Source organism: Ensifer sp. LC384 (genome assembly GCF_001695865.1).
In the GTDB taxonomy this organism is placed as follows: Bacteria; Pseudomonadota; Alphaproteobacteria; order Rhizobiales; family Rhizobiaceae; genus Ensifer.
Window position 1 is genome coordinate 1 of the sequence record NZ_MBST01000013.1, and the last position, 57,671, is coordinate 57,671.

General features: G+C 63.0%; 45 protein-coding genes, 2 tRNA genes and 1 pseudogene (1 of these 48 running past the window's edge). 21 read left to right on the plus strand and 27 right to left on the minus strand.

The annotated features are described in order from the left end of the window. From BC363_RS11940 to BC363_RS11950, 3 genes are all read left to right on the plus strand, one after another. A partial coding sequence (locus tag BC363_RS11940) for a type I secretion system permease/ATPase (RefSeq protein WP_141690287.1) occupies nt 1-1,764 on the plus strand: 1,764 nt, incomplete at its 5' end. 142 nt (nt 1,765-1,906) lie between these two features. Continuing rightward, complete coding sequence (locus BC363_RS11945; RefSeq protein WP_065786277.1) at nt 1,907-5,014, plus strand: cadherin-like domain-containing protein; 3,108 nt, start codon at nt 1,907-1,909, stop codon at nt 5,012-5,014. Between the two features lie 46 nt (nt 5,015-5,060). Further along, entirely contained in the window at nt 5,061-6,386 is a 1,326-nt protein-coding gene (locus tag BC363_RS11950) for an HlyD family type I secretion periplasmic adaptor subunit (protein ID WP_065793301.1), read from the plus strand. Between the two features lie 142 nt (nt 6,387-6,528). Here the strand turns inward: BC363_RS11950 and BC363_RS33465 are convergent. From BC363_RS33465 to BC363_RS12000, 11 genes and pseudogenes are all read right to left on the minus strand, one after another. Continuing rightward, nucleotides 6,529-6,651 (minus strand): annotated as a pseudogene (locus tag BC363_RS33465) (transposase); the annotation flags it as partial. A gap of 93 nt (nt 6,652-6,744) precedes the next feature. Then, a tRNA-Phe gene (locus tag BC363_RS11955) sits at nt 6,745-6,820 on the minus strand. Between the two features lie 181 nt (nt 6,821-7,001). Then, nucleotides 7,002-7,211, minus strand: a complete 210-nt coding sequence (yacG, locus tag BC363_RS11960) for a DNA gyrase inhibitor YacG (protein WP_065781319.1) — start codon at nt 7,209-7,211, stop codon at nt 7,002-7,004. A gap of 5 nt (nt 7,212-7,216) precedes the next feature. Continuing rightward, nucleotides 7,217-7,837: a Maf-like protein gene (locus BC363_RS11965; RefSeq protein ID WP_065781320.1), complete on the minus strand. Its 621-nt coding sequence runs from the start codon at nt 7,835-7,837 to the stop codon at nt 7,217-7,219. Between the two features lie 49 nt (nt 7,838-7,886). Continuing rightward, nucleotides 7,887-8,105 (minus strand): translation initiation factor IF-1, encoded by a 219-nt coding sequence (gene infA / locus BC363_RS11970; RefSeq protein ID WP_004435948.1) that lies wholly within the window; start codon nt 8,103-8,105, stop codon nt 7,887-7,889. 125 nt (nt 8,106-8,230) lie between these two features. Continuing rightward, nucleotides 8,231-8,698: a low molecular weight phosphatase family protein gene (locus BC363_RS11975; RefSeq protein ID WP_065781321.1), complete on the minus strand. Its 468-nt coding sequence runs from the start codon at nt 8,696-8,698 to the stop codon at nt 8,231-8,233. 14 nt (nt 8,699-8,712) lie between these two features. Continuing rightward, nucleotides 8,713-9,189: a UPF0262 family protein gene (locus tag BC363_RS11980; RefSeq protein WP_025425876.1), complete on the minus strand. Its 477-nt coding sequence runs from the start codon at nt 9,187-9,189 to the stop codon at nt 8,713-8,715. Beyond that, complete coding sequence (hisD, locus tag BC363_RS11985; RefSeq protein ID WP_065781322.1) at nt 9,186-10,490, minus strand: histidinol dehydrogenase; 1,305 nt, start codon at nt 10,488-10,490, stop codon at nt 9,186-9,188. Before hisD ends, BC363_RS11980 begins: the two co-directional genes overlap by 4 nt. 37 nt (nt 10,491-10,527) lie before the next feature. Continuing rightward, nucleotides 10,528-10,968: a DUF2948 family protein gene (locus BC363_RS11990; protein ID WP_065781424.1), complete on the minus strand. Its 441-nt coding sequence runs from the start codon at nt 10,966-10,968 to the stop codon at nt 10,528-10,530. Between the two features lie 106 nt (nt 10,969-11,074). Then, on the minus strand, nt 11,075-12,367 hold the full coding sequence (gene murA / locus BC363_RS11995) for a UDP-N-acetylglucosamine 1-carboxyvinyltransferase (protein ID WP_065781323.1): 1,293 nt from the start codon (nt 12,365-12,367) through the stop codon (nt 11,075-11,077). A gap of 167 nt (nt 12,368-12,534) precedes the next feature. Continuing rightward, on the minus strand, nt 12,535-12,774 hold the full coding sequence (locus BC363_RS12000; protein WP_139109934.1) for a hypothetical protein: 240 nt from the start codon (nt 12,772-12,774) through the stop codon (nt 12,535-12,537). A 157-nt stretch (nt 12,775-12,931) separates the two neighbouring features. On the opposite strand from BC363_RS12000, the gene BC363_RS12005 reads away from it, so the two are divergent. Beyond that, nucleotides 12,932-13,006: transfer RNA gene (locus tag BC363_RS12005), tRNA-Thr, on the plus strand. A 282-nt stretch (nt 13,007-13,288) separates the two neighbouring features. Then, nucleotides 13,289-13,498 (plus strand): cold-shock protein, encoded by a 210-nt coding sequence (locus tag BC363_RS12010; RefSeq protein WP_025425871.1) that lies wholly within the window; start codon nt 13,289-13,291, stop codon nt 13,496-13,498. A gap of 673 nt (nt 13,499-14,171) precedes the next feature. Here the strand turns inward: BC363_RS12010 and pncB are convergent. The 3 genes from pncB to BC363_RS12025 all read right to left on the minus strand — a co-directional run bounded on the left by pncB (nt 14,172) and on the right by BC363_RS12025 (nt 17,477). After that, nucleotides 14,172-15,476 carry a nicotinate phosphoribosyltransferase gene (pncB, locus tag BC363_RS12015; RefSeq protein ID WP_065781324.1) on the minus strand — a complete coding sequence of 435 codons (1,305 nt, stop codon included), beginning with the start codon at nt 15,474-15,476 and terminating at the stop codon, nt 14,172-14,174. A 31-nt stretch (nt 15,477-15,507) separates the two neighbouring features. After that, the gene (gene pncA, locus BC363_RS12020; protein WP_065781325.1) at nt 15,508-16,107 is read right to left on the minus strand and encodes a bifunctional nicotinamidase/pyrazinamidase; all 600 of its coding nucleotides are present in this window, start codon (nt 16,105-16,107) and stop codon (nt 15,508-15,510) included. A 182-nt stretch (nt 16,108-16,289) separates the two neighbouring features. Further along, entirely contained in the window at nt 16,290-17,477 is a 1,188-nt protein-coding gene (locus tag BC363_RS12025) for a polysaccharide biosynthesis/export family protein (protein WP_065781326.1), read from the minus strand. A gap of 405 nt (nt 17,478-17,882) precedes the next feature. On the opposite strand from BC363_RS12025, the gene BC363_RS12030 reads away from it, so the two are divergent. From BC363_RS12030 to BC363_RS12050, 5 genes are read left to right on the plus strand one after another with little or no spacing between them, the layout of a single operon-like run. Beyond that, nucleotides 17,883-25,421 (plus strand): type I polyketide synthase, encoded by a 7,539-nt coding sequence (locus BC363_RS12030; protein WP_065781327.1) that lies wholly within the window; start codon nt 17,883-17,885, stop codon nt 25,419-25,421. Further along, nucleotides 25,418-26,833 carry an aminotransferase class I/II-fold pyridoxal phosphate-dependent enzyme gene (locus BC363_RS12035; protein ID WP_065781328.1) on the plus strand — a complete coding sequence of 472 codons (1,416 nt, stop codon included), beginning with the start codon at nt 25,418-25,420 and terminating at the stop codon, nt 26,831-26,833. The genes BC363_RS12030 and BC363_RS12035 overlap by 4 nt, the downstream gene beginning before the upstream one ends. 51 nt (nt 26,834-26,884) lie before the next feature. After that, nucleotides 26,885-27,703, plus strand: a complete 819-nt coding sequence (locus BC363_RS12040; protein ID WP_065781329.1) for an SDR family oxidoreductase — start codon at nt 26,885-26,887, stop codon at nt 27,701-27,703. A gap of 55 nt (nt 27,704-27,758) precedes the next feature. Further along, nucleotides 27,759-29,393, plus strand: coding sequence for an LTA synthase family protein (locus BC363_RS12045; protein WP_065781330.1), 1,635 nt, complete (start codon nt 27,759-27,761; stop codon nt 29,391-29,393). 13 nt (nt 29,394-29,406) lie between these two features. Next, nucleotides 29,407-30,735 carry a capsule biosynthesis protein gene (locus BC363_RS12050; RefSeq protein ID WP_065781331.1) on the plus strand — a complete coding sequence of 443 codons (1,329 nt, stop codon included), beginning with the start codon at nt 29,407-29,409 and terminating at the stop codon, nt 30,733-30,735. Between the two features lie 33 nt (nt 30,736-30,768). Here the strand turns inward: BC363_RS12050 and BC363_RS12055 are convergent, their stop codons facing one another. The 8 genes from BC363_RS12055 to BC363_RS12090 form a co-directional block, all read right to left on the minus strand. Then, entirely contained in the window at nt 30,769-31,779 is a 1,011-nt protein-coding gene (locus tag BC363_RS12055) for a KpsF/GutQ family sugar-phosphate isomerase (protein WP_065781332.1), read from the minus strand. Nucleotides 31,780-31,924: 145 nt separating this feature from the next. Beyond that, nucleotides 31,925-32,380, minus strand: coding sequence for an Rrf2 family transcriptional regulator (locus BC363_RS12060; RefSeq protein ID WP_053248737.1), 456 nt, complete (start codon nt 32,378-32,380; stop codon nt 31,925-31,927). 171 nt (nt 32,381-32,551) lie between these two features. Beyond that, nucleotides 32,552-32,764, minus strand: coding sequence for a hypothetical protein (locus BC363_RS12065; RefSeq protein WP_065781333.1), 213 nt, complete (start codon nt 32,762-32,764; stop codon nt 32,552-32,554). Between the two features lie 616 nt (nt 32,765-33,380). Continuing rightward, nucleotides 33,381-35,915 (minus strand): protein translocase subunit SecD, encoded by a 2,535-nt coding sequence (gene secD, locus BC363_RS12070; RefSeq protein WP_065781334.1) that lies wholly within the window; start codon nt 35,913-35,915, stop codon nt 33,381-33,383. A 113-nt stretch (nt 35,916-36,028) separates the two neighbouring features. After that, entirely contained in the window at nt 36,029-36,442 is a 414-nt protein-coding gene (locus BC363_RS12075) for a hypothetical protein (protein WP_065781335.1), read from the minus strand. Nucleotides 36,443-36,612: 170 nt separating this feature from the next. Further along, nucleotides 36,613-38,220, minus strand: coding sequence for a 5-guanidino-2-oxopentanoate decarboxylase (locus tag BC363_RS12080; protein WP_065781336.1), 1,608 nt, complete (start codon nt 38,218-38,220; stop codon nt 36,613-36,615). Continuing rightward, nucleotides 38,217-39,407 (minus strand): pyridoxal phosphate-dependent aminotransferase, encoded by a 1,191-nt coding sequence (locus BC363_RS12085; RefSeq protein ID WP_065781426.1) that lies wholly within the window; start codon nt 39,405-39,407, stop codon nt 38,217-38,219. The genes BC363_RS12080 and BC363_RS12085 overlap by 4 nt, the downstream gene beginning before the upstream one ends. A gap of 17 nt (nt 39,408-39,424) precedes the next feature. After that, nucleotides 39,425-40,048 carry a TetR family transcriptional regulator C-terminal domain-containing protein gene (locus BC363_RS12090; RefSeq protein ID WP_053248935.1) on the minus strand — a complete coding sequence of 208 codons (624 nt, stop codon included), beginning with the start codon at nt 40,046-40,048 and terminating at the stop codon, nt 39,425-39,427. Nucleotides 40,049-40,322: 274 nt separating this feature from the next. On the opposite strand from BC363_RS12090, the gene BC363_RS12095 reads away from it, so the two are divergent. The 8 genes from BC363_RS12095 (at nt 40,323) to BC363_RS12130 (ending at nt 48,211) form a co-directional block, all read left to right on the plus strand. Then, nucleotides 40,323-41,096: an ABC transporter ATP-binding protein gene (locus tag BC363_RS12095; RefSeq protein WP_065781427.1), complete on the plus strand. Its 774-nt coding sequence runs from the start codon at nt 40,323-40,325 to the stop codon at nt 41,094-41,096. 37 nt (nt 41,097-41,133) lie between these two features. Then, nucleotides 41,134-41,916, plus strand: coding sequence for a transporter substrate-binding domain-containing protein (locus BC363_RS12100; RefSeq protein WP_065781337.1), 783 nt, complete (start codon nt 41,134-41,136; stop codon nt 41,914-41,916). 59 nt (nt 41,917-41,975) lie between these two features. Then, on the plus strand, nt 41,976-42,701 hold the full coding sequence (locus BC363_RS12105; protein ID WP_065781338.1) for an ABC transporter permease: 726 nt from the start codon (nt 41,976-41,978) through the stop codon (nt 42,699-42,701). Further along, nucleotides 42,698-43,522: an ABC transporter permease gene (locus BC363_RS12110; RefSeq protein ID WP_065781339.1), complete on the plus strand. Its 825-nt coding sequence runs from the start codon at nt 42,698-42,700 to the stop codon at nt 43,520-43,522. The genes BC363_RS12105 and BC363_RS12110 overlap by 4 nt, the downstream gene beginning before the upstream one ends. Nucleotide 43,523: 1 nt before the next feature. Then, a complete protein-coding gene (locus tag BC363_RS12115; RefSeq protein ID WP_065781340.1) occupies nt 43,524-44,693 on the plus strand; it encodes a M20 aminoacylase family protein in 1,170 nt (389 codons plus the stop codon). Between the two features lie 327 nt (nt 44,694-45,020). Continuing rightward, nucleotides 45,021-46,424 carry a cytochrome ubiquinol oxidase subunit I gene (locus BC363_RS12120; RefSeq protein WP_065781341.1) on the plus strand — a complete coding sequence of 468 codons (1,404 nt, stop codon included), beginning with the start codon at nt 45,021-45,023 and terminating at the stop codon, nt 46,422-46,424. Next, nucleotides 46,414-47,418, plus strand: coding sequence for a cytochrome d ubiquinol oxidase subunit II (gene cydB, locus BC363_RS12125; protein ID WP_065781342.1), 1,005 nt, complete (start codon nt 46,414-46,416; stop codon nt 47,416-47,418). The genes BC363_RS12120 and cydB overlap by 11 nt, the downstream gene beginning before the upstream one ends. A 475-nt stretch (nt 47,419-47,893) precedes the next feature. Beyond that, on the plus strand, nt 47,894-48,211 hold the full coding sequence (locus tag BC363_RS12130) for a chorismate mutase family protein (RefSeq protein ID WP_065781343.1): 318 nt from the start codon (nt 47,894-47,896) through the stop codon (nt 48,209-48,211). A gap of 9 nt (nt 48,212-48,220) precedes the next feature. Here BC363_RS12130 and galE read toward each other — a convergent pair whose 3' ends face one another. From galE to mscL, 3 genes are all read right to left on the minus strand, one after another. Further along, nucleotides 48,221-49,243: a UDP-glucose 4-epimerase GalE gene (gene galE, locus BC363_RS12135; protein WP_065781344.1), complete on the minus strand. Its 1,023-nt coding sequence runs from the start codon at nt 49,241-49,243 to the stop codon at nt 48,221-48,223. A 183-nt stretch (nt 49,244-49,426) separates the two neighbouring features. Beyond that, entirely contained in the window at nt 49,427-50,593 is a 1,167-nt protein-coding gene (locus BC363_RS12140; protein ID WP_065781345.1) for a pyridoxal phosphate-dependent aminotransferase, read from the minus strand. Nucleotides 50,594-50,729: 136 nt separating this feature from the next. After that, complete coding sequence (mscL, locus tag BC363_RS12145) at nt 50,730-51,158, minus strand: large conductance mechanosensitive channel protein MscL (RefSeq protein ID WP_065781346.1); 429 nt, start codon at nt 51,156-51,158, stop codon at nt 50,730-50,732. 272 nt (nt 51,159-51,430) lie between these two features. Here mscL and BC363_RS12150 point away from each other — a divergent pair, with 272 nt between their 5' ends. Next, complete coding sequence (locus tag BC363_RS12150) at nt 51,431-54,934, plus strand: PAS domain-containing hybrid sensor histidine kinase/response regulator (protein WP_065781347.1); 3,504 nt, start codon at nt 51,431-51,433, stop codon at nt 54,932-54,934. Between the two features lie 225 nt (nt 54,935-55,159). On the opposite strand, the gene BC363_RS12155 is transcribed toward BC363_RS12150, so the two are convergent. Together BC363_RS12155 and BC363_RS12160 are read right to left on the minus strand one after the other, a co-directional pair. After that, nucleotides 55,160-55,810 carry a response regulator transcription factor gene (locus BC363_RS12155; protein WP_065781348.1) on the minus strand — a complete coding sequence of 217 codons (651 nt, stop codon included), beginning with the start codon at nt 55,808-55,810 and terminating at the stop codon, nt 55,160-55,162. Between the two features lie 77 nt (nt 55,811-55,887). Further along, nucleotides 55,888-56,307: a hypothetical protein gene (locus BC363_RS12160; protein WP_065781349.1), complete on the minus strand. Its 420-nt coding sequence runs from the start codon at nt 56,305-56,307 to the stop codon at nt 55,888-55,890. A gap of 122 nt (nt 56,308-56,429) precedes the next feature. On the opposite strand from BC363_RS12160, the gene BC363_RS12165 reads away from it, so the two are divergent. Together BC363_RS12165 and BC363_RS12170 are read left to right on the plus strand one after the other, a co-directional pair. Then, nucleotides 56,430-56,777: a DUF952 domain-containing protein gene (locus BC363_RS12165; RefSeq protein WP_065781350.1), complete on the plus strand. Its 348-nt coding sequence runs from the start codon at nt 56,430-56,432 to the stop codon at nt 56,775-56,777. Then, nucleotides 56,774-57,671, plus strand: partial view of a quinone-dependent dihydroorotate dehydrogenase gene (locus BC363_RS12170; protein WP_065781351.1) — the 5' portion only. Its footprint extends 191 nt past the window's final position; 898 of the gene's 1,089 nt are visible here — the first part of the coding sequence; the start codon lies at nt 56,774-56,776; its stop codon lies off the right edge, out of view. Before BC363_RS12165 ends, BC363_RS12170 begins: the two co-directional genes overlap by 4 nt.

Consider the following 57,671-nt stretch of genomic DNA (forward strand, 5'->3'; position numbering starts at 1 on the left):
CGCGGTATCCTGATCTATCTCTTCGGCCTTTCCGGCCTGATCAACATCCTGGCGCTGACCGGCGCCTTCTACATGCTGCAGATCTACGACCGGGCGCTGACCAGCGGCAGCATCTCCACTTTGGTGGCGCTGTCGGTGCTGGCGGTCGGGCTCTACCTGTTCCAGGGCCTGTTCGACGTCATCCGCTCGCAGATCCTCGTCCGGCTCGGCGCCCGGCTCGACGCCGAGCTGGCGCCGCTCGCCCACAAGGTGGTGATCGAGATGCCACGCTTCGGCTATTCGACGGCGGAGGCGACCGAACGCGGCCGCGACGTCGACACGCTGCGCGGGTTCCTCGCCAGCCAGGGGCCGGTGGCGCTGTTCGACCTGCCGTGGATCCCGATCTATCTCGTCTTCGTCTGGCTTTTGCATCCGATGCTCGGTTACCTGACGCTCGGCGGCGCCCTGGTGCTGGCGGTGCTGACGGCGATCGCCGAGGTGCTGACCCGGCGCCATTCCAACGCGATGATCAAGGCCTCGGTGGCCCGCAGTTCGGTCGCCGACAGCAATGCCCGCAACAGCGACGTGCTGCATGCCATGGGCATGACCGGCCGCGCCGTCGCGCGCTTCGAGAAGGCCAATCGCCGCCATCTCGACTGTCAGACCAAGACCTCGGATATCGGCGGCACGCTGTCGGGCCTGTCGAAGGTGCTGCGCATGGTCCTGCAGTCGGCGATCCTCGGGCTTGGCGCCTATCTGGCGATCCGCGGACAATTGTCGCCGGGCGCGATCATCGCCTCGTCGATCGTCACCGCCCGGGCGCTGGCGCCGGTCGACATGGCGATCGCGCAATGGAAGGGCGTGGTGGCGGCCCGGCGCAGCCATCACCGCCTGAACGAAACACTCGGCGTGCTCGACGAGCGCTCCGGCAGCCTCGACCTGCCGGCACCGACGACAAGCCTCTGCCTCGACAAGGTGACGACGGTGGCGCCGTCGACCGGGGCGGTGCTGCTCAGCGAAGTGAGCCTGGAACTGAAGGCCGGCCAGGCGCTGGGGCTGATCGGGCCGTCGGGTGGCGGCAAGACGACGCTGGCGCGCGCCATGCTCGGCATCTGGCCGGTGCTGCGCGGGGCGGTGCGCATCGACGGCGCCGATCTCAACCAATGGCCCGAGACGCTGTTCAACCAGCATGTCGGCTATCTGCCGCAGGACGTGGCGCTGATGGACGGCACGGTGTCGGACAACATCTCGCGCTTTGCCGAGACGCCGAATGCGCGCGCCATCATCCGCGCCGCCAAGGCCGCCGGCATCCATGAGATGATCGTGCACCTGCCGAACGGCTACCAGACCGAACTTGGTCCTCATGGAACCGCACTGTCCGCAGGCCAGCGGCAACGCATTGCCCTGGCTCGTGCGCTCTACGGGGATCCTTTTCTTGTGGTGCTCGACGAACCGAACTCCAACCTCGATGCGGAAGGGGAAGAGGCGCTGTGTCAGGCCATCCTCAAGGTGCGCGAGCGCGGCGGCATCGTCGTCATCGTCGCCCACCGCCCCAGCGCGCTGCAGACGGTCGACATGATCGGCCTGGTGCAGGCCGGCCGGCTGGTCGCCTTCGGACCGAAGGAGGAGATCCTGCCGTCGCAGAAGATGCGGCCGCTGGTGGTGGAGAAGAACCGCAGGGCGGATGCCGCCGGCAGGACGGATGCCGGCATGGGACAAGGCATGGGACAAGGCCAGGGAATGGGCCAGGGCATCGGCCAGCCGCAACGGGTGCCGGCGGAGTAGCCGGCACAGTGCCAGTGCCCAGCATAGCGGAGATTGAAGCCGCGCTTTGGCGGCAGAGCTGAACAGACGCGAGCGAGCGACACGAGGCCAGGGCGCAAGATGGGCTCCGCGATCGGAGCCGGCGCCGGCCGAGGAGGATGTCATGGACGAGAAGCTCATCCTGAAGCGACCCGACAGCCAGCAGGCGGTCGCGCCGATGAACCGTTTCGAGATCGCCGACAGACCGGAGCGCAAGCGCGGCCGGCTGCTGCTGTCGGCGCTGTTTCTCGGTGGCCTCGGCTCGGTGTTTGCCAGCCGCGACGAGGCCGACGGCAATGCGCCGGCGCATCGTCCGGGGCTTGGCGATGGTGAGGCGATGGCGCCGGTGGACGAGCCGCAGGCCGGGCCGGATCTCGCCGGCGCGCTCGATATCGTCGAGGATGTGGCCGATTATTTCCGCGAGCTGATGGCCGACTTCGCGCTGACGACCGGCACGGTTGCAACGGTGACCGGCCGGCTGCGCGCCTCGGTGCGGCTGTCCTTCGACGACGGCCGTCCCGATACCGGCCTTGTCGACGACCGGCCGTTCCAGCAGTCCAACCGTTCGGCCAACGACAACGACCTGCCGGGCTTCGATTTTCCCCGGCTGTCGTCCTTCGGCAACCTGCCGTCGACCGGCGGCCGCGACGACGACGATGCCGGTGGCGGTGACGACGATGATGACGGCAATGGCGGCAACAACGGCGGCAACGGCGGCGGCGGCAACAATGGCGGCGACGATGATGATGACGACGACGATGACGATGACGGCGGCACCCGCAGCAACCGGCTGCCGGTGGTCACCGGCCGCAACATTCTTGCCAACGGCTTCATGAACCTGTCGGCGATCATCCTGCTCGATGATCTCCTGGCCAACACGCTCGATCCCGACGGCGACCGGTTGACGATCGCCAATCTGACCGTCTCTTCCGGTTCGGTGCGCGCCTATGCCGACGGCATGTGGCTCTATACGCCGGCGCGCGGCGAGATCGGCGAGGTCAGCTTCAGCTACACCGTCTCCGACGGCAGCGGCAGCGTCGCCAATGGCGCGCTCCTGGCGCTGCTCGACTGGCCGGCCCAGGAGATCGAGGGCACCGAGGGACCGGACGTGCTGATCGGCACGCCGCGTCCCGACATCATCGCCGCCCTTGGCGGCGATGATAGCGTCTATGGCCGCGAGGACGACGACCTGATCCTCGGCGGCAGCGGCAACGACACGCTGCTGGGCGGCGACGGCGACGACACCCTCCATGGCGATGACGGCGATGACCGGCTGTTCGGCGGCAATGGCGACGACATCCTGTTTGGCGGCGCCGGCGACGATCGGCTCCATGGCGAGGCGGGCGACGACATCCTCATCGGCGAGGCCGGCGACGACACAGCTTCGGGCGGCACCGGCGACGACCGGCTGTTCGGCGAGGACGGCAAGGATAGCCTCGAGGGCGATGCCGGCGACGATCTCGTCGATGGCGGCGCCGACGACGATACCCTCACCGGCGGCAGCGGCGGCGACACGGTTGTTGCCAGTGCCGGCAACGACGTCATCGTCACCGCAGCGACCAGCGAGGAGGCCCGTCAGGCACCGGCATCGCCGGCCGCCGCCCCCCATACTGACGACGGCGACGATACCTATTCCGGCGGCACCGGCTTCGACACGCTCGATGCCAGCGCCAGCACCAAGACCATCGTCGTCGACCTCGAACAGGGCACCGCCAGCGGCGAAGAAATCGGCACCGACACGCTCGACAGCATCGAGATGGTGGTCGGCGGCTCCGGTGACGACCAGCTTGCCGGCGATGCCGCCGGCAACACCCTCGCCGGCAATGACGGCAACGATGGCATCGACGGCCGTAGCGGCGGCGACACGCTCTCGGGCGGCCAGGGCGACGACACCGTCTCCGGCGGTAACGGCAACGACACCATGCTCGTCGAAGCACCGGCCTGCGTGCCCGGGGAAACGAGCGACGGCAACGATACCTATTCCGGCGGCGCAGGAAACGACACGCTCGATGCCAGCGCCAGCACCAAGACCATCGTCGTCGACCTCGAACAGGGCACCGCCACCGGCGAAGAGATCGGATCGGACACGCTCGACAGCATCGAGACGGTGATCGGCGGGACCAGTGACGACCGGCTTTTGGGCGATGCCGCCTGCAACACCCTCGTCGGCAATGACGGCAACGATGTTATCGACGGCCGTAGCGGCAACGACACGCTCGCCGGCGGCCAGGGCAACGACATCGTCTCCGGCGGCAACGGCGACGACACGGTTATCGTCGTCGCCATGATCGAGACCGGCAACGGCACCGCGACGAATGATGGCAACGATAGCTGTTCGGGTGGGGATGGTATCGACACACTCGATCTCTCGGCTCTGGTCCAGGAAGTCCTTGCGGACATGGAGACCGGGATTGCCGAGGGCAACGAGATCGGCACGGACCGGATCGATGGCTTCGAAATCATCACCGGTGGCCAGGGGGGCGATCGGCTGTCGGGTGGCGCCGGCAACAACATCCTGTCGGGCGGCGCCGGCAATGACCGGTTGCGCGGCCGCGGCGGCGACGACGTTCTCGTCGGGGGCGCCGGCAACGACGAGCTCGAAGGCAATACCGGCAGCGACACCTTCCTCGTCGTGATCCCACCGGAGGCGAGCGGCAGTGACGGCAACGACCGTATTGACGGCAATGAGGCGGTCGACAGCTACGACGCCTCGGCGGCAACACGGGCGGTGGTGATCGACCTTGACCGCGGCACGGCTGAGGGCGCCGAGATCGGCTCGGACCTGCTGACCGCGATCGAAGGTGCTGTCGGCGGCAAGGGCGACGACGTGCTGGTCGCCGGCAACGCCGTCAACTTTCTCGCCGGCGGTGACGGCGCCGATGTCTTCGTCTTCCGCACGGTGGCATCGCTGGCCAATGACGGCAGCGGCCGCGACGAGATCCGCGACTTCCAGGTCGGCGACCGCATCGACCTGTCGAAGATCGCCGAAGCCATCGGCGGCCTGGTCTTTGCCCCGTTCGCCGCCGACGGCCAGGCGCCGCCGGTGCACCAGATCACCTTCTATCACGAGGCCTTCGGCGACGGCGAGCGCACCGTCGTGCGCGCCGTCATCAACCTCGAACGCGACGAGGATCTCGAATTCCTGATCGCCGGCCGCCACGAGCTCACCGAACAGGACTTTATCCTCGCCGCGCTCGAAGCCCCGGCCGACCCGCCGAGAGACACCGTCTGAACAGCGAAAAAACCTCAATGTCACGCGTTATCGGGAGAAGAAGACCATGAACACCACGGACAACAGCACGGCGGACACCGCAGTCACGAGTTCAACATCTGCAGAGAAGCCGCAGTTCGGCATCACCTCGCGCATCGTCGTCTCGGCCGTCTTTGCCGCCACCCTGGTGTTCGGCGTCGGCGGCTGGGCCGCCCAGGCCAAGCTGTCGGGCGCCGTCATCACCCAGGGCCAGGTCGCCGTCTCCCAGCAGGTCAAGCTGATCCAGCACCGCGACGGCGGCATCGTCGCGGCGATCGCCGTCAAGAACGGCACCCATGTCGAGAAGGGCGACGTGCTCCTGCGGCTCGATGAGACCCAGACCCGGGTCGAGCTGGCGATCGTGCGCGGCCAGCTGCAGCAGTTCTACGCCATGCGCGCCCGGCTGACGGCCGAGCGCGACGGCGATGCCACCGTCTCCTTCGATGGTCTCGACGTGCCGGAGATCCTGAAAGTCAGCGAGCTCAAACTGTTTGAGGCGAACCGCCGGATGATCACCAGCCAGGAAGAGCAGATGCGGCTGCAGATCGGCCAGTTCGAGGAGCAGATCCGCGGGCTCAAAGCCCAGACCGGCTCGAGCGACAAGGAGAAGGAGATCGTCGAGAAGGAACTCAGCAAGCTCGACACCTTGCTGAAGAGCGGCCTGGTGCCGATCTCCGAGCATCGCGACCTGTTGCGCCAGATGGCCCGCATCGACGGCTCCAAGGGCGAACTGCTGGCCCGCATCGCCGAGGCGGTCGGCCAGATCAGCGAGCTGCGCATCAAGCTGCTGTCGATCGACCAGAACAACCGCAAGGAAACGCAGGGCCAGATCGTCGGCCTCGAGGCCAAGATCGCCGAGCTCAGCGAGCGGGCGGTGGCGGCCGAAGACCGGCTGTCGCGCATGGTGGTGCGCGCCCCCGTCGACGGTCTCGTCTACGACCTGCAGCTCCACACCATCGGCGGCATCATCGCCCCCGGCGCCACCGCCATGTCGATCGTGCCCGAGGGCGAGGACCTGACGGTCGAAATCCGCATCCCGCCGGCCGACATCGACCGCATCGCCCCCGGCCAGCCGAGCCGCATGCGCTTTACCGTCTTCAACCAGCGCACCACCCCCGAACTCGACGGCCGCATCGACGTCGTCGCCGCCGCCACCACGCTCGACCGCAACACCGGACAGCCGTTCTATCTCGCCACCGTCGAGATCACCGAGCCGCTCGACAGGCTCGGCGGCCGCAAGCTGATGCCCGGCATGCCCGTCGAGGTCTTCGTCCAGACCGACGAGAGAACCGCAATCTCATACCTGACAAAACCCTTCACCGACCAGATGCTCAGGGCCTTCCGCGAGGAGTGAGGGGGAGACATAATCGGCGGCTACAGCAAATTTGGCATTCGGTAGCGGCGGAAGGTCTGCTTCCGCCACTTGGCGACGGTCTTCTGATTGATCCCGTAGCGCTTCGAAAGCGTCCTCAGGCTCTCTTGACTATGTTGTATTTGGCATAGGCCCAAAGCCAGGCTGTCTTTGTCGATCCTGAACCGGGAGCCAACGTCGGCAAGGTGGTTTCGTCGGCGAAGATCCGCTCCCCTTTCTTGATTTGATCAAAGAGGCAGTCGGCGAGGTGGGAACAAAAATGTCCAGAATTTTGAGGTGGTGTACTTTTCTGGACGTTTGGACAACAAAACGACCTAAAACCAAAGGCTGATTTTAGTGATGGTGCCCGGAGGCGGATTTGAACCACCGACACGCGGATTTTCAATCCGCTGCTCTACCAACTGAGCTATCCGGGCATCCTGCCGTTTCGGGCAGCGGCTCCTCTCGGAGCCCTCGGGGCGTTGTCTGTGCCCCGGAAGCGAGCGGGGTTATAACATCTTGTTCGGCGGTGTCCAGCACCAAATGAAAGTTTTTTGGCAGGAATTTCAAAGATAGTGGAAAAAGCCAAAAAACCGAAGATATTCAGGCAGATCGCGGTCAGCGATCGTCGTCGTCCGCTTTCGTCTCGTCGTCTGCGACAGGAATGGCATAGGAGCCCGAGAGCCAGCGATTGAGGTCGACATTGCGGCAGCGGTCCGAGCAGAAGGGATAGTGCTCGCGGTGCGAGGGACGGCCGCATTCGGGGCACGGACGCGGTGCGCGCAGAGGTGCTACGTTCGAACCGCTCTTCTTGTCTTCACCAGTCACTGCCTTCAGCCTTCCAGCCAACGGTTGTGAACGTCGTAGCCTTCGCCGACCAGCAGGCCGACCGTCTCATAGAGCGGCAGGCCGACGACGTTGCTGTAGGAGCCGACGATTTTGACCACGAAGCTGCCGGCGATGCCCTGGATGCCATAGGCCCCTGCCTTGCCGCGCCATTGGCCGGAGGCAAGATAGCTCTCAATGTCGAAGCCGGAAAGGCGCTTGAAGCGAACCTTGGTGTCGACCACCTTCTGGCGCAGCGTCTTGTCGGGCGTGATCAGGCAGACACCGGTATAGACGCGGTGGCTGCGGCCCGACAGAAGATGCAGGGCGCTCGAGGCTTCGCTGACGAGTTCCGGCTTCGGCAGGATGCGCCGGCCGACACAGACGACCGTGTCGGCTGCCAGGATATAGCTGCCATCCCAACCGGCTTCGCCCTTGATCGCCGCAAGCGCCGCCTTCGCCTTCTCGGCCGAGAGGCGACGCGCCAGCGAACGCGGATGCTCGGAACGCTTTGGCGTCTCGTCGAGATCCATCGGCATCAGGCGCGCAGGCTCGACACCTGCCTGGGCCAAAAGCTCGACGCGACGCGGCGAACCGGACGCCAGTATCAGTTTTTGAGCCGCTGTCATCGGAACGCGCCGTCACCCCAGAGATATGATGAAGCCACCTGTCGGTGGTTTACTTGAAACGATAGGTGATGCGACCCTTGGTCAGGTCATAGGGCGTCATTTCGACGAGCACCTTGTCGCCGGCCAGAACGCGGATACGGTTCTTGCGCATGCGGCCTGCGGTATGGGCAATAATTTCATGTTCATTTTCGAGCTTCACGCGGAAGGTCGCATTGGGAAGCAATTCCGTGACCACGCCCGGGAATTCGAGGACTTCTTCTTTCGCCATGTAGGACTGTTCTTTCTGTGTTTGTTCGGGGATACGACACGCATCCCGAAAAATTCGCCGGAAACTACACAATCGACGAGGATTTGTGAACCGCTTTGCGCCGGCTTTTCCGCTTTTGTACTGCCTTAAGCTTTTTCGCCCGCGGGCGCCACTACCAGACGGCGACTAATCAGAGTGGCAAGGTGATCGCGCACCGCGCGATAGGCGTCGACGATCTGCTCGCGCGTGCCGGTCGCAACCGTCGGGTCTGGCGTCGGCCAATAGACCACGTCGACGGCCATCGAGCGAGTCAAATCCAACGCCAGATGGTGGGCCTCCGGCGCCAGCGTGACGATGAGGTCGAAATAATCGTCCTCGAGTTCGTCCAGCGTTCGCGGTTGATGCCGCCCGATCGACAGGCCGATCTCCTCCAGCACGACATCGACAAAGGGATCGCGCTCGCCGTGGCGCACGCCGGCGGAGGCGACATAGGTGCCCGCCGGCAGGGCCGCCTTGGCAAGCGCCTCTGCCATCGGCGAGCGGATCGCGTTCATGCCGCACATGAAGAGAACGGAACGGGGCCTTGTCGGCGGGTGCGTCGCGGTTCCCGTCATCCCGGTCTCCGCCGTCATCCGCGCCAATAGAGCACGCAAACGAGCGTGAACAGGCGGCGGGCGGTGTCGAAATCGAGCCTGATCTTGCCGGACAGGCGGTCCATCAGTGTCTGCGATCCCTCGTTGTGGATGCCGCGGCGCCCCATGTCGATCGCCTCGATCTGGCTCGGCGTCGCCGAGCGGATCGCCTCGTAGTAGCTCTCGCAGATCATGAAGTAGTCCTTCACGATCCGGCGAAACGGCGTCAGCGAGAGAATATGGGTGGCGACGTCAGATCCCTTCTCGGTCGAGATCGCAAAGACCAGCTTGGCATCCATCAGAGAGAGGTTGAGCTTGTAGGGGCCGCCGGGATGGCCGACCGGTTCGAACAGGTTTTCTTCGAGAAGGTCGAAGATCGCAACCGCGCGCTCATGCTCCACGTCGGGCGTCGAACGGCCGATCGTCTCGTCCAGTACGACATCGCAGAGGCGCTGGTTGCGGTCAGCTTTCATCCCGCATCCCCGAGATTGAGGCGAATGGCGACCGAGCGCGCATGGGCCTCAAGCCCTTCGGACCGTGCCAGCGCGATCGCGGCCGGGCCGAGGATGCGAAGCTGCTCCGCGTCCAGACGCAGGATCGACGTGCGCTTCATGTAATCGAGAACACCGAGACCGGAGGAGAACCGTGCCGAACGCGCCGTCGGCAGCACGTGGTTCGAGCCGCCGACATAGTCGCCGATGACTTCGGGCGTGTGGCGTCCGACAAAGATGGCGCCGGCATTGCGGATCCTGGCAACCATCGGCTCGGGATCGGCAAGCGCCAGTTCCAGATGCTCGGCGGCTATGCGGTTTGCAAGCGGTATGGCCTTTTCGAGGTCCGGAACCAGGATGATCGCGCCAAAATCGCGCCAGCTCGCCGATGCCGTCTCGGCCCGCGGCAGGGTTTTCAGCTGACGCTCGACCGCCGCTTCGACCGCCTGACCGAAGGCCGCGTCGTCGGTGATCAGGATCGACTGGGCGCCGACATCGTGCTCGGCCTGGGCAAGCAAGTCGGCAGCAATCCAGTCCGGGTCGTTTTCCCGATCGGCGATGACGAGCACCTCGGACGGGCCGGCGATCATGTCGATGCCGACGGTGCCGAAGACCTGGCGCTTGGCGGCAGCGACATAGGCATTGCCCGGCCCGACGACTTTTGCCACCGGCGCGATGGTTGCGGTGCCATAGGCAAGGGCAGCGACCGCCTGCGCGCCGCCGATGCGGTAGATTTCCTCGACACCGGCAAGCCGCGCCGCGGCCAGCACCGCCGGGTTGATCTTGCCGCCACTGGCCGGCACGACCATGACGATGCGCTCGACGCCGGCGACTTTGGCCGGCAGCGCGTTCATCAGCACCGAGCTCGGATAGCTCGCCGTGCCGCCCGGGACGTACAGCCCGACGGCGTCGACCGCCGTCCAGCGCGAGCCGAGGCCGACGCCCATCGTATCCTCGTAGATATCGTCCTTCGGCCGCTGGCGGGCATGGTGCGCCTCGATACGGACGGCGGCAACCTTGAGCGCGCCCAGCACTTCCGGCTCGACGCTCTCGATCGCGGCATCGATTTCCTCGGCACTGACGGCCATCGGCGTCGTTGCGAAGTCGATGCCGTCGAAGCGGGCGGAATACTCCGCCACCGCCTGATCGCCGCGCAGGCGAACATCGTCGATGATCGCCTTGACCGTCGCGTTCACGTCCTCGGAAACTTCACGCTTGGTGGTCAGGAATGCCGCGAACTGCTGTTCGAAGTTACCGTCGAGATAGTTCAGCCTGATTGCCAACGCAAAATGTCCTTGTGGTATGCCAGTGTCGCGGGGTTCAAACGCCTTCGGGATGCCGGGGCTTGAAAGCGGTTTCCCATGCTCCGCCGGTATCTGCAAGCTGCGCCTCGATGCATTCCACATCAAGGACAATGGAAGCTTCGCCGGCAAGCACCAGTTCGACGGTGCCTTCCGGCCCCTCACCCGCAACGGCGAACCGCACCGCCAGCAGATCGAGCACGGCTTCGCCGTTGCGACGGTCAAAGCCGAGCGAGCGCACGGCGCTGACCCGCTTGAACAGGAGCACGGCGCGACGACGCTCGAAGGAACGCCGCTTGCCGTCGGCCATCTCCCAGACGAAGCGGTTGACGGTGAGCGAAAACTGCTTGCGGCGCGCGTCGTATTCCAGTCCGGAAACCTTGAACACGGCATCCTGGACGTGGGCGGAGACAACCGCCAGGTCCTCCTCGTCGAGCGCCAGCAGCTTCAGACCATCCATGCGATCCATTCCTTTCGCTTTCGTCGCACATTTTGCGTGCCACAAGTGAAATGGACATAGGACGTCGCGCCTGAAACCGCAACGGCATCAGGCGCAACGGGCAAAATCAGTCGCTGACGCGCTCGACGTGGGCGCCGCAACGGGTGAGCTTTTCTTCCAGCCGCTCGAAGCCGCGGTCGAGATGGTAGACGCGCGACACCATGGTTTCGCCTTCCGCCGCAAGGCCGGCGATCACGAGCGAGACCGAGGCGCGCAGGTCTGTCGCCATCACGGGCGCGCCCTTCAGCCGGCTGACACCTTCGATCTTGGCCGTCTGGCCGGAAAGCGAGATCTTGGCGCCGAGGCGCGCCAGTTCCTGCACGTGCATGAAGCGGTTTTCGAAGATCGTCTCGGTGATGTGCGAAACGCCGTTCGCCTTGGTCATCAGCCCCATGAACTGGGCCTGCAGATCGGTCGGGAAGCCCGGGAAAGGATCCGTAACGATGTCGACCGGCTTGATGCCGGCGCCATTGCGCACGACGCGGATGCCGCTGTTGGTCGGGGTGATCTCGGCGCCCGCCCGGCGGATCGCCTCGAGCGCGGTGTCAAGCAGCGCCATATCCGTGTCTTCGAGAATGACGTCGCCGCCGGTCATGGCGACGGCCATGGCATAGGTGCCGGTCTCGATACGGTCGGGCAGCACGCGGTGGCGCGCGCCGGACAGCGAGCGAACGCCTTCGATGGTGATCGTCGCCGTACCCTGGCCGGTGATCTTGGCGCCCATGGCGTTCAGGCAATTGGCAAGGTCGACCACTTCGGGCTCGCGCGCGGCATTGCCGAGCACGGTGGTGCCGTTGGCAAGCGTCGCCGCCATCATCAGCACATGGGTGGCGCCCACGGAAACCTTCGGGAAGGTGTAGCGGGCGCCGATCAGGCCGCCTGCCGGCGCCGTCGCGTTGACGTAGCCGCTGTCGATCTCGATGTTGGCGCTCAGCGCCTGCAGACCCTCGATGAACAGATCGACCGGGCGTGTGCCGATGGCGCAGCCGCCCGGCAGCGACACGCGGGCCTTGCCTTCGCGCGCCAAAAGCGGACCGATGACCCAGAAGCTTGCACGCATCTTCGACACCAGCTCATAGGGCGCCGTCGTGTCGACGATGTTGCGGCAGGTGAAATGGATCGTGCGGGCGTAGCTTTCGCCCTGGCGCTCGCGTCGACCGTTGACCGAGATATCGACGCCGTGGTTGCCGAGGATGCGGATCAGCTGCTCGACGTCGGCCAGATGCGGAACGTTTTCCAGCGTCAGCGTGTCGTCGGTCAACAGCGATGCGATCATCAACGGCAGGGCCGCATTCTTCGCGCCGGAGATCGGGATGACCCCGTGAAGTTCATTCCCGCCTACAATCCTGATGCGATCCATGAGGCCTCTCGAACGGGCTTGGCCCGCCTTTCCAAAAAATTGAAGTGTGTCTGAAGGCGCCTCTTTAGTGGAGACGCCGCGAAATTAGAAGTGCCTTGAACGCAAGACGGCCACGGCCACCTGCATGCGTGAAGGAATACCGAACGGCAGCCCTCCCCCTCGTCGAACTAATCTTCGGATTCGTCCGTTTTTGCGGCAGGCACGCCGATCGCCTCGTCGGCGGCACCGGAACGGCGCGCACGCATCTGCTGTTTGCGGCGCTGGAGATTGTCGCGCAGCGTCTTGGCAAGGCGCGCCTTTCTCAGGTCCTGCTCGGTCGTATCCTTTTGCTTGCGCTTTGCCGTCGCATTCTGCGGTTCGGCCAGCGGCGGTTCGCCCTCAGCGCTTTTCTTATCGTCTGTTTGCATAAGGCTGCATTAGCGCAAAACCAGGGGCTTCGGAAGCCAAAATGGATTTTCTCACAGCTCAACACCGAAAACTTCGAAATGCGGCTTGCGCTCCCCGTCCAGCTATGGCAATAGGCGCCTCGCTTGATGCGGCTTGTCAACGAACCGGCCGCGAGATGCTGCTATAGCTCAGGGGTAGAGCACTCCCTTGGTAAGGGAGAGGCCGAGAGTTCAAATCTCTCTAGCAGCACCAGTTTCCTGCATAATACTCCAAAAATCTTGTCGCCATTCAGCGCGATGATATCTTGGCGAGCGCTCGCATGTGCATACCCGCGCAACTCGTCGAGGCATCGGCGAACAAAGCCTTGCAATCGTCACATTCAGCTCCTATGTGGCGGAAATCGATATTGCTGACGAACTTTGTGTCGGCGCCCTAAGCGCGTGAGAGACGGACTTCCCTCTTCAAAATCGGTTATCTTGATCCGGAGGTTTGTTTCCGGGAATGTCTATTACGAGCGATTGAAAGGGAATCGTCATGGCTACAGGCACAGTAAAGTGGTTCAACAGCACCAAGGGCTTCGGCTTCATTCAGCCTGACGACGGCAGCCCGGACGTGTTCGTTCACATCTCGGCCGTTCAGCGCGCAGGCCTTTCCGGCCTCAACGAAGGTCAGCAGATCAGCTACGAGCTGACGCGCGACCGCAAGACCGGCAAGTCTTCTGCAGACAACCTGCAGGCCAAGTAATTTTCGCCCGACGTCGCCGAACGCAGATTTGTGGGCGGCGGCAGTGCAGCGAATGAGAAGGTCGGGCTCGCCCGACCTTTTTTGTTGCTCTTCGGTCAGCGACAACTGGCCAATTTCTCCCTGGATCGAAACCGACCCTTGGAAGACATTACGCAGCAATCTCAAAATATTACGACGCCCTTACAGCGCCGCGCATCAAATATGATGCGCAAAGGACGCTGTAACGCTTTAAACTTCTGCATAATTCCTTAAATCGATTCCGATTTAAGGAATTATGCAGTAGCGCGCCCGATCTGACTGACAGTGCCGTAAGGCCTCCATCCGATGCAGAGAACGTTTCCCTACAGCCGCGTTACCAATTCAACGGCAACGACGTGGAGGTTCTGAAATGAAAGGCATCGTTCTCTGGCTCATGGGCGTGCCCCTGATCGCCATCATTCTGCTTTAAATGTTCGTGTTCTGACGCGCCGCTCACGAAAGCTGAGGCGATCGGTCGATCGAAACACTGAAGCGGAAAATTTAATTTGTAGTTGCAGGCACCAAAGGATGCGCCTTAACGCAACCTTAAGATTCGGCCCCCTAGATTTGACATCGCGATGATGGACAATCGCAACGCTTAAATCCCCTTTTGAAACCGGCTCACGCCGGTTTCTTTTTGTCCAGTCGTCTGCCATCAGACCTTGACGGCCTGCTCGACGAAATCCTCGCTTCCAAAGAACTTCAGATAACGCTGGACCTCGGCGGCATCGCCCGTCGCCTTGCGCGGGTTATCCGACAGTTTGACCGCCGGCCGGCCATCCGCGTCGCTGACCTTGCAGACGATCGATATCGGATTGAGGCCCTTGATCTCCGTCGGTGCGCAATCGGCGAAGTCGTTGGTAAGGTTCGTTCCCCAACCAAAGCTCATGCGCACGCGCCCTTCGAAATGCCGGTAGGTTTCGATGATCGTTTCGACATCGAGGCCATCGGAGAAGATGAGCAGCTTTTCCCGCGGGTCGCGCCCCATCTTCTTCCACCAGGCGATGATCTTTTCGCCGCCTTCGATCGGCGGGGCGCTGTCCGGGCGGAACCCGGTCCAGTCCGCCACCCAGGCCGGCGCGTTGCGCAGGAAGGCCGCCGTGCCGAAAGAATCGGGAAGCACGATCAAGAGGTTGCCGCCGTAGAGCTGGTTCCAGTCCTGCAGCACCTTGTAGGGCGCCGCCGCAAGCTCGGCGTCGTTGCGGGCGAGCGCTGCTGCCACCATTGGCAGTTCATGCGCGTTGGTCCCGAGCGCTTCCAGGTCCGTATCCATCGCCAGAAGCACGTTGCTGGAACCGGAGAAGGACGCGCCGATGCCTTCCTTCAACGCCTCGACGCACCAACGCTGCCACAGGAAGCTGTGGCGCCGACGGGTGCCGAAGTCCGAGATCCGCAGGTTGGGATATTGCCGAAGGCGTTCGACCTTCGACCACATCTTCGCCTTGGCACGGGCATAGAGCACATCGAGCGTGAACGGGCCGAGCCCCTTCATGGCCGAACGCGAGCGCAGCTCGTTGATGATCGCGAGTGCCGGGATCTCCCACATGGTGGTCTCGGCCCAGCGTCCGCGGAAGGTCAGCTCGAACTGGCCGTCGCGTCGAGACAGCTCGTAATCCGGCAGGCGGAATTTCGCGAGCCAGGCCAGAAACTCCGGCGAGAAGATCTGCTTGCGGCCGTAGAACGAGTTACCGGCAAGCCAGATCATTTCCTTCTTGGAGAACCGCAGCTCGCGGGCATGATCGAGCTGCTCGCGCAGTTCATGCTCGTCGATCTCGTCGGCGAGGCGCACAGTCTTGGTGCGGTTGATCAGCGAGAAGGTCGCATCCACATCCGGATAGAGCTGCCAGATCATCTGCAGCATCAAGAGCTTGTAGAAATCCGTGTCGAGCAGGCTGCGCACGATCGGGTCGAGCTTCCAGGTGTGGTTGTAGACGCGCCTGGCGATATCGGTCTTGGTCATTTCGGGAATTGCTCCTCCTAGGGGCGCAGGGCTAAACCATCCGCACGCCGGCTTGCCGCATACGCACGATCATCGCGGAGAGCGAGCCGTTGAGATCGATACCCCGACAGGCATCAAGCACGACCGAGGTGGAAAACCCCTGCGCGACGGCGTCGAGCGCTGAATAGGCAACGCAGAAATCCGTGGCCAGACCGCACAAGATAACGCTCTCTATGCCACGGTCCCTGAGGTAGCCGGCAAGCCCGGTCGGCGTGCGGCGATCATTCTCGAAGAAGGCGGAATAGCTGTCGATACCGGTGCGGAAGCCCTTGCGGATCACCAGTTCGGCGCGTGTCCATTCCAGCGACGGGTGAAAATCTGCGCCTGTGCTGCCCTGCACACAATGGTCCGGCCAAAGTGTCTGCTCGCCATAGGACATCGCTACCGTTTCGAACGGCGCTTTGCCCGGATGGACGGATGCGAAGCTGGAATGGCCGGCCGGATGCCAATCCTGCGTCAGGATCACATGGTCGAACTTCCGGATCAGATCGTTGACCACAGGCACGATCTCATCGCCTCCAGAAACGGCTAGCGCTCCGCCCGGGCAGAAATCGTTTTGCACGTCAATGACGATCAACGCCTCAGCAGCCATCGCTTTCCCCTCGACCGGACCAATCGCTATCGATCACCAAAATCGATTTAAGTCCAAGATCAATCACAGAATTTGAGCGACGGCAACCCGCTTCGAACGCTCCCCGGCACGATCCTCTATGGCTATAGAAAAAGGGCGCCGACCACGGTCGACGCCCTCTATGAACTGGAGCCTCGAACGGATCAGTTGCCGAGGCTGTTGATGTTGTCGGCGATCGAGAAGCCGGAATTGGCAATACCGACCGGCTGGGCGACAAAGTTGAGGAACTTCCCGAAATCGACGGACGGATGACGCGACGCGTAGATCACGTCGCGATTCTTGACCGGGAAGGTCTGGCCGACGATCAGGCTGTCCGGCTTGCTCATGTCGAAGCGGTAGACGATCGGATAGCGGCCCTGGCTGTCGGTCTTCATGCCCTTGTGCAACATCTCGTTGAAGCGCTGCTGACCGAGAAGGCTCATGACCACATCCGGCTCTTCGTAACGGAAGATGAAGTAGCCCTTCATGTCGAGCGTATAGTCGGCGCCGCCGCCGGCAAGCCCCATGGCTTCCAGCAGATTGAGATCGTTGGCGCCGAACTCGACGCGCTGGTTGGCCTTGACGGCGCCGAGAATCGTGAAGCGGCGCGGATCGCGCGCTACGAAGATCTGGTCGCCCGGCTTCACATGGATGTTTTCAGACGGGTTCTCGATGATGGACTTGAGGAGGACCGTGCCGGTCTTCTTGCCGCGCACCAGCGTGACATAGGTCTCGTAGGGCTGCGCCACGGGGCCGCCAGCCTTGGCGATGACCTCGTTGATCGTCTCGTCGACGAGGCTGAGCGGGACGACCGAGGATTTGCCGACGGCGCCCGAAACGGTGACGTTGCGCGAAGCGGTGCTCATGCTCGTGACGATGACATCAGGCTCGACCGCTTTCTGCTTCAGCGCTTCCAGGATCTCCTGGCGTGCCTGCTCCAGCGTCAGGCCGGCAAATCGAACCGCACCGACATAGGGAATGGCTGCCTTGCCGTCCGGCTGGACGACGAGATCGATGCTGGTCTGCTTGGAGTCCTGCGTCGAGAAGAGACCGTCGCTGCCGGCCTCGAAAATCGATACTTTCAGCGCGTCGCCGACACCGATGACCACCCGGCCGACGCCGCCGCCAATACCGAACCGACGGTTGAGCGTCGACGACACATAGTCGGACACAAGGCGCGCAGACTGGCCGTTCACATCGACGATATCAAATACGGTGGCGTTCTTTCGACCGATCTCGGCGCCGGATTGACCAGCATCCGCTACAATGGCTCCGGCCAGCGGCCCCTCGCCCGGAACAGCCTGACACCCCGCAAGCGCGGTAGAAAGCAGAAGGGCAGCTACACGTTTCAACTACGACACTCCGAATTCGACACAGCTATGATTCTATTCACAGTTCTGCGCCGCATGATCTCCCGGCCGGGAATCCGCCGGTCTCTGAAAAGCACAATAGCCGTCTCACAACAAGTCACTTGCAGACGAAGACAAGCAAAATAATTGGCCCTGCGCCTTTCCGGTCATACCTCCTACACCTTGACGGGTTTGAAGCCCGATTTGTCTTGGATGAAGGTTCTAGGCATGTATATGTTAGGCCTTTGGACTTGAAAGCTAGGTACTTTAAGTTAAAAGCTGCCTAATGAGGCGGAACGAATATACGTGGGGATAACCCTGGGGCGAGATGATTGGCGATTGCGTTTTCCGCCTGGAACCGCAATCGCAGATGCAACTTTAACGTCAGTTTAGAGCGTTCGATCATATATGGCTGTTGAGATTATTGGGCGTGCATGCCTCGCCCCTGGAGCAGAATCGCCTTCGGCGTTGTTCAAACTTCTTCGTCAGGGCAAGTGCACAGTCACCAGCATCCCATCCGATCGCTGGGACGTCGCGCGTTTCTGGCACCCGGTCATGGGCACGCAGGGCAAGACCTATTCCTTCGCCGCCGGTGTGCTCGATCAGCTGTATGATTTCGACCCGGCCGTGTTCGGCATGTCGCAGCGCGAAGCCATGTATATGGATCCGCAGCAGCGCGTGCTCCTGCAGCTCGCCTGGCGCGCGCTTGAAGACGCCAATATCTCGACGACCTCGCTGCACGGCGAGAATGTCGGCGTCTATATCGGCGCATCCAGCCTCGACCACGCCAACCTGACGGTCGAGGATCCGGCGGCGGCCGGCCCCTACTTCATGACCGGCAACACCCTGTCGATCGTCTCCAACCGCATTTCGCACATCTTCGGCCTGAGCGGCCCGAGCATGACGGTCGATACCGCCTGTTCGTCCTCGCTCGTCGCGCTCGATCAGGCGATGCGGGCACTCAACGCCGGCGAAATCGACACAGCAATCGTCGGCGGCGTCAATATTCTCGCCCATCCCCTCCCGTTCGTCGGCTTTGCGCAGGCGCGCATGCTGTCGCCCGAAGGGCTCTGCCGCGCCTACGACAACGATGGCGCAGGCTATGTGCGCGCCGAAGGCGGCGTCGTGTTCGTATTGCGCCGCTCGGACCGGGCACGGCGGGAAAAAGACCGGAGCTATGCGCGCATCGTCGCGACCGGCGTCAACTCGGCCGGCCGGACCAACGGCATCTCCCTGCCGTCGCGCGAAGCCCAGGCAAACCTGCTGCGGGCGATCTACGAAGGCAACGGCATCGATGCCAACCAGGTCGCCTTCGTCGAAGGTCACGGCACCGGCACCAAGGTCGGCGACCCGGCGGAAGTCTGGTCCATCGGCACGGTCATCGGCGCCAATCGCCGGGCGCCGGTTCCGATCGGCTCGATCAAGTCGAATATCGGCCACACCGAGCCTGCCTCGGGCCTCTTCGGCATGATGAAGGCGATTCTGGCGCTCGAGAACAACTACCTGCCGGCATCGCTGCACTTCGACACGCCGAACGAACATATCGATTTCGACGGTCTAAACGTGCGCGTAACGGCCAGCCCTATCGAACTGCTGCGCGGCAAGCGGGCGCGCCTCGCCGGCATCAACTCGTTCGGGTTCGGCGGCGCCAACGCCCACGTGGTCATCAGCGATCCGGAGCCGGTTTCCGAAGACAAGATCAACAATCCGCCGTCGTCAGGCCACGTCTTCCTCGCGAGCGCCCATACCGCATCGAGCCTTGAAGCCCTGCTCAAGGACTACAAGACGCGTTTTGCCAACGCTTCCAAGGGTGAAATCCGCTCGATGGTCGCAGCATCCGGTGCCAACCGCACCCATATGCGCTATCGTTTCGCAGCCCGCAGCGATCATCCCGAAGACATCGTCCGCGCGATCGCTAGCCATGTGGAAAAGCCGGGCTCGGATATCGGCGAAGTCGGCGAAGCCGTCACCAGAGATGCCAAGGTTGCCTTCGTCTTTTCGGGCAACGGCTCGCAATGGGCAGGCATGGGCGTGGAAGCGTTCCGCGAGAACCTCCATTTCCGGCAGTGTTTCACCTCCGTCAGCGCGCTCTTCAAGTTCCATTCGGACATCTCCCTGACCGAGCTTCTGACCGATCCCGACCTCGACAAGAAGCTGTCCGACACCAAGATTGCCCAGCCGCTGCTGTTCGCAGTTCAGGCAGCCCTTTCCGATTCGCTGGTCGCCATGGGCATCAAGCCGGTCGCCGTCTTCGGTCATTCGGTCGGCGAAATCGCCGCCGCCTATGCAGCCGGTGCCCTCTCGATGGTCGATGCCGTCTCGATCGTCGCGAAACGGTCGCTGCATCAGGACCTGCTCGCAGACCACGGCACGATGGCCGCCGTGATGCTGGGCGAAGACGCCGCGCGCGCCTTTGCCGAGGCACGTGGCCTCAATGAGCTTTGCGTCGCAGCCGTCAACGCCCACAATTCGGTGACGATCTCGGGCCCGGCCCATGAGATTTCCGCCTTCCGCGATGCGGCGCGCAAGGCGAAGATCCCGGTTCAGATCCTCGACATCAACTATCCCTTCCATCACCCGATCATCGACCGGGCAAAGGACGCATTCCTGTCGGACATTCCCGACATCGCGCCCCGCCGTGCGGAGGTAACCTATCTGTCGACAGTGACGGGTGCGGCCCTTGACGGCACACAGCTCGACCCGGACTACTGGTGGAAGAATGTCCGCGAGCCGGTTCGCTTCCAGGCGGCGGCAGAAGCGGCCATCGAACTCGGTTGCCGGCTCTTCGTCGAGATTTCCCCGCGTCCGATCCTCTCTTCCTACGTCAAGGAAACGATCAAGCAGGCGGCCGCACCGGGCATGGTCGTGCCGACGCTGCTGAGAGACGTCGGAGAGACTGGCCAGGATCCGATCTCGGCCGCCATGGCGCGTGCCGTCGCGCACGGCGCGATCGTCGACACGGCACGTGTTTTCGGCAAGCGCAATGCGGCGATCTCGCTGCCGAGCCTGCCGTTCGAGCCGGTTGAACTGCGGCCGGCCGCCACGACCGACGCCACGGATCTCTTCGGTCGTACCGCCAAACCCTATCGCCTCACCGGCTGGCGCAGCGATCCGAACAGCGGCAGCTGGAAGAACCACATCGATGCGCCCCTCTTCCCGGATCTGGCGGAGCATGTCGTCGACGGCAAGGCCATCCTGCCGGGCAGCGGCTTCATCGAAATTGCCGTCGCAGCCGCGCAGCAGTTTTATGGAACCGACGAAGTCGAGATCACCAATCTGGAGATCGTCCGCCCGCTGGAGCTGAGCGACAGCCGCATCATGGAGCTGTCGACTATCCTGTCGCCGGAAACCGGCGACATCGAGATCCGCTCGCGCGAACGCCTGTCCGAAGACGACTGGGCCGTTCACGCCGTCGCCCGGTCCCGCAAGCCCTTGCCGAGCGAAGAGCGCCAGCCGCCATCCTTTGCCGGCATGCAGAAGACGGCAACGGTTGCTCCGGCGAAGGCATATGACACGGCACGACAGTTCGGTCTCGACTATGGCCCGCGTTTCCAGCTGCTCGCGAAAGCCGTTGCCTATGACGACCGGATCGTCGACGTCGAGCTGAAGAGCCCGGACAAATCCGGACATCCGCTCGTCACCTATGCCCTCAATCCGATCTCCGTCGACGCCACATTCCATGGCTTGGTCGCGCTTTTTGACCGCTTTACCGGCGACAAGAGCGGCGCACCCTATATTCCGGTGCGCTTCGGTTCCGTGCGTGTCGTCAATGCCCGCAAGCCGATCGCACGCGCCACGATCGAGATCGAACGTGTCAGCGCCAATTCGATCAAGGCCAAATTCCATTTCTTCGACACCTCGGGCGACCCGATCGCCCATTTCGAGGATTGCCGCTTCCGGCGCACCTATCTGCGCAAGCACAAGACGCTGGACGCTCTCTCCTTCCATTACGAGACGGTTCTTTCCGACACGCTTCTGCCGACAACTGAGACTGTCGCTCGGACGCCACTGCCCCTCAGCGTGGCATCGGCGGCCGATACCGGTGTTGACAACACGACGTTGCTGTTCAACGCCGCCATCTATCGTGCCTGCCAGGAAATTGCGCTGAAGCTCGGCAAGGGACGGTCGATCGTGCGCAGCGACAGCCTGCCTGGCGATTTCGCCTTCCAGTGTTTCCTGGCGAGCTGCCTCTACGTTCTCGAAGATGCTGGCCTTTGCGAGCACAAGGATGGCGTCTGGGTCGTCGCCCAGGAATTCAGCCTGCCGAGTGTCCCCGAAATCCTGCGCGATCTCTACGGCGAACGTCCCGACCGCGCAGTGGAAGCGGTTCTGATCAACAACGCCTATGCCGAAGCGCTGGCGCGCCTCGACGTCCTTCTGGCTACGCCTGTCGGTGGTGATACCGAGGCCGTTGCCAATGTCGGTTTCATCAGCGATGCGACGCTCGACCATCAGGCTGTGCATTCGCAGGCAAGCCGCCAGCGTATGGCACTCGTTCTCGATGCGGTCGAAAACGCGCTACGCGCGCAGCCGGCAGGAACGCGCCTACGCATTATCGAGCTTGGCAGCGTTTCTGCCGGGTTCACGCGCCGCATAGCGACGCTTGCTGCCAAACACAGTGCAAGCCTCAGCGTGGTCGAGCCGCGCGACAATGCTCAACGCGGCCTTGAACTCGCCTTCGAAAACGATGCGCATGTGCGTGTCCTCAAGAAGGGTGAGCTTGCGACACAGGCGCTGTTCGACCTCGCCATCAGTGCATCTGACAGGCTCTATGGCCTGATCGAAGACGACATCGATGTTCGCGCCGCGCTTCGCTCGACCCTGCGCCGGAGCGGCGGCCTGGTGGCCGCCGTCGACGCCCCCTCGCTCTTCAACGATTTCGCGCTCGGGCTGTCAGACGGTTGGTTCGCCCGCAGCCAGACAGCCGAATTCCCGATCGGCAACCTCGCCGCCGTTCCTCACTGGCAGAAATGTCTGGCCGATCTCGATCTTCGCGAGATTGACGTCACCGACCGCGAATGCGCATCCGGCAATGTCATCGTTCTTGAAGCGCGCGGCGTGGAAGCGCCGGCTGCTGCCGAAGTCGGCGCTTCTGCTGCCTCAGCGCCAGGTTCCTACCTTCTGCTGCAAGCCGGCGCGTCCAAGGCAAAGCAACTGTCGGCCGGCGCCATCCCAGTCGACCTGACGGGTGATACGGCGACGGATACGACCTTGCTTCGCGATGCACTTGGGGCCTTCCGCGATCGCCCCGTTCGGGCCGTCTTCCTGTCGTCGTCTGCATCGAAGAGCCGGACAGACGAATCCGCCTCGTTGCAGACCCAGGTTCTCGCGCTCAGCGCCGTTGCCGAGGTGTTGCGACAGCATGTCGGTGACACCGATCCAAACGGCGACGCACGTCCCAGGCTCGTGCTTGTCGCGCCGGGCGGGGCACCGGTTGCAGGCCGTATGTCGGGTACGACAGCGGCAAGCTCCGGCACCAATGCCGGCCTTTGGGCTTTCGCCCGCGTGCTGCAGAACGAGTACGAATTCCTCGACGTGCTTGCTCTGGATCTTGACGCAGACCTGACGTCCACCGAGCAGAAGGTTGCCGCGTCGCTGCCATTGCTCGCCGTTTCCGGCACCAACCGCGAATGGCTGCTGGAGGGCCCGAACGGATCACTTTCGGAAATCCGCGCGGTTCCCGGTCCGACCGACAGCGCCCATGGCTCGACAGCGTCCTTCGAGGCGGCCACCATCCGCCAGCGCGTCGCCTCCCAGGTCGGCAGCATCGTTTGGGAAGAAAGCAACATGCCGCCCGCCGGCCCCGGCGACGTCGTCGTCAAGGTTGCCGCCACCGGCCTCAACTTCCGCGACGTCATGTGGGCAATGGGTCTTCTGCCTGAAGAAGCACTCGAAGACGGCTTTGCCGGTGCAACGATCGGCATGGAACTGTCGGGTCACGTCGTTGCCGTCGGTGCAGGCGTGGACGATCTTTCGATCGGCGATGCCGTCATGGCGATCGCCTCGGCGGCGTTCTCTACCCATGCCGTCGTTTCGCGCGCGGGCGTCGCCAGGCTGCCGCAATCGGTCAGTCCGGTTGCCGCTGCCACCGTGCCGGTTGCATTCCTCACGGCCTATTACGCGATGGTCGAACTCGGCCGCATCCAGGCCGGTGAAACGATCCTCATTCATGGCGCGGCCGGCGGCGTCGGCCTTGCAGCGCTGCAGGTTGCCAAGCTGAAGGGCGCGAAAGTCATCGCCACGGCCGGCACCCGCGAGAAGCGCCGCTTCCTTTCGATGCTCGGCGCCGACCATGTGTTCGATTCGCGCTCGCTCGGTTTCGTCAACGATGTGCGCACTGTCACGAACGGCGAAGGCGTCGATCTCGTGCTGAACTCGCTCTTCGCCGAGGCGATGGAGCAGAGCCTGGCGCTCGTCAAACCGTTCGGCCGCTTCCTCGAACTCGGCAAGCGCGACTACTACGCCGACAGCAAGATCGGCCTCAGGCCGTTCCGCCGAAATGTCAGCTACTTCGGCATCGATGCGGACCAGTTGCTGGTCAATGCTCCATCCCTGACCAAGCGGATCTTCACGGAGATCGGCGCCCTGTTCGAGGACGGCAAGCTGACGCCGCTGCCATATCGCGCCTTCGACTTCGATGAGATCGGCAATGCGTTCCGCCTGATGCAGAACGCGGGCCATATCGGCAAGATCGTCGTGCTGCCGCCGGTCGCCGGCAAACACCAGGTCGCAACGCGGCCGCACGGCGGCGTCAAGGTCGATCCCGACGGCATGCACCTTGTCGTCGGCGGCATCGGCGGTTTTGGTCTGGCTGCCGCCAACTGGCTTGCCGAGAAGGGTGCGACAAACATCGCGCTCTGCTCGCGCCGCGGTCTTGCCGACGCCGAAACGACGGCGATGATCGAGCTTTGGGCCAAGGCCGGCATCTCGGCGACGGTTCATGCCTGCGACGTCACCGACGCGACCGCTGCGGATCGCCTGCTCAAGGAATTGCGGGCCATTGCACCGCTGCGCTCCATCGTCCACGCAGCGATGGTGCTCGACGACGCGCTGATCAGCAACCTCAATCGCGAGCGCAACCGGCCCGTCATCGACACGAAGGCAAAGGGTGCAGCTGTCCTCGATCAGTTGACCCGCGGCGACGCGCTCGACAACTTCATCCTGTTCTCGTCGGCAACGACGCTGGTCGGCAATCCCGGCCAGGCAAACTATGTTGCGGCAAACGGTTATCTCGAGGGTCTTGCCCGTGCCCGGCGCGCGGAAGGACTGGCCGGCCTTGCGGTCGGGTTCGGCGCGATCGCCGACAAGGGCTACCTAGTACAGAACACCGACGTCAACGATCTCTTGGCCAAGCGTATCGGCAAGACGGCACTGAAGGCGCAGACGGCGCTCGACATGGTCGAGAGCCACCTTGCCGGCGATCCCGGCACGGTCGACGCTGCTGTCGTGATGATCTCAGAGATCGACTGGTCGGCTGCCCGCAACCTGCCGGTCGCCCGCAATGCGCTCTTCGAAGTCATCCTGCGCAGCGCCGATCAGCATTCGTCCGGCGGCGAAGGCACCAAGATGGACCTCGTCGCGATGATCGACGGCAAGTCTGCGCAGGAAGCCGAGGATATTCTCTTCGATCTGGTCGCCGGCGAAATTGCCGCCATCCTTCGTGTCTCGAAGGATACGGTCACGCGCAGCAAGGTGCTGAAGGAAATCGGCCTCGACAGCCTGATGGCCGTAGAGCTTGGAATGAGCTTCCAGCAGAACACCGGCTTCGACATGCCGCTCAGTGGCGTCGCAGACAACACGACGGTTGGCGACGTCGCCCGTAAGCTCTATGAGAAGGTCAGCAAGCGCGACCAGGGTGAAGAGAGCGACGGTGCCGACGACAAGTTGGTCACCGAACTGGCGCAACGGCATGTCGGCACGGCAAAGGAAAAAGCACAGAGCCAATGAGCACGAACGGAAACGGTCCCGGCTCATCCAAGATGACCAGCAGCCTCAAGGAGAACCTGCTGGACCGGATGAGAAACACGCATCAATCCTCCGAGCGCAACCGCATGGCGCGTTCGGAGCGGGAGATGCCGCCGCCGGCCCGCCGGCAACAGGCCCGTTTCGAGGATCTGCCGGAGTACAAGCAGGTTCTGACCCAGAAGTTCGCAAGCGAGCAGCTCGGTATCGCCAACCCGTTCTACCGCGCGCATCAGACCGCGGCCGGCGCCACCACCATCATCGACGGCCGCAAGCTGATCAACTTCGCGTCCTACGACTATCTCGGCCTCAACCGGCACGCGGAGGTGCTGGCAAGGGCGCGGGAAACCGTCGAGACCTTTGGGATATCCGCCTCGGCCAGCCGTCTGGTCGCCGGCGAGCGACCCGTCCATGTGGAGCTGGAAGAAAAGATCGCGCGCTTCTACGGCGTCGATGCCGCCGTCTGCTTCGTCAGCGGCTATCTGACCAATGTCGCGGCCATCAGCTGCCTGATGGGACCGAAGGATCTCGTCGTCCATGACGAATTCATCCACAACAGCGCGCTTGCCGGCATCAAGCTCTCCGGCGCCACGCGCCGGCTGTTCAAGCACAATGACGCCAGCGACCTGGAACATGTGCTGCGCACGGTCTCGGGCGACTATCGCCGTATCCTGGTCATCGTCGAGGGCATCTACTCGATGGACGGCGACATCGCCGACCTGCCGGCTCTTTTGAAGCTCAAGGCCGAGTACGGATTCTGGCTGATGGTCGATGAAGCCCATTCGCTGGGGGTCGTCGGCAAACATGGCCGTGGCCTTGCCGAGCACTTCGGCGTCGATCCGAATGAGATCGACATCTGGATGGGAACGCTTTCGAAAACGACGTCCAGTTGCGGCGGATACATTGCTGGCAGCGAAGCGCTCGTGGCCGTGCTCAAGGCGTCTGCCGGAGGCTTCGTCTACAGCGTCGGCCTTGCGCCGGTTCTGGCCGCTTCGGCAGCCGGCAGCCTCGATGTGCTTGCACGCGAGCCGTCGCGCACGGCCGCCCTCAGACGCAATGGCGCGCTCTTCCTCAAGCTCGCCAAGGAGGCGGGTCTGGATACGGGCCTCAGCAGCGGTTTTTCGGTGGTGCCGGTGCTGGTTGGGGATTCCCTGCGTGCGGTGCAGCTGTCCAACGATCTGCTCGCCGCCGGCGTCAATGCGCTGCCGATCATCCACCCCGCCGTTCCCGAAGGCCTGGCGCGGTTGCGCTTCTTCATCACCAGCGACCACACCGAAGAGCAGATCCGCAAGACGGTGACCCTGACGGCGGAACGCCTGAAGGATCTGACCGAACGCAACTTCGGCCTCGGCGGCATCGATATCGACCAGATGATGAAGGCGCTCTCGGCGCGCTGAGGACGAAGTGCAGGCGCCCTCCGGGGGCCGGATGCCGCGGGCGGGAACCTAATGACCCATGTGATCATCACCGGCGGCTCGAGCGGCATAGGGTTGGCGATCGCATCGATCTATGCCGGTCGCGGCGCGCGTCTTTCGCTGATCGCCCGCTCGAGCGAGATCCTGAAACACGCGCAGGACGAACTCGCCTCAAAGTCGACAAGTGCCGGCGATGTCCGGATCGAGACTGCGGATGTTGCGAAGGAAGTCGAAATCGCCGCCGCCATCCATCGCTGCGAAGCCGCATTCGGACCCTGCGACATCCTGGTGACCTCCGCCGGCGTCGTCGAGCCGGGCCGGTTCGAGGAACTTCCCAGCACCGCCTTCCAGCGCCAGATGGAGACGAATTTCTCCGGTACCGTTCATGCGGTTCGCGCCGTCTACGCCGGCATGAAACAGCGCCAGCGTGGAAAGATCATGATGATCTCCTCCGGCGCCGGCCTTCTCGGCATCTATGGCTACTCGGCCTATTGCGCCTCGAAGTTCGCCCTTCACGGCTTTGCCCAGGCGCTTCGCTCCGAGGCGCGCGCGCATGGGATAGATGTCTCCATCTGCTTCCCGCCCGATACGCAAACGCCGCAGTTCCAGCGCGAGCTCGCCTTCCGCCCCCCTGAGGCTGCGGCCGTCATGGGTACGGTCAGCCCCTGGCCGGCAGAAGCGGTTGCCCGCAAGGTCGTCGCCGGTATCGAGCGCGGGCGGTTCGAAATCTATTTCGGCCTGACACTTTTTCTTCTCGGTCGGTTCGGCCCCGCTGTCAGACCGCTTCTCAATTGGTGGTTCAACCGAGCAATCGCCCGCAGTAGCGGTGGAGTATCAAAGGGCGGCCGGTGACGGCGCTTGTGCGCGCCAACGATAGGATCTAAGTGTCGGACGGATGCCGTGCTGCATGAGGCGGCGCCGGCGGGCAAGAAAGCTTGAAGGTTTCCGCTTGGCGTTGCTCCCCTTTCAATTGCACGACTATCCGATAACGCTGACGGTCTGTTGTTTCATCTTGTCCTGTGCGGTGATCTTCTTCACCGATCGCTTGGCACTGCCAAAACGAGAGCGCCGGGCAAACCCCTCTCCCTTTGGCCGCAGGCAGGACATCATCGACGTGATCGCCCGCCTGCCGGTCATTGCGCTGGTGTTCGCCGGTTTCTTCGCAGGCTCCTGGCGGCCGCTCTATGCCGCCGCCGGCACGATGAGCTTCTTCATCATCTTCACCGGGATTTCCCGGGCCAAGTTCAAATTCATCCGCGAGCCGCTGATTTTTTCCGACATCGCCCTCGTCGTCGACGTCTTCAAATACAAGACGATCTTCTACGCCAGTTCGCTGAACATCGTGTTCTGGACCGTCGCCTTTCTCTATGTCTTCGGCGTCTCCGGGCTCTATCTCTATTTCGAGCCGGCGATTCTGCCCAGCAGCGGCAAGGTCTTCTGGATCCTGGTGATGGTGGCAGTCGCGGCAGGCCCATGGCTTCTGCTCTTCTATGGCCCGGTGAACCGACCGACGGCGGCGCTCGTCCAGAGGCTCGTCAAGGTGCTCGACGTCAAGATGAACACGGTGCGCTTCGGCACCTTCGGGTCGGTGATCTTCCGCTTCATCATCTGGCTCGGCGTCAAGCGCGAGAAGATCGTCGCCGAACTGTCGGAAATCGTTCGGGCGGCGGTCCAGGACCTGATCGGTGACGACGGCTCGCCGCTGATCGTCGTCTGGCAATCGGAGTCCTTCATCGACATGCGGCATTTCGGCGTCGACACGCTGAAGATGCCGACACTCGACCGGTTGCGGCGCCAGGCTGCCCAATGGGGGCGTCTCAGCAGCGTCTTCGAAGGCGGCTATACGCTGCGCACGGAATTTGCCGTCATCAGCGGCCTTGTGCCCGACGATATCCACGTGGATGCGAGCTACCCCTATTTGCGCGCATCACACTATTCCGACGTCGTCTGGCCGGGCAAGATGAAGCGCGCCGGCTGGCACACCCATTTCATGCACCCTTACGACCGCACGTTCTTCCTGCGCCACAAGGCCATGCCACAGCTCGGCTTTGCCGAGTTGACGATGCTCGATGGCTTCGACCATGTGCCAGCCCGCGATGGGCCATATGTCTCCGACGAGAAGCTCGCCGCCAAGGTCATCGACGCCTGCGAGCAACTGCCGGAGGACACGAACGGTTTCGTTTTCGTGGCATCGATGGCAAACCACGGCCCCTGGGAGCCGGGCCGGGTTGGCGACCTCGCCAATCCGGTGGACATCTACCTGGCGATCCTGGAGCAATCGGATGCGGCACTGAAGCAACTGACCGATCGGCTCGACAAGCTCGACCGGCCCGTCTGGTTCGTCTTCTATGGCGATCATGCGCCGCTGCTGAAATCTTTCGCGGACCCCTTCCCGGATCCACGCACGGACTATCTCATCGTGCCGCTCGCCAAGGCGAAATCGACGCATCATCGACCGACCGAACCACGGGACGTGGCGGCGTGGGATCTGATCGAGGCGCTGCTCAATCACGCCAACCTCAAGAAGGACACGCTGCGTTAGCGGCGGCGAGACGATGGAGAACGCTACGTTTAACACTCGCGTGTCAGCCGCTCGGCCAAGCCGGCGGGTATTCCTGTTCCTGCAAGGCCCCTCATCGCCGATCTTCCGCAAGATCGCCGATCGGCTCGAAGGCTACGGCCACGCCTGCCTGCGGATAAACCTCAACGTCGGCGACCAGATCTTCTGGCGACGCAAGGGTGCCTTCAACTACCGCGGAAAATCGGAAGATTGGTCGGCATATCTGGACCGGTTCATCGACGTCCACCAGATCACCGACATGATCCTGCTTGGAGAGGAGCGCCCCTACCATCAGGCCGCCACCGCTGCCGCACGGCGCGCCGGCGTCGCAATCACCATCGTCGAGATGGGCTATCTCAGACCCGACTGGTTGACGCTGGAGCGCGACGGCATGTCGTCGAACTCGCACTTTCCCACCGATGCCGTCCACATCGTCGAAGCAGCAAGGAACTTGCCGGAGCCGGATTGGCGCAAGTACTACAGCCAGACCTTTTTGGCCGATGCGAGTTGCGACCTTCTCTACAACCTGCCCAACGTCTTCCTGTGGTTTCTCTTTCCGCACTACCGGCGGCACGCGATCTTTCATCCGCTTGCCGAATACGCCGGCTGGATCCGCCGGCTTCTCACCGGCAAGCGGCGCAGTACCGAAGCTGAGGAGACCGTCCGCGCTCTGCTTTCGCAGAACACGCCCTATTTCGTCTACCCGTTGCAGCTCGAAACCGACTTCCAGTTGCGCGCCCACTCGCCGTTCCATAGCCAGAAGGACGCAATCGACGAGGTCATGCGCTCGTTTGCAGCCCATGCGGTTGAGGACCACAGACTGGTCTTCAAGGTGCACCCGCTCGACAATGATCTTATCGCCTGGCGCAAGTTCATCGAAGCGAAGGCAGCGGAACTCGGGCTGACAGGGCGCGTCTTCTATCTCGATGGCGGCAATCTGGATGTGCTGGCAGAGGCCAGTGCGGGCATGGTCACGGTCAACTCGACCGCCGGCCTGCATGCGCTGAAGCAGGGCCGGCCGGTCAAGGTGCTGGGCACGGCTGTGTTCGACATCGCCGGCCTGACGGACCAGCAGTCGCTGGTGGATTTCTGGCAAAGGCCAACGGCACCCGAGGCCGAAGTGAGCGCCGCCATGTTCCGGCTGCTCGCCGCCTCGATCCAGGTTCGCGGCAACTTCTATTCGCAAGCAGGCACCGATGCCGGTGCGCGGGCAATCGCCGAGCGTCTGCATGAGAACACGGTCAATCAGCCCGGCGCCTTCGTCGATCCACCGCCACGCCGGAAGCCGCAGAAAAGACAATGGCCAGCCTCGCCATCCGCATAGGCTGGCCGTCAACGATCGAAAAAAGGGCTGGGATCAGGCAACGCCGGCGCGAAGCAGGTCGTGAATGTGCAGGATGCCGATCGGAAGCCCGTCTTCGTCGACGAGGAACAGCACCGTCACCTTGTGATCCTGCATGAACTCCATCGCACCGCTTGCCAGGACGTCACCTCGAATGACGCGGGGGTTGCGCGACATCACCGCCTCGACGGTCTGCGCAAGCAGATCGCCCGACATGTGGCGACGAAGGTCGCCGTCGGTGATGACGCCGGTCAGCTTGCCGTCTTCGTCGACGATGCCGACGACGCCAAACCCCTTGGACGACATTTCGATGACGGCTTCGCTCATCGGGCGGCCGACGCTCAAGAGCGGCACCTGTTCGCCAACATGCGCCAGCTCGCGCACGAGGCGCAACTGCGCGCCCAGCTTGCCGCCGGGATGGAACGTCTTGAAATCTTCGGCGGAGAAGCCGCGGCGCTCGAGCAGGGCAATGGCCAGCGCATCGCCGACCGCCAGCTGCAGCATCGCCGACGTCGTCGGTGCCAACCCATGCGGACAGGCTTCCTGAACCTTCGGCAGAACGATCGGCACTTCGGAGTTGCGGGCAAGCACGCTGTCACGGTTGGACGAGATCGAAACGATCGGCACCTTGAAGCGCTTGGCGTAGGTGAGCATGTTGGCGAGTTCCGCCGTCTCGCCCGACCAGGACAAGAGGATCAGCACATCCTGCGACGTAACCATGCCGAGATCGCCGTGGCTCGCCTCGGTCGGGTGAACGAAATAGGCTGATGTGCCTGTCGATGCCATGGTCGCGGCCATCTTGCGGCCGATATGGCCGCTCTTGCCGACGCCGGAAACGACAACGCGCCCCTGGCTTTCGCCGATGAGTTCGATCGCCTCGACCATGCTTTGCGCAAACGCCGCGTCGGCACCGAGATGATCGGCCAGAGCCTTGATGCCCGCCATCGCCGTCGTCAACGTTCTGCCGACCGACTCCAATGCGGCAAAACCGCGACGATCATCCGCTGATGCGTGTCTCAAACCCATGGTGTTTCCACTCCCGCGAAGACGTTTGCGCCGATTAGAAGCGGCGTTTCCCAGACCCATTGCAGGCAGATAGGCGCTTTTTGTTGGCAAACCAAGCCAAAGCCGTCGAGTTTCGGCAGGAAATCCCGCAAAGACGGCGTTTTCGTCAGCCGACGCGCTTTTCTTCCGGCGCTTCGAGCGGCATCGACTTGTCAGCAGCAAACTCTTCGAGCGTCATGGAATCCAGGATCGACGCAACCGCGTCGCGCACTGTGGTCATGGAAACGCGGACCTGACAGGTCTCGGGATCGTTGCAGTCCTCACAGACCTCGTAAGCCGTGCGGCTGGCACAGCGGATCGGCGCGAGCGGACCATCAAGCGTGCGGATGACATGGCCGATGCGGATTTCCGCGGCCGGACGCGACAGCGAATAGCCGCCGCCTGGCCCCTTCTTCGAGCGCAGCATGCCGGCATTGCGCAGTTCGAGCAGGATCGTGTCCAGGAATTTTTTCGGAATATTGTTGCGCTGCGCGATCTCGGTGATGAAAGCCGTCTCTCCCGGCTCCAGTCGAGCAAGGTCGACGAGAGCCTTCAATCCGTACTTTCCCTTCTTCGTCAGCATTCCGGCAAGCTTTCCCTGCGGCTCCCTTAAGAACGGGAATCATCCGCGCAAACGCAATCTTGGTTTGGCATAGCACAAGAAACGTGCGGCCAATACACAATTGTGGCGCGGAATCAGCGCAAAACTTGGTCTTTGGGTGCGCTCGGATTGCACGGGACGGCCGCGCTTGCACTATGCCGCGGCCGCACCACCATGACGTTCGGCAGGCACTGCCTGGCGCGCGAGCAGTCGGCGAATTGCCGCGCGCGCTTCGTCAGCCGACCGGAACCGCTGTGCGTCCAGATCCCAGACATGGTATTTGACTGCCAGGAACTTGAAACGGCCTTCGTCCGGGACGACGACCCCGACGGCTTCGCCGCCATATTCGATAACCTGCTTGCTCATGCAAATAACGCTCCTTCCACACCTGAAGGCGCGGACATTTCAATTTCGGCAAAGGATGAATTTCGAGAGTTCGAGGATCACATTCGGCAGAGGCGAATGAGACGTTTCTTCACTGTTGCACGACAATGGGAACGCGTGCCGAAGAAGGCGGCGGTCGAGACGGTTTCGGACATGTCACACTCCTTTGGCTTGGTCCGGCATCGCAATGCCGGAGCGGTTCATGAACAACCGTGAGGCGGACTCGTCCGCGTCACAGGGCTGCAAACTAGAATAATCTACCAATTCCGTCAAATAAAAAGATGATGATGCGAAAAATATTTCTCCACCCATCAAATTTTAGGGGGTTCGGATGCAAAATCCGTTCTCCCGATCCGAAACCGGAGGCCCTCACTATCTAGGAAGCGAAGAATCAACCTGCAAGGTCCGGGTGAGATAAAGCCAGCACTTTCGGACAAAAAAGGGGCGGCCCACCGGACCGCCCCTTCACGTTTTGTATCCTTAGAACGGGATGAGGAAAAATGTGTGCGGTTTTCCTAATCCCGCTCTAACCTGGAAGAACCGATCACGTTTGTAATTCCGGGTCGATTCGACCCGGAATTATCGAGATCTGCCCGGATCAGGCAGCGGGCGCGCCCGGCTGCGTGGTCCCGGTGCGGGTCGCTTCGCGATCCTTCCACCAGCGATTGAGGAACAGGAGGATCGGGCCGCCGATGTAGATCGACGACGTCGTCGCGACGATAACGCCGAAGATCATCGGCCAGGCGAAGCTCTTGACCGCATCGCCGCCCCAGATGGCCATGGGCACCAGCGACAGCGCGGTGGCCATCGAGGTGAAGATGCATCGCGCGATCACCTGGTTGATGCTCATGTCGATGAGCTCGGAGAACGGCATCGACTTGTACTTGCGCAGGTTCTCGCGCATGCGGTCGTAGACCACGACCTTGTCGTTGACGGAGTAACCGATCATCGTCAGCAACGCGGCGATGGCCGTCAGGTTGAAGTCGATGCCGGTAAGCGCGAAGAAGCCGATCGTCTTGGTGATGTCGAGCAGCAGGACCGCGATCGCACCGACGGCGAAGTGCCATTCGAAGCGGAACCAGATGTAGAACAGGATCGCCACCATCGCGAGACCGACGGCGAGGAAGCCCGACCGCGCGAGTTCGGTGCTGATCGTCGGGCCGACGACTTCCGTCCGCTCGAAGGTCACGTCAGGAATGGTCTGAACGGCAGCATCCTTGATCTTGTTCAGGGCAACGGTCTGCTCCTGCTCACCGCCAGGCTGGCGCTGAACGCGGATCAGGACCGACTTGTCCTGGCCGAATTCCTGCAGGGCCACTTCACCGATGTTGAGCGACTCCAGGCCATGGCGCAACGCCGGCAGGTCGAGCGTCTGCTTGGATGTCGCTTCCACCTGAATACCGCCGACGAAGTCGATGCCGTAGTTGAGGCCGGGCGTGAAGAACAGCACGACCGAACTGACCGACAGGAAGGCGGACATGCCGATGGCAACGAAACGGCCCTTCATGAAGGAGAAGGATGGCAGGTGCGGAACACGTCCGAAGAGCGAGGGGATATCGAGCTTCTTCATCTTCCGGCGAACGACAACTTCGCGCATCATCAGGCGCACGACGGTGACCGACGTGAACATCGAGATGACGATGCCGAGCATCATCGTGACTGCAAAACCCTTGACCGGTCCGGAGCCGAAAAAGAACAGCAGCAGGGTGCCCGAAAGCGTCGTGACGTTGGAGTCGATGATCGTCGCATAGGCCTTGTTGAAGCCGATATCCAGCGCCTTCATGGCGCCGGCGCCGCCTTCGGTTTCTTCTCGAATACGGGCGTTGATCAGAATGTTGGCGTCAACCGCCATACCGATGCCGAGGATGATACCGGCGATGCCGGGAAGCGTCAGGGTCGAGCCGAGCATCGCGAGCACGCCGATCGTCAGGATCGTGTGCAGCACAAGGCCGACATTGGCGATCATGCCCCATGCGCCGTAGAGCACAACCATAAGGGCAACGACGAGGCCGAAACCGGCAAGACCGGTGAAGATGCCCATGCGGATGGAATCGCTGCCGAGGTTCGGGCCGACGGAGCGTTCTTCGATGACGGTCAGCGGTGCGGGCAGTGCGCCCGAGCGCAGGAGCGCCGAAAGAACGGTTGCTTCCTGTGTGGTGAAATTGCCGCTGATCTGACCACGGCCACCAATGATGGGCTCGTTGATGACAGGCGCAGTCAACACCTTGCCGTCGAGGACGATGGCAAAGGGCCGGCCGACGTTGCTCTGGGTGATTTCAGCAAACTGGCGGGCGCCGAGCGCGTCGAAGGTAAAATCGACGATCGGTTGGTTCGTCCGCTGATCGAAGCCGGCCTTGGCATCGGCCAGGCGTTCGCCGGAGATGGCAATGCGGCTTTCGACCGGATATTTGTTATTATCGTTGGCGCCGGGCAGGATATCGACGCCACGGGGTGCTGGCTGCGTCACGTCCACGGTCTGATCGAGCATGTGGAAGCTCATCTGGGCGGTTGAGCCCAGCAGCTGGCGCAGCCCCGTCGGATCCTGCAGGCCCGGAAGCTGAACGAGAATGCGGTTGGAACCGACGCGCTGGATCAACGGTTCGGCCACGCCGACCGTGTCGACGCGGCGACGGATGATCTCGAGGCTCTGCTCCACCGCCTTGGTCATGCGGTCGTTGAGGCCGACCTCGGTCATCGTCAGGCTGATGTTGCCGCCGTTCTCGGTGACTTCGACATCAGAGGCCGAGCCGCCGAAACCGAGCGTACCGACGGGTGCTGCGAGCTCGTTGAGCTTCGGCAGCGCCTTCTGAAGGTCGGCCGGATCGTCGATCTTGACGGTGACGGCGTCGCCGCTGATGCGCGCCGACGAAGCGGGAATGCGCTCGCCGCGCAGCGCCCTGCGCGTATCGTCGAGCAGGGTTTCAAGCCGCGCCTTGCGCAGGCCGGCGGCATCGACTTCGAGCACGAGGTGAGAGCCGCCCTTCAGGTCGAGACCGAGGGTAACGGGCTTCACCGGCAGCCAGGCGCCGAATTGCTCGCGTTGTGCCGGTGAGAGAGCGTTTGGCAGCGCCGCTATGCATCCGAAGATGATGACGACGACATAGGCGAAAATCGCCCATTTGGATGTACGCATGTTGTGGTTCCAAGAGAGCCTGCGCGAGCGCCAAACGCGTCGTCAGGACTTTGTTTCAGCAGGGGGCATGAACACGATCGCGGCGATCATCACGCCCGAATATCGGCAATCGCTCAGGCGCGCGGAGGCGCGCGGATTTGCAGGCCGCGGTTCGACAACCCAGAAGCGAAACGGACGTGGCCGAAAGCGAGATCCTGGCCGGATGGCTCGAAGGGAAGCGCCAGGCCCGACGCAAGCAGCACCGGCGTCGAGCCGTCACCGGTTACGGATTTGCCATCCTTGCGTTCGGCGGTGAAGCGCAGATCCGAAACCGGCGTGGCGCGCGATATCTGGCGCGCGGCGGGGTGATCCGAAGGAGCGGTATCGGGCGAAGAGAAATTGCCCGCCTGCTGTTCGGCCGAAAGGCGCGAGGAAAAGCCCTGCCCGACGACGATCAGCTGCATGGCGAGCGAGGCACAGAACAGCCACAGCACGGCGAATAGCCGGCCGGCAAACCTGCCTCTGTTGCCACCACACACTGGGTCCATTCGGGACGCCGCCCCTTCCTCGGCGCTTGGCGCCTGAAAGTTCAATTCAGCCGGAATGCAGCAAATCTAGCCGAAGAACATGGCCGGAATCGAGCACGAGGCGCTCTTAACACCATTGCGGGCGCGAAATGTCAAATTTCGCGCCGCTCAACGATGTCATGGTTTGCAGCTTACGCGGTTGCGCCGTTCGTCCTGACCTGGTGGATCTCGATCAAAGACGGTCCGTTCCGCGTACCGGCATCCGCCAGCGCACGCGGGAGATCGGCGACCGACGCCAGTCTTTCCGCCTCGATGCCATAGGCCTTGGCGGCGAGGATGAAGTCCGGCGCCGAGGGCCTGACGCCCTCGGGCGTCACGCCGGAATCGACCATGTAGGACTCTATTTCCTGGTAGCCGTCATTGTTCCACACGAGAAAAATCACCCGAGCCTGAACGTCGACGGCCGAACCGATTTCGGCAAGCGAGAATTGGAACCCCCCGTCGCCGACGAGGCAGACGACCGGGCGCGTCGGGTCGGCCACAGCCGCACCGACAGCGGCGGGCGGCGCGTAACCCAATGCCCCATAGCCGGTCGCGGAATTGAACCAGGCGCGTTGGCGCGGCGCGTCGCAATAGAGGTTGCCGGCATAGACGGCCTGGGTGGAGTCGCCGACGATGGTGCAGTCCGGCAGCGCCTTGTAGACCGCATCGACCACGGCAATCTCGGCCCGGATCTTGGCCGTCAGTTCCTTCAGCGCCGCTTTGCGTGCCAGCTCCGCGCGGGCTGCCCCATCCTTTGGCGCATGTCCCGGCAGGAAAGCGAGAATACTCGCCGTTGCCGCCTTGGCACCGGACAGGATCGAAAGCGCCGCATGTGGACCGCGGGCCAGCTGTGCTGCATCGATATCGGTGCGGATCAGGTTGCGCAGCACCGGAAACCCGCCATCGGCATACATGTCGTAGTCGGTCTGTCCCATTTCCGTGCCAAGCGCCAGCACAAGGTCGGCCTCCTTGAGCAGCGATCGCACCGCCTTCAGGCTCGGGCTTGCGGGAACGCGCAATGGACTGCCGGCCAGCATGCCGCGCGCATTGACCGTCGTGACGACCGGCGCGCCGATCTGTTCGGCAAGCGCCCTGACCTCCGCCTCTGCAGTGAGTGCGCCACCGCCGCAGATGATCACCGGGCGGGTCGCATCGGCGCAGAGGATGGCTGCGCGTTGCAGCGTCTCGCTGTCGGAGCGCGGACGGGTGGCGGCGGCCGAGCGGATCGTCTTCGGCTCGATCCGCGCCGCCATGACGTCGGTCGGGATTTCGATATGCACCGGCCCCGGCCGGCCGGACAGCAGCACCGAGAAGGCGCGGTCGACGACAAAGGGCAAATCGTCGGGATTGAGAAGCGTGTGCGAATAGAGCGCCAGCGTCTTGATCATGCCGTGCTGGTCGGGAAGCTCATGCAGCAACCCGCGCCCGTGGCCGAGCGAATCGCGACGATTGACGCCTGAAATCACCAGCATCGGGATCGAATCCTGCCGGGCCTGCGCCATCGCGGTGATGGTGTTGGTCAAACCCGGTCCGGTGATCACCAGGGCGACACCCGGCTTGCCGCTGACGCGGGCGTAGCCATCGGCCATGAAGCCGGCGCCCTGTTCGTGTCGGGGGGTGACGTGGCGGATCTTCGACGCCGCCAGGCCGCGATAGAGCTCGACCGTATGAACGCCCGGAATACCGAAGACCACCTCGACGCCATTGGCCTCGAGCAGATCGACCAGGGCCTCGCCAACCGTTTTCGTCGTCGTCATGCGCGGCGCTCCTGACGCAGTGTGGCGCGCTCGGCAAGCGCGGTAATGCGGCGGCAGGCCTCGTCGATGTCCTTGTCGGGCACGGTGAGGCTCACGCGCAGGAAGTTCTGCGCCTCGTCGCCAAAGGAGGATCCGGGCATCACCGCGACTCCCTCTTCCTCCAGCAACGCCCAGGCGAAGGCTTCGCCGGTCATGCCCGTTGCCGCCACGTCGATCAGCGTGAACATGCCAGCCTCCGGTGGCAAGACCAGAATGCCGGGCGCATTGGCGAGGCCATCGACAACGCGGCGCGAGCGGGCCTTGTAGCTCTCGCGCATCCGCCGCGCCGTATCGATCTCGTGCGTCAGCGCGTAAGCCGTCATGTCGGCGATGAACGGCTGCACGCCGAAAAGCATCGTTTCAGACACCGGCAGCAGCCGGCTGGTAAATTCCGCCGGCCCGACGGCCCAGCCGCTGCGGAAACCAGGTGCGGCATGCGACTTGGAGATCGACGAAACGACGATGGTGCGCTCGGCCAGATCCGGATTGTCGAACGGAGAGGCGAACACGGCGTCGAACACCAGTTCTTCATAGACCTCGTCGCAGACGATCCAGAGGTCGTGGCGGCGTGCAACCTCGCCGATCTCGGCGATCTCGGCAGCGGTGAGTACGGCACCGGTCGGATTGTGCGGTGTATTCAGCAGCAGCACCCGGCATTCCGGCGTGATCGCCTTTTCGATGTCAGCGGCCTGCATATGAAAACCGAACTCCGGCTTCAGCGGCACCAGCACGTGATGGGCACCTGTCGACTGGATGACGCCTTCATAGGTGGCGTAGAGAGGATCGCCGACGAGAACGGCATCACCGGCCTCGACCAGCCCCAGCATGACAGCGAAAAGCGCCGTCTGCGTGCCCGGGAAGCACATGACGTTTTCGGTGGTCACATCGGCGCGGCGACGACGGTACTTCTCGACGAGAGCCGCCACGACCGCGTGCTCGCCGCGACCGTTGGAATAACGATAGCGGCCGGCGTTCATGGCGCGCTGGCATTCGTCGAGCAGCGCGCGGTCCGGCGGCACGTCTGGCTCGCCGATGGTCAGCTCGATGATATCGGCACCACCCGCCTTCAACTGGCGCGCACGGATGTGCAGCGACCATTTTCCCGAACCGAGGTCGGCGAGACGTTCGGTGATCGACGCATAGCGCATGGTGTTTTCTCCCGTTTTCATTGTTTTTCACTGCCGATCGAGGTGCCGAGCAGCGCCTCGACCGAGGCCATGGCGATGGCGACCAGTTCGCCTTCCCGGAACAGATCTCCCGCCAGGCACCCTTCGATCCACAGGCCGTCGACGAGACCGTTGATCGCGATCGCGTAGGCGCGGCAGGTTTCCGCGTCGGCCGGTTTGTTCTTCACCGCCAGGAAATCGGCCAAGAGGTCCTGCAGCGTATTGCGAAAGGTCACGTAGCCGTCCCGGTGGATTTCGGCGAGGATCGGGTCGACGCGCACCTGGCTGATGAAAGCCGCCCAGAGCGAGATGCTGCGGCTGTCGGCGACCGGCTCGGTCAGGTTGATGGCGATGAAGTCCCTCAGCCGTGTTTCCGGATCGCCTTCGACATGAGCCGCCTTGTCGGTCAGGGACGCAATCACCGCGCGGTACGCCTCGGCGACCATCTGGTCCTTCGATTCGAAATAGTGCCGGACCAGCCCGGCCGTCACCCCGGCGCGGATGGCGATCTGGCGGACCGTCGCGCCCTTCAGGCCGAATTCCGCTATGCAATCGAGCGTCGCTTCGATCAGTTCCTGCCGGCGCTCTCCTTCTGGGGCCCGATGAAACGTCCGGCGATTCATGCCGCCATCCGCGCACGGGGTCCGGCGAACGGGTTCGTCAAATCCTTCGAGCGGAACGGGCGCATGGGAGGCTCCTTCAGGGAAAATTCGGTCGGCGGGCTGCGATAAAAAAACGACGATACGCATTATTATACGCTTGAACAATAGCGGCACAAGTGCAACCATGCCTGCCAACAAAGACCGTGACAAGCCAAAGATGCTGCACGGAAAGACGACAGGGGAACTGTTTCATGCCTTCAGAAAAAGCTCGCAGAGCCATGGGAGCGGCGCGTCGATGACGGATGCGGCCCAGGCAATCGCGGTCACTGACCTGCACAAGCGTTTCGGGCCATTGGAAGTGCTGAAGGGGGTTTCGCTCACCGCGAAACAGGGCGACGTCATCGCCATCATCGGCGGCAGCGGTTCCGGAAAATCCACCTTCCTGCGCTGTATCAACATGCTGGAACTGCCGTCCGCCGGCACCGTCAGCGTGCATGGCGAAAAGATCCGGATGAAACCGGATGGCCGCGGCGGCCTCGTGCCCGAAGACCGCAAGCAGGTACAGCGCATCCGCAGCCAGCTCGGCATGGTCTTCCAAAGCTTCAATCTGTGGCAGCACATGACAATCCTCGAAAACGTCATCGAGGCGCCGATCCATGTGCTCGGCAAACAGAAGGCCGAGGCGGTCGCCACGGCAGAAACGTTGCTCAAACGGGTCGGGCTCTACGAAAAGCGCGATGCCTACCCGGCCTTCCTGTCCGGCGGCCAGCAGCAGCGCGCCGCCATTGCCCGGGCGCTCGCCATCCAGCCGCTGGTCATGCTCTTCGACGAGCCGACCTCGGCGCTCGACCCCGAACTGGTCGGCGAGGTGCTTTCAGTGATCGGCGATCTCGCCCGCGAGAAGCGCACGATGATCCTCGTCACCCACGAGATGAAGTTCGCGCGCGACGTCGCCAACCACATCGTCTTTCTCCACAACGGCGTCATCGAAGAGCAAGGCCCGCCAGAGGCCATCTTCGGCGCCCCCAGATCCGAAAGGCTCAAGAAGTTCATCAGCTCCATTCACTGAATTCAGCAATGCTCAACAACCAAAAAAGGGGAACAGCATGAAGAAGACATTGAAAGTCCTGGCGGTCGCGGCCGCCATCGCCGTCAGCGGCGGCATCGCCGCTTCGGCGGAAGCCCTGAAGGTCGGCGTCGCCGCCGAGCCTTACCCGCCTTTCACCGCGCCGGATGCGAACGGCAACTGGGAAGGCTGGGAAGTGGAATTCATGAAGGGCGTCTGTGCCGAGGCGAAGCTCGAATGTGTGCTGACCCCCGTCGCCTGGGACGGCATCATTCCGGCGCTGACGTCTAAGAAGATCGACATGATCATGAGCTCGATGTCGATTACCGACGAGCGGCTGAAGACGATCGACTTCTCCGACAAGTACTACAACACGCCGACCGGGGTCATCGGCACCAAGGGCGTCGATTTCAAGCCGACGCCGGAAGGCCTTGCCGGCAAGACGATCGGCGTCCAGGTCTCGACCGTGCATCAGGCCTACGCGGCCAAGCATTTCGCGTCTGCCGGCATCGAGGTCAAGGAATATCAGACGCAGGACGAGGCCAACAACGATCTGGCCGCCGGACGCGTGGACGCCGTCCAGGCGGACGCGATCGCGCTCAAGGCCTTCCTTGCGACAGACCAGGGCAAGGAGTGCTGCGACTACAAGGGTGACGTGGCCGAAGACGTGGCCGTGATCGGTCCGGGCGTCGGCGTCGGCCTGCGCAAGGGCGAGACGGAGCTCAAGGACAAGCTCAATGCCGCGATCAAGGCGATCCGCGACAACGGCAGCTACGATACGTTCTCGAAGAAGTATTTCGACTTCGACATCTACGGCGAATAAGGCGCAGCCGGCCGGCAGTCCCTGGGCTGCCGGCCGATGCCTTCGGAGGTCGAAGACGCATGGCATCGGATTCTATCGTCAACTGGAGCCTGCTCGCACTTTCCGCGCCCGGTTGGGGCGGCGTGCTGCTGCAGGGCTTCGTCAACTCGATCCAGATCGCCGTCGGCGGTTTTGCGCTCGGGCTGGCGCTCGGCGTCGGCGGCGCTTTCGGCAAGCTCTATGGCGGCCCGATCCTGCGCGACCTGCTCGAATGCTACACCACGGTCGTCCGGGCTGTGCCCGAGCTGGTGCTGATCCTCCTGCTCTACTACGCCGGCACCGACCTCTTGAACCAGGTGCTGGCGCTGTTCAGCATCGGCCCGGTCGACATCAGCGGCCTGATGGCCGGCATCTTCGTCATCGGCGTGGTGCAGGGTGCCTACTCCACCGAGGTGCTTCGCGGCGCGATCAAGGCGGTTCCGGCCGGGCAGATCGAAGCTGCACGCGCCTACGGCATGTCACCCCTGAAGGTGCTGCGACGGATCACCTTGCCGGCCATGCTGCCCTACGCCATACCGGGTCTCTCCAATCTCTGGCTGATCGCCACCAAGGACACGGCCCTTCTGGCCGTCGTCGGCTTCAGCGAGCTGACGCTGGTCACGCGCCAGGCGGCCGGCACGACCAAGGCCTATCTGTTGTTCTTCCTCGCCGCCGGCGCGCTCTATCTCGCGCTGACGCTCGTCTCCAACATCTTCATCGGCATGCTGGAACGACATGCGAGGCGCGGTTTCGCGGAGCAGCGATGACGGATCAAACCACACATGCCGTCGCCTTCACGCCCGAGGACCTGCCGACCGCGCGCAGCTTCTTCCAGCCCCATCGCATCGTGATGATGGTGGTCTTTGCCGGCTTCGTCATCGGCGTCGCAGTTTTCATGCGCTGGGACTGGTTGCCGCGCTACCTGCCGCGGCTCGGCTGGGGCATTCTCATCAGCCTGGTGATGCTGTTCAGCACGTCGATCCTCGGCTTCCTGCTCGCCGTGCCGATCGGCCTGGCGCAGGTGGCAGGCCCCTGGTTCTTCAAGCTGCCGGCAAAGGTGTTCTGCACCGTCATTCGCGGCACGCCGCTGCTGTTGCAACTCTGGCTGCTCTATTACGGGCTCGGCTCGCTGTTCCCGCAGTTTCCCGCCATCCGCCAATCCTTCCTCTGGCCCTATCTGCGTGAGGCGTGGCCCTATGGCGTCGCGGCGCTGACGATCTCGTTCGCAGCCTACGAGGGCGAAGTGATGCGCGGCGCCTTTGCGGGCGTTCCCGCCGGCGAACTAGAGGCCGCCAAAGCCTATGGCATGAGCCGCTGGACGATGTTCCGTCGCATCTGGCTGCCGCGCGCCATCCACCGCGCCTTGCCGACGCTCAATGGCGAGACGGTGCTGCAACTGAAGTCGACGCCGCTGGTGGCGACGATCACTGTCGTCGACGTCTACGCCGTCATCTCCAAGGTGCGGCAGGAAACCTTCCTGACCTATGAGCCGCTGCTGCTGCTCGCGCTCATCTATATGTGCCTCACCGGCATTCTGGTGGTGGCTTTCCGCACGTTCGAAAACCGCATTCCTACCCGTGGTGCATGACATGAAGCTTTCCTCCTCCATCGACAACGCCATGCCGGAACTCGTCGCCATCCGCCACGATCTGCACGCCCATCCTGAACTGGGTCTGGAGGAGACACGCACCTCGGCTTTCATCGCCAGGCACCTCACCGAACTCGGCTACGAGGTGACCACGGGGCTTGCCAAAACCGGTGTCGTCGGAACGCTGCGCAACGGCAGCGGATCGCGCTCGATCGGCATTCGCGCCGATATCGACGCGCTTCCGATCCTTGAGGAAACCGGTCTCGACTATGCCAGCAAGACATCCGGGCTGATGCATGCCTGCGGCCATGACGGCCACACGACGATGCTGCTCGGCGCGGCGCGCGCGCTTGCCGAACGCCGCAATTTCGATGGCACCATTCATCTGATCTTCCAGCCGGCCGAGGAGAATTTCGGCGGCGCCAAGATCATGATGGACGAAGGGCTGTTTGAAAAATTCCCCTGCGACGCGGTCTTTGCGCTTCACAACGAACCGGGCCTGCCCTTCGGCCAGTTCGCTCTGCGCGAAGGGCCGATCATGGCGGCGGTCGACGAGGCGCGCATCACCGTGCACGGGCGCGGCGGCCACGGGGCCGAACCGCAGGAAACCGCCGACCCGATCGTCTGTGGCGCCTCGATCATCATGGCGCTGCAATCGATCGTCTCGCGCAACATCCATCCGATGGATCCGTCCGTCGTTACCGTCGGCGCCTTCCATGCGGGCTCGGCCAGCAACATCATTCCGGAGCGCGCCGAAATCGTCGTCGGCATCCGTTCCTTCGACCCCGGCGTGCGCGACGAGCTGGAGCGACGCATCCGCATGATCGCAGAGGCCCAGGCGACGAGCTTCGGCATGCGCGCAACGGTTGACTATCAACGCAGCTACGACGCGACTATCAACCACAAGACTGAGACGGACTTCGTCCGCGATCTCGCCGTCCGGTTTGCTGGCGCCGACAAGGTGGTCGATCTCGAACGCCCGTTCATGGGCAGCGAGGATTTCGCCTACATGCTGCAGGAACGGCCGGGGACCTACTTCTTCCTCGGTTCGAAAGTGAGCGACGACGAGAGGCCGCTCCATCATCCCGCCTACAACTTCAACGACGACCTGCTGCCGATCGGCGCCACCTTCTGGACCGAGCTTGCCGAAGCCTATCTGCCGACGCGCTGAAAGCCGACCCTCGGCATAAAGCCCGTCCCATTCTCCCGTGCCACCGATGACCGGCGCGCCCGCTCCCTTTTGCCGCAAGCGCGACATTGCCGCAGTGTGACAACGTGGCGGCCGGCCTGTCATTGACCTTTGGCAATTTTGGCTCAGATTCAATCACATGCTGAAACTCGGGTGCAACCACAGGATTGGCCCGACCTGAAAGACCCTGCGTAACGCCTGAGATCGGAAACGGTGAAAGGCTCAAAGTGTGCAGCAGACCAGAGAGCTGCAGTGACCTTTGCGTGTCCAAACGGAGGCGCGGCGCTGTATGTCTGAAAGGATTGTGCCGTGTTTGAAAATTTCGATGCGACCATACTCGCCCGCATCCAGTTCGCCTTTACCGTCTCGTTCCACATCATCTTCCCGGCTTTCTCGATCGGGCTTGCCAGCTACCTTGCGGTGCTTGAAGCGCTGTGGCTGTGGAAGAAGGACGAGGTCTATCTCGAGCTCTTCAATTTCTGGAAGACGATCTTTGCCGTCGCCTTCGGCATGGGCGTCGTCTCCGGCATCGTCATGTCCTATCAGTTCGGCACCAACTGGAGCGTCTTTTCCGACAAGGCCGGGCCGATCATCGGGCCGCTGATGGGCTACGAGGTGCTGACCGCGTTCTTCCTCGAGGCCGGGTTCCTCGGCGTCATGCTCTTCGGCCTCAACCGCGTCGGCCCGAAGCTGCATTTCCTGGCGACGGCCATGGTCGCGATCGGCACGCTGATCTCGGCCACCTGGATCCTTTCGGCAAATTCGTGGATGCAGACGCCGAGGGGCTTCGAAATCAATGCGGCCGGGCAGTTCGTGCCGGTCGACTGGTGGGCGATCGTCTTCAACCCCTCCTTCCCCTATCGCCTGGTGCATATGGTGCTTGCCGCCTATCTGACGACCGCCTTCGTCGTCGGCGCCTGCGGCGCCTGGCATCTGATCCGCAAGACGGCGCCGCGGCGCGCGCGAAAAATGTTCTCGATGGCGATGTGGATGGCGGCGATCGTCGCACCGATCCAGATCTTTGCCGGCGACATGCACGGCCTCAACACGCTGGAGCACCAGCCGGCCAAGGTGATGGCGATGGAAGGCCATTACCAGAGCCACCCGGACGGCGCGCCGCTCATCCTCTTCGGCATTCCCAATTCCGCCGAGAAGCGCGTCGACTACGCCATCGAGGTGCCGAAGCTTTCGAGCCTCATCCTCAAGCATGACCTCAACGCGCCGCTTGCCGGCCTCGACACCATTCCCGACGAACTGCACCCGCCGGTCGGCATCGTCTTCTGGTCGTTCCGCGTCATGGTCGGCCTCGGCTTCGCGATGCTCGGCATCGGGCTGTGGAGCCTGTGGTGTCGGTATCGCGGCACGCTGGACAGCAATGCCTGGCTGCATCGCGCAGCGGTCGTGATGGGGCCGGCCGGCTTCGTCGCCGTGCTTGCCGGCTGGGTCACCACGGAGGTCGGCCGCCAACCCTATACGGTCTACGGCCATCTGCTGACGGCAAACTCGGTCGCACCGATTGCGGCCCCCGCCGTCGGCGCTTCGCTGCTTGCCTTCATCATCGTCTATTTCTTCGTTTTCGGCGCTGGCACCTTCTACATCCTGCGGCTGATGGCGCGGCTGCCGCGCGATCCGATGCCGGATCTCGACGAGGGGCCGATCCGCACGGCCGGTGCCGCCATCGCCAACCCCCATGGAGGTCATCATGGACATTGATCTGCCGCTGATCTGGGCCGGCATCATCGCGTTTGCGGTGCTCGCCTATGTCATCCTCGACGGGTTCGACCTCGGTGTCGGCATCCTCTTCCCATTCTTTCCCGAGAAGCATGATCGCGACGTGATGATGAATTCGGTCGCGCCCGTCTGGGACGGCAACGAGACCTGGCTTGTTCTGGGCGGTGGCGGCCTGATGGCGGTGTTCCCGCTTGCCTATGCGACCATCCTGCCGGCGCTCTACGCGCCTGTTATCGCCATGCTCGTCGGCCTCATTTTCCGCGGCGTGGCGTTCGAATACCGCTGGCGCACCAGGCGGGCGGAATACCTCTGGAACTGGGCCTTCGCAGGCGGCTCGATGCTGGCGGCCTTCGCGCAAGGGGTGACGCTCGGCGCGCTGGTGCAGGGCATTCCGGTCGAAAACCGTGCCTATGCCGGGAGCTGGTGGGATTGGCTGACGCCGTTCTCGATCATGACCGGCGTCGCGATCGTCGTCGGCTATGCGCTGCTCGGAGCCACTTGGTTGGTCATGAAAACCCATGGCGATCTTGCCGAACGGGCGCGCGCCATGGCGCTGAAGTGCTGCTTTGCCACCGTCGCCGCCATGGGCATCGTCAGTCTGTGGACGCCGTTCCTCGAACCGCTCTATCTCCAGCGCTGGTTCGGCTGGCCGACGGCGATCTTCAGCGTCATCGTGCCGCTGCTGGTGCTCGCCTGCCTCTACCTGCTGATATCAGGCATTAGGAGCCGTCATGACAGCCGCCCCTTCATCGCCGCCCTCGGGCTGTTCGTGCTCGGTTATGCCGGCATCGGCATCAGCTTCTATCCCTATATGGTGCCGCCATCGCTGACGATCTGGGATGCGGCCGCACCCGACGAGAGCCTGTCGTTCCTGCTGGCCGGCGCGCTGGTGCTGGTGCCGATCATCCTCGCCTATACCGGTTATGCCTATTGGGTTTTCCGCGGCAAGGTCGATCCGGAGGAGGGCTACCATTGAAGAGCGAAACGGGAACCGGCCGCAAGCTTCTCTGGTTCGTCGGGCTTTGGTGTGCGGGGGTGGCGACCGTCACCGTCGTCGGCCTGGCGATCAAGCTGATGATCGGCACCTGATTGTAATCTTCATGTGACAGGGCAAAAAGCCTCGCTCAAGCTTGGCGGGTTAGCTTTTCCCAACACGTCAGCAGGCGATCGCCGCGGACGGAGACAGGACCGCACCCTCCTCCCCCGCCAAGCGATCGCCTGCTGAGGTGACCACCGCCCCGGTGACACCCAGCGCTGAGGTGACCACCGCCCCGGTGGCACCGGGTGACCACCGCTCCGGTGGCACCAGGTGACCATCGACCCGATGGCACCAGCACCGTGCGACCCTGTTGCCTCTTCTCAGATCACCCGCCGTTTGTTAGCAGTGCGCCGCAAGAGCGCCGCGTGCCCATGCGGACGCAAGGCATCACTGCCGCAACCGGACGAGACAGATGCAAAAGACCCCAGCCGAGTGCACGACCATGGCCGATGTGCGCGCAGAGATCGATCGGCTCGATCAGGCGCTGATGGCGCTTTTCGCCGAGCGCTGGGGCTATATCGACCGCGCTGCGGAGATCAAACGGCCACTGAAGCTGAAGGCTGATATCCCCGCGCGGGTCATGGAAGTGCGCGAGAACGCCCGCAAGAATGCCGAAAGCCAGAACCTGGACCCGGATTTCTACGAGGAAATCTGGGCGCGGCTGATCAACCACGCGATCGCGCATGAACAGAAGATACTGGGCGAAACGAGCAACGATCAGACGCCCTGATCAAGGGTTTCAGACCAGCCGCATCTTCGGGCGCGGTAGGTCGTAGCTGTTCTTGCGTGCCAGATGCTGCTCCCAGGCAAACGCGCTCTCGACGATTTCCTCAAGGCTCGCATGGGCCGGCACCCAACCAAGCTTCAGCCGCGCCAGTGAGGGATCGGCGACGATGCGCGCGATATCGCCCGGCCGCCGCGGCCCGTGCTCGACCGCTATGTCACGGCCGGAGACGCGCCTGATGGTGTCGATGACCTGCAACACGGAAAAACCCTCACCGTAGCCGCAATTGCTGATCAGCGGCTCGCCACCGGCCTTGAGATAGGCGAGCGCGCGCATATGGGCTTCGACGAGGTCGGTCACATGGATGTAGTCCCGAACACCGGTGCCATCGGGCGTCGAATAGTCAGTGCCGTAGATATCGACCTTCAGCCGCTTGCCGAGCGCCGCTTCGCAGGCGACCTTGATCAGATGCGTCGCGCCGATCGTCGACTGACCTGTCCTGCCCAGGGGATCGGCGCCGGCGACGTTGAAATAGCGCAGCGCCACATAGCTGAAATCGTGGGCCACGGCGGCGTCCCTGAGGATCAACTCGGCCATCAGCTTCGACAGCCCATAGGGGCTTTCGGGGTGGAGGGCCGCCGTCTCGCACACCGGGTCCTCGCCGTCCTGGCTACCGTAGACGGCGGCCGTCGACGAGAAAACGAAACGGCCGATCCCCGCCTTCACGCCAGCCTCGATCAGCGTGCGCGTGTTGGCGGTGTTGTTTTCGTAATAGGCGAGCGGGCTGGCAACTGATTCAGGAACGATCGCCGAACCTGCGAAATGCACGACGGCATCGATGCCGTTCTCGTCGAAGATACGCGCCAGCAAAGCCTTGTCGCCGGCATCGCCGCGATAGAAGCGCGCCTCGGGCGGCACGGCCCAGCGGAAACCGGTCGACAGCCGATCGAGCACGACCACATCCTCGTGCGCGTCGAGCAACGCCCACGTCATGTGGCTGCCGATATAGCCGGCACCGCCCGTTACCAACACGGCCATTCGCTGCTTCCCGTTCCCTGGAACATTGGAGACAGCAAAGCTCACTGATGCTTTCGGAATAGGTAAAGGCCGCACGTCTGCACGGCAGCAGGACCACAATTCCTTGTTGTAGGGTTAAGAAATGATCACGCCGAAAGGTCGGCAGGGCATCTGGCGCCCGCCGGCCTTTGCGACGGCCACTCACTACCGGCCGAGAATGTAACTCTGCAGGCGGTTTGCCGCTTCTGCGACCTGAGCCGGATCACGCAGGAAACAGGCGCGCATGAACAGCGAGCCGCCATCGCCGAAGGCGGTTCCCGGCGCAAGGCCGACGCCGGTCTTGTCGACGATGTCGATGGCCGCGGCGCGCGAATCCGTGACGCCGTCGATCTTGAGGAACGTGTAGAGCGCGCCGTCCGGCTTCAGCGTTTCGACCCGATTGGTGGCAATCAGCGCATCGCACAAGAGGTCACGGCTCTGTGCCGCCTTGGCGATGTTGGCGTCGACGAAAGCATCCCCCTCGTCCAGCGCCACCATGGCGCCGCGCTGCATGAACTGCGCCACACCTGAGGTCGCATACTGCACCAGGTTTTCAAGCACCTGGCCGATTGCCGGCGGAGCGACGATCCAGCCGACGCGCCAACCGGTCATCGACCAGTTCTTGGAGAAGGAGTTGACGAAGATGATGCGATCGTCGTCGTCCATCACATCAAGGAAAGAAGGCGCCCGGCCGCCGGCATAATGATAGAGCGCATAGATCTCGTCGGCGACGATCCAAAGGCCGTGCTTGCGCGCCAGCGCAAGGATGGCACGCAGATCGTCGTGGCTCGCGGTCCAGCCGGTCGGGTTCGACGGCGTGTTGATGAACAGCGCCTTGGTCTTCGGGCCGATCGCCGCTTCGAGCCGCTCATGGTCGAGCTGCCATTTGCCGTTTTCGAAGCGCAACTGCACCGAGACCGGCTTGACGCCCGACAGTTCCGCGGCTGCGGCAAAGTTCGGCCAGGCCGGGGTCAAAAGCACCATTTCATCGCCTGGCGAAGTGATCGCCTCGATCGAAAGCTTGATTGCCTGCATCCCCGATCCGGTGACGTAGAAGTGTTCCGGCGACAGGACCTTCTGGAACCGGCGCTGGTAATAGCGGGAAAGCGCCTCGCGCAGCGGCGGGATGCCGCGCTGCCAGGTGTAGAAGGTCTCGCCGGCCAAAAGGGCCTCGCTGGTGGCCTTGGAAATGAAAGTCGGCGTCGAAAGATCGCCCTCGCCCACCCATAGCGGGATCAGACCATCGCGCCCACGGGCATAGTTCACGACCTCGACGATGCCGCTTTCCGGCGCCGAGAGTGCACGAGGGCTGATGGTGGTCATGATGGTCATCGACGGGCTCCTAAATTGCCCGTCGCTTCTAGCCGCTTTCGCATCGGCGATCACGCGACTTTATCTGACCGGTTTATTGATTTCTGTGATGTTTCGCGGGCGCCGGCCGACGCCGGAGCCCGCGGGAAGGGGAAACTCAGGCGCGCTGCTTCAAGAGGTCGCGAATTTCCGAAAGCAGCCGGACATCTTCCGGCGGCGGGGCGGCCGGTTCGGATTGCTTCTGCTTTTCGACCGATGCGCGCACGCGGTTCACCACCTTGATCATCAGGAAGATGATCCAGGCGAGGATCAGGAAGTTGATGAGGACGGTGATGAAGTTGCCGTAGGCAAAGACAGCACCCTGCTGGCGGGCAGCGGCGAGAGACGTCGCCGTCACGTTGGCCGAGAGCGGCAGGAAGTAGTTGGAGAAATCGAAACCGCCGCCGGTCAGCGCACCGACGATGGGCATCACCAGGTCTTCGACGACCGACGTGACGATCTTGCTGAAAGCGGCACCGATGATCACACCCACCGCGAGATCCATGACATTCCCGCGGGCAATAAACTCCTTGAACTCATTCAGCATGCGTCTCTCCGTATCATCCCCGTTGAAAGCGACCGCCGGCGCTGTCCCGCGCTGCAACCGTTGACGGAAACTAAACCAAAGCGAGCAACGAGGAAACCTTTCTTTGCCTTTGATCAAATCGCATGCAAGCGAGTTGCCCGACAGCGAGCGGCGCCTGACCGCAACCACAACTCGCGGACTTTCTGCAGCACGGTCTTGAACTTAAGACTGATGCCCGAGGCAATTCTCAACCTCTTGCAGTTGGCCTATGCTTGCCCTTGGAGGAATGAGGCATGCTCTCGGGTTCGGTCATCTTCGCGTCAGCCTTCGCCTATCTGCTGCTGCTTTTCGCAGTCGCAAGCTACGGCGACCGGCGGGCCAGGAGGAAAAGCACTGCGGTCAAAGGCAGGCCGCTGGTCTATGCGCTGAGCCTTGCGATCTATTGCACGTCCTGGACCTATTTCGGTGGCATCGGTCTTGCGGCCGAGCGCGGCCTCGAGTTCACCGGCATCTATATCGGTCCGATCCTGATGTTCACACTCGGCATGCCGCTGATCCGCAAGATCATCCGGCTCGCCAAGACCGAAAAGCTGACCTCCGTCGCCGACTTCATCGCGGCGCGCTACGGCAAGAACCCGGCGGTTGCGGCGATCGTCGCGCTGATCTCGCTGGTGGGCGCCGTGCCCTATATCGCGCTGCAGCTGAAGGCGATCTCCAGCTCGGTCGCGGCGATGATCAACACCAGCGATTACGGCATCGGCGCCGGGCAAAGCTTCATCGAGCTGCCGCTTCTCGTCACCCTGTTCCTCGCGTGCTTCGCCATCGTCTTCGGTACGCGCCATACGGACGCGACCGAACATCAGGACGGCCTGATCCTCGCGATCGCGATGGAATCGGTCGTCAAGCTGGTGGCGCTGATCACCGCCGGCCTCTACATCGTCTTCGTGATTTTCGACGGGCCGACGCATCTGTGGACACTCGCCCAGCAGAGCCCGGCGGTCGAACAGGCGCTCTCTTATGAAACCCCGATCGCGCGCTGGATCCTGCTGATCGTTACATCGGCCTTTGCGATCATCATGCTGCCGCGGCAGTTTCACGTTACCGTCGTCGAGAACCGCACCGAAGGCGAGTTACGCACCGCCGGGATTCTCTTTCCGCTCTATCTCGTCGCCATCAATCTCTTCGTTCTGCCGATCGCGATTGCCGGTATCCTGACCTTCTCGGGATCCGGCGACGCCGACCTCTACCTGCTGACGCTGCCGCTCGCCAACGGCCTGCCGCTGCTGACGCTGATCACCTTCATCGGCGGCTTTTCGGCAGCGACCGCCATGGTCATCGTCGCTTCCGTGGCGTTGTCGATCATGATCTCCAACGACATCGTCATGCCGGTTTTCCTGCGCCGCAATCTCGGCCAGCGTGGCGGGCTGCAGGAAAACCTCGCTGGCACGCTGCTCAACATTCGCCGCACGGCGATCTTCGTCGTGCTGCTGCTCGGTTATGCCTATTACCGCTCGGCCGATATCAGCGCTGGCCTCGCCTCGCTCGGCCTCCTCTCCTTCGTTGCCATTTCGCAGATGGCGCCATCGCTGCTCGGCGGCCTCGTCTGGCGGCAGGCCAATGCCCGCGGCGCGATCACCGGCATGGTCTCGGGCTTCTTCGTCTGGGCCTATCTGCTTTTCCTGCCAAGCCTCGGCGGGCCGGACAATTCGCATGTCGCAACGACGGTCCTAAGCTTCCTCTTGCCTTTCACCGACGTCTTCTCCGGGCCTAACGCCGATCCGCTGGTCAACGCCACCACCCTCAGCCTGCTCGTCAATCTGACCACCTACGTGCTCGCCTCGCTCACCCGCGCACCAAAACCGCTGGAACGTTTCCAGGCCGGGGTCTTCATCACCCGACGCTCGCGCAGCGAAAGAGCGTTTCGCGGCCGCAAGACGAAGGTCACCGTTCGCGACCTCAAGGCGACGATCGCCCGCTACATGGGTGATGAGCGCATGCAGCGTTCGTTCCATACCTATGAGCGCCAGTCCGGCCGCTGGCTCGACGACAACGCGCAGGCCGACATGGCGCTGGTGCATTTTTCAGAACAACTGCTCGGCAGCGCCATCGGATCGTCCTCGGCCCGTCTCGTCTTTTCGCTGGTGCTGCAGCGGGTCGACGACACGTCGTCGGATACCGCCTGGCTGCTCGACCAGGCAAGCGAAGCGCTGCAATACAATCAGGACATGCTGCAGACCGCGCTTTCGCAGATGGACCAGGGCATTGCCGTCTTCGACAATGCCAACAACCTGATCATCTGGAACCGGCGCTTCCGGCAATTGCTTGAGCTGCCGGAGGCCGCCGGTCAGGTGGGTTTCCCGCTTGCCGACATCGTTGCGATCCTGACCAAGCGGGGCGACATTCGCAAAGAGGACGAGAAGCGGCTGATCGCCAACTTCCTGACGCTCGACAAGCCGTTCCTGCTGGAGCTTGGAAACCGCCAGCACATCATCGAAGTGCGCACCAACGCCATGCCGGACAAGGGCATCGTCACGACCTATACCGACATCACCCAGCGCGTTGCGGCCGACATGGCACTCAAGCAGGCGAACGAAACGCTGGAGCTTCGCGTGGCCGAGCGCACCGGCGAACTGACGCGCGTGAACCATGAACTGGCCGAGGCGCGCGCCGCCGCCGAAGAGGCCAATATCGGCAAGACACGTTTCTTCGCCGCCGCCGGCCACGACATCCTGCAGCCGCTCAATGCCGCTCGCCTCTACTCGTCCTCGCTGGTGGAGCGGCTGGGGGAATCGGACAACAGCACGCTGGTGGAAAACATCGACTCCTCGCTGGAGTCGGTGGAAGCCATTCTCGGCGCCGTGCTCGATATCTCCCGCCTCGATACCGGGGCGATGAAGGCGCGCCTGCAGTCCGTGCCTCTCAACGACCTGCTGCGCCGCGTCGAGACCGACTTTGCACCGATGGCACGGGCGAAGGATCTCGAACTCGTCGTCATGCCGACGTCGCTGGTGGTGCGCACGGACCCGAACCTGCTCAGGCGTGTCGTGCAGAACCTCGTGTCGAACGCCGTCAAATACACGCTCGGAGGCAAGGTGCTGGTTGGCGTGCGCCGACGCGGCAAGATGGCGACGATCGAGGTACTCGATTCCGGCATCGGCATCCCGTCATCGAAATTCAGGACCGTCTTCAAGGAATTCGCGCGGCTCGACGAAGGCGTCCGCACCGCGTCGGGCCTCGGTCTCGGGCTTTCCATCGTCGATCGAATTTCTCGTGTGCTCAATCATCCCGTCAGCCTACAGTCGAAGCCCGGCAAGGGCACCGGCTTCAAGGTCACGGTGCCGCTCGACGCGAATGCCGGCGAGCGCGTGGCCGCAGGGCCAGTGCCGACGACCAAGGCCAGCGAGGCACTCAACGGCCTGCGCGTGCTCTGCATCGACAACGAGCCGCGCATCATCGAAGGCATGCGGGTGCTGCTGTCGGGCTGGGGCTGTATCGTCACGACAGCGGAATCGCTTGCCGCCTGCACCGAGATGTCGACGTCCGCCCAGGCGCGTCCGCACGCCATCATTGCCGACTACCATCTCGACGACGGCACCGGCATTGACGCGATCGCGCGCATCCGGGCACTGTTCGGTGAAAACATACCGGCATTGCTGGTGACTGCCGACCGGTCGCCGGAAGTGCGCGGAGCGGCGGAGCGGGACGGCGTCGGCCTGCAGAACAAGCCGGTTCGTCCCGCCGCGATGCGGGCATGGCTTACCCAACTCTCGACGACGGCAAAGGCGGCCGCGGAATAGAACATTTCCAGGAAAAGTGCGAAGCGGTTTTCCGTCAGGGAATGCGTAGAAACAAAGAGATAGAGCGTTTCTGCGGTTCCGTTTAAACCGGAAACGCTCTACAGCGCCGCGCGTCAAATATGACGCGCAAAGGACGCTGTAACGCCTTAAATCTGCTGCATAATTTTCTCCTTAAATCGATTCCGATTTAAGGAATTATGCAGTGGTCATCGAGAAGGTCTTGCTTCAGGCGGCGGCCACCGTGCCGATCTTCGAAAGCTGGATGACCGCCTGCGTGCGGCTGTCGACATTGAGCTTCAGCAGGATGGCCGACACATGCGCCTTGATGGTGGCCTCGGAGACTCCTAACTCGTAGGCAATCTGCTTGTTGAGCAGGCCCTCGCCAAGCATGCTGAGCACGCGCGATTGCTGCGGCGTCAGTGTCTGCAGCCGCTGCAGGAGATCGGCGACCTCGGGCTCGTATTCCTGCCCCTGATCGTAGCCGGCCGGCACGAAGACTTCGCCGGCCATGACTTTCTCGATGCCGTTGCGGATCTCCTCGATCCCCGCCGATTTCGACAGGAAGCCGGAGGCGCCAAGATCGAGCGCCCGGTGGATCGTCGCCGGATCGTCATGGGCGGAAACCACCATGACCGGCAGGCTTGGAAATTCGGCGCGAAGCGCGATCAGGCCCGAAAGGCCGCTGACACCAGGCATGGTCAGGTCGAGCAGCATCAGGTCGGCGTCGGGACAATCGGCGGCGGCCTTGCGCGCGGCGGCGAAATCGCCGGCTTCAACGATACCAGGCGCGCCGGCCATGCCGCTCAATGCCTGCCGCATGGCGCCGCGAAACAGCGGGTGATCGTCTGCGATGATGATGGTCATGTCCGGCGTCATGTCGCTCCCTCCCAAGAGCTTCGGCTACAACCAACGCCTCCAAACGTCGGTCGCAGCCGCACGGTCCGTCCGACCCCTCAGGTCTTCTGCGGCGACGCTCCGTCGCTGCTGCCTTCAAGATCCTTCACGATATCCATGAACTTGCGCATCATTCTTTCCATGATGCCCATTGTCCGGTCAATCTCTTCATCGGTCGGAAGGTCCGGTTTTGCGACGGCTCCACCGGATTCGACAGCCTTTTCCAGCGCTTCCACCCGCTTGGTCAGGAGATCGATCTCCAGCTCGAAGGCTGTGCGCTCATCGGCGGCCATGCGGCAGACGAGCTGGCCATCCCTCTCCTGGCAGAGCGAGACCTCGCCGGTCTGGGTGTCGAGCCGGGCAATGCCGGTCTCGGACTTCTGCATGCTGTAGCGACCTGGAGCCGGTTCCTGGGCGCACGCGCCTCCGGCAAGGCCAAGGCCGGCACCGATCAGCAGAACTGCGATTGCTCTTTTCATGATTTCCTCTCCGTTGCGGACATGCGGGCGGAAATCCGCCGGTGAACGACCTTCAGCAATGGACAATCGCCGATATTTGCGGCAAGGCCACGACAGAACATCACGACGGATAAGCGGGCATCATGAGCTCAATCATATACAAGATCGTTCCGGCCGCACTATGGCAGGAAGCCAAGCGCACCGGCCGTTTCGATGGAGCGCCCGTCGACCTTGCCGACGGCTTCATCCATTTTTCGACGGGCGAACAGGCGATTGAAACCGCCGCCCGCCACTTCGAAGGGCAGGAAGGCCTGCTGCTGATCGCGGTCGATGGCGATGCGCTGGGCGAAGAGCTGGTTTATGAGCCGTCACGCGGCGGCGCCCTCTTCCCGCATCTCTACGCACCGCTGTTCCTTTCGGCCGTCTTGTGGGAAAAGCCGCTGCCGCTTGGCGCGGATGGCCTTCACGTCTTCCCGGAACTCGACGCATGAACAATCCTTTTGCCAGCCTCGCCCGCCGCGGGCTTTTCCTCTTCGATCCGGAAGCCGCCCACGGCCTGTCGATCAAGGCGTTGAAAACCGGCCTCGTGCCGGGTTGTCCGACCAGGCAGGACAAGCGGCTCGCCCAGACCATCGCCGGCCTCACCTTCCCCAATCCGCTCGGCATGGCTGCCGGTTACGACAAGAATGCCGAAGTGCCGGAAGCGCTCTTGAAGATCGGCTTCGGCTTTACCGAAATCGGCACCGTGACGCCGCGCCCGCAATCGGGCAACGACAAGCCGCGCATCTTCCGCCTGGTGGAAGACGAAGCGGTGATCAACCGCCTCGGCTTCAACAATGAGGGCCATGGCGCAGCCTTGGCGCGTCTGAAGGCCTGCTCGCGCGATGCGCTGATCGGCGTCAATATCGGCGCCAACAAGGACAGCGCCGACCGCATCGGCGACTATGTCAGCGGCATCCATACCTTCTATTCGGTGGCCAAGTATTTCACCGCCAACATCTCCTCGCCCAATACGCCCGGCCTTCGCGACCTGCAGGCGCGCGAGAGCCTGGCCGCGCTGCTGTCGGCCGTGCTTGCCGCGCGCGACGAAGAGGCATCCCGCAGCGGCAAGGTCGTACCCGTGTTCCTCAAGATCGCGCCCGATCTGACCGAGGAAGGCATGGACGACATCGCGGCCGAGGTTCTGGCGCATAAGCTCGACGGTCTCATCGTGTCAAACACGACGCTTTCGCGCGACGGCCTCAAAGACCAGGCCCAGGCAAAGGAAGCGGGCGGCCTTTCCGGCAAACCGCTTTTCGAGAAATCGACGGCGGTGCTTGCCCGGATGCGCAAGCGCGTCGGTCCGGATCTGCCGATCATCGGCGTCGGCGGCGTCAGCTCGGCTG

What these genes read in the sequence shown, in the direction of transcription:
- BC363_RS12090 (WP_053248935.1), bottom strand. Translation starts at nt 40,048, where the DNA reads ATGAATCGCCGGACGTTTCATCGGGCCCCAGAAGGAGAGCGCCGGCAG.
- BC363_RS12165 (WP_065781350.1), top strand. Translation starts at nt 56,430, where the DNA reads ATGAGCTCAATCATATACAAGATCGTTCCGGCCGCACTATGGCAGGAA.
- infA (WP_004435948.1), bottom strand. Translation starts at nt 8,105, where the DNA reads ATGGCGAAAGAAGAAGTCCTCGAATTCCCGGGCGTGGTCACGGAATTG.
- galE (WP_065781344.1), bottom strand. Translation starts at nt 49,243, where the DNA reads ATGGCCGTGTTGGTAACGGGCGGTGCCGGCTATATCGGCAGCCACATG.
- murA (WP_065781323.1), bottom strand. Translation starts at nt 12,367, where the DNA reads ATGGATCGCATCAGGATTGTAGGCGGGAATGAACTTCACGGGGTCATC.
- BC363_RS11980 (WP_025425876.1), bottom strand. Translation starts at nt 9,189, where the DNA reads ATGAAAGCTGACCGCAACCAGCGCCTCTGCGATGTCGTACTGGACGAG.
- pncB (WP_065781324.1), bottom strand. Translation starts at nt 15,476, where the DNA reads ATGACCAAGACCGATATCGCCAGGCGCGTCTACAACCACACCTGGAAG.
- BC363_RS11975 (WP_065781321.1), bottom strand. Translation starts at nt 8,698, where the DNA reads ATGACGGGAACCGCGACGCACCCGCCGACAAGGCCCCGTTCCGTTCTC.
- BC363_RS12000 (WP_139109934.1), bottom strand. Translation starts at nt 12,774, where the DNA reads ATGCAAACAGACGATAAGAAAAGCGCTGAGGGCGAACCGCCGCTGGCC.
- BC363_RS12075 (WP_065781335.1), bottom strand. Translation starts at nt 36,442, where the DNA reads ATGGACCCAGTGTGTGGTGGCAACAGAGGCAGGTTTGCCGGCCGGCTA.
- BC363_RS12110 (WP_065781339.1), top strand. Translation starts at nt 42,698, where the DNA reads ATGACGGATCAAACCACACATGCCGTCGCCTTCACGCCCGAGGACCTG.
- BC363_RS12055 (WP_065781332.1), bottom strand. Translation starts at nt 31,779, where the DNA reads ATGGGTTTGAGACACGCATCAGCGGATGATCGTCGCGGTTTTGCCGCA.
- BC363_RS11990 (WP_065781424.1), bottom strand. Translation starts at nt 10,968, where the DNA reads ATGGATGGTCTGAAGCTGCTGGCGCTCGACGAGGAGGACCTGGCGGTT.
- BC363_RS12155 (WP_065781348.1), bottom strand. Translation starts at nt 55,810, where the DNA reads ATGACGCCGGACATGACCATCATCATCGCAGACGATCACCCGCTGTTT.
- BC363_RS11965 (WP_065781320.1), bottom strand. Translation starts at nt 7,837, where the DNA reads ATGACAGCGGCTCAAAAACTGATACTGGCGTCCGGTTCGCCGCGTCGC.
- BC363_RS12115 (WP_065781340.1), top strand. Translation starts at nt 43,524, where the DNA reads ATGAAGCTTTCCTCCTCCATCGACAACGCCATGCCGGAACTCGTCGCC.
- BC363_RS12035 (WP_065781328.1), top strand. Translation starts at nt 25,418, where the DNA reads ATGAGCACGAACGGAAACGGTCCCGGCTCATCCAAGATGACCAGCAGC.
- BC363_RS12030 (WP_065781327.1), top strand. Translation starts at nt 17,883, where the DNA reads ATGGCTGTTGAGATTATTGGGCGTGCATGCCTCGCCCCTGGAGCAGAA.
- mscL (WP_065781346.1), bottom strand. Translation starts at nt 51,158, where the DNA reads ATGCTGAATGAGTTCAAGGAGTTTATTGCCCGCGGGAATGTCATGGAT.
- BC363_RS12040 (WP_065781329.1), top strand. Translation starts at nt 26,885, where the DNA reads ATGACCCATGTGATCATCACCGGCGGCTCGAGCGGCATAGGGTTGGCG.
- BC363_RS12160 (WP_065781349.1), bottom strand. Translation starts at nt 56,307, where the DNA reads ATGAAAAGAGCAATCGCAGTTCTGCTGATCGGTGCCGGCCTTGGCCTT.
- BC363_RS12100 (WP_065781337.1), top strand. Translation starts at nt 41,134, where the DNA reads ATGAAGAAGACATTGAAAGTCCTGGCGGTCGCGGCCGCCATCGCCGTC.
- BC363_RS12080 (WP_065781336.1), bottom strand. Translation starts at nt 38,220, where the DNA reads ATGACGACGACGAAAACGGTTGGCGAGGCCCTGGTCGATCTGCTCGAG.
- BC363_RS12105 (WP_065781338.1), top strand. Translation starts at nt 41,976, where the DNA reads ATGGCATCGGATTCTATCGTCAACTGGAGCCTGCTCGCACTTTCCGCG.
- pncA (WP_065781325.1), bottom strand. Translation starts at nt 16,107, where the DNA reads ATGGCTGCTGAGGCGTTGATCGTCATTGACGTGCAAAACGATTTCTGC.
- BC363_RS12140 (WP_065781345.1), bottom strand. Translation starts at nt 50,593, where the DNA reads ATGACCATCATGACCACCATCAGCCCTCGTGCACTCTCGGCGCCGGAA.
- BC363_RS12060 (WP_053248737.1), bottom strand. Translation starts at nt 32,380, where the DNA reads ATGCTGACGAAGAAGGGAAAGTACGGATTGAAGGCTCTCGTCGACCTT.
- BC363_RS11950 (WP_065793301.1), top strand. Translation starts at nt 5,061, where the DNA reads ATGAACACCACGGACAACAGCACGGCGGACACCGCAGTCACGAGTTCA.
- BC363_RS12085 (WP_065781426.1), bottom strand. Translation starts at nt 39,407, where the DNA reads ATGCGCTATGCGTCGATCACCGAACGTCTCGCCGACCTCGGTTCGGGA.
- BC363_RS12010 (WP_025425871.1), top strand. Translation starts at nt 13,289, where the DNA reads ATGGCTACAGGCACAGTAAAGTGGTTCAACAGCACCAAGGGCTTCGGC.
- BC363_RS12065 (WP_065781333.1), bottom strand. Translation starts at nt 32,764, where the DNA reads ATGAGCAAGCAGGTTATCGAATATGGCGGCGAAGCCGTCGGGGTCGTC.
- BC363_RS12045 (WP_065781330.1), top strand. Translation starts at nt 27,759, where the DNA reads ATGAGGCGGCGCCGGCGGGCAAGAAAGCTTGAAGGTTTCCGCTTGGCG.
- BC363_RS12130 (WP_065781343.1), top strand. Translation starts at nt 47,894, where the DNA reads ATGCAAAAGACCCCAGCCGAGTGCACGACCATGGCCGATGTGCGCGCA.
- secD (WP_065781334.1), bottom strand. Translation starts at nt 35,915, where the DNA reads ATGCGTACATCCAAATGGGCGATTTTCGCCTATGTCGTCGTCATCATC.
- BC363_RS11945 (WP_065786277.1), top strand. Translation starts at nt 1,907, where the DNA reads ATGGACGAGAAGCTCATCCTGAAGCGACCCGACAGCCAGCAGGCGGTC.
- BC363_RS12150 (WP_065781347.1), top strand. Translation starts at nt 51,431, where the DNA reads ATGCTCTCGGGTTCGGTCATCTTCGCGTCAGCCTTCGCCTATCTGCTG.
- cydB (WP_065781342.1), top strand. Translation starts at nt 46,414, where the DNA reads ATGGACATTGATCTGCCGCTGATCTGGGCCGGCATCATCGCGTTTGCG.
- BC363_RS12095 (WP_065781427.1), top strand. Translation starts at nt 40,323, where the DNA reads ATGACGGATGCGGCCCAGGCAATCGCGGTCACTGACCTGCACAAGCGT.
- BC363_RS12050 (WP_065781331.1), top strand. Translation starts at nt 29,407, where the DNA reads ATGGAGAACGCTACGTTTAACACTCGCGTGTCAGCCGCTCGGCCAAGC.